Source organism: Streptococcus sp. HMSC062D07 (assembly GCF_001814215.1).
Lineage (GTDB): Bacteria > Bacillota > Bacilli > Lactobacillales > Streptococcaceae > Streptococcus > Streptococcus infantis_I.
This window is the reverse complement of sequence record NZ_KV815325.1, coordinates 65,079-121,411: the sequence shown is the minus strand read 5'-3', so window position 1 is coordinate 121,411 and position 56,333 is coordinate 65,079. Positions and strand designations below refer to the sequence as shown.

At 38.6% G+C, this 56,333-nt stretch carries 62 protein-coding genes, 1 tRNA gene, 2 pseudogenes and 1 other annotated feature (1 of these 66 only partly in view); of the genes and pseudogenes, 12 read left to right on the top strand and 53 right to left on the bottom strand.

Features of this window, described 5'->3' with window-relative positions; translation table 11 throughout:
* The 13 genes from leuC to gyrA form a co-directional block, all read right to left on the bottom strand.
* Positions 1-487 carry the 5' portion of a 3-isopropylmalate dehydratase large subunit gene (gene leuC, locus HMPREF2957_RS02760; protein WP_070677318.1) on the bottom strand. The gene continues 896 nt to the left of window position 1, outside the view, so 487 of the gene's 1,383 nt are visible here — the first part of the coding sequence; the start codon lies at positions 485-487; its stop codon lies off the left edge, out of view.
* Between the two features lie 3 nt (positions 488-490).
* The gene (locus HMPREF2957_RS02755; RefSeq protein WP_070677316.1) at positions 491-760 is read right to left on the bottom strand and encodes a DUF1294 domain-containing protein; all 270 of its coding nucleotides are present in this window, start codon (positions 758-760) and stop codon (positions 491-493) included.
* Entirely contained in the window at positions 757-1,794 is a 1,038-nt protein-coding gene (gene leuB, locus HMPREF2957_RS02750; protein WP_070677312.1) for a 3-isopropylmalate dehydrogenase, read from the bottom strand. Before leuB ends, HMPREF2957_RS02755 begins: the two co-directional genes overlap by 4 nt.
* 11 nt (positions 1,795-1,805) lie before the next feature.
* A complete protein-coding gene (locus HMPREF2957_RS02745) occupies positions 1,806-3,368 on the bottom strand; it encodes a 2-isopropylmalate synthase (RefSeq protein WP_070677309.1) in 1,563 nt (520 codons plus the stop codon).
* A 314-nt stretch (positions 3,369-3,682) separates the two neighbouring features.
* On the bottom strand, positions 3,683-4,339 hold the full coding sequence (locus HMPREF2957_RS02740) for an MmcQ/YjbR family DNA-binding protein (RefSeq protein WP_070677306.1): 657 nt from the start codon (positions 4,337-4,339) through the stop codon (positions 3,683-3,685).
* A 43-nt stretch (positions 4,340-4,382) separates the two neighbouring features.
* The gene (locus HMPREF2957_RS02735) at positions 4,383-5,015 is read right to left on the bottom strand and encodes a copper homeostasis protein CutC (RefSeq protein WP_070677303.1); all 633 of its coding nucleotides are present in this window, start codon (positions 5,013-5,015) and stop codon (positions 4,383-4,385) included.
* Between the two features lie 92 nt (positions 5,016-5,107).
* Positions 5,108-5,467: a YbaN family protein gene (locus tag HMPREF2957_RS02730; protein WP_070677300.1), complete on the bottom strand. Its 360-nt coding sequence runs from the start codon at positions 5,465-5,467 to the stop codon at positions 5,108-5,110.
* Between the two features lie 108 nt (positions 5,468-5,575).
* Entirely contained in the window at positions 5,576-7,663 is a 2,088-nt protein-coding gene (gene topA, locus HMPREF2957_RS02725; RefSeq protein WP_070677297.1) for a type I DNA topoisomerase, read from the bottom strand.
* A gap of 120 nt (positions 7,664-7,783) precedes the next feature.
* Complete coding sequence (gene dprA, locus HMPREF2957_RS02720) at positions 7,784-8,641, bottom strand: DNA-processing protein DprA (protein ID WP_148131972.1); 858 nt, start codon at positions 8,639-8,641, stop codon at positions 7,784-7,786.
* 109 nt (positions 8,642-8,750) lie between these two features.
* The gene (dapA, locus tag HMPREF2957_RS02715; protein WP_070677291.1) at positions 8,751-9,686 is read right to left on the bottom strand and encodes a 4-hydroxy-tetrahydrodipicolinate synthase; all 936 of its coding nucleotides are present in this window, start codon (positions 9,684-9,686) and stop codon (positions 8,751-8,753) included.
* Positions 9,687-9,807: 121 nt separating this feature from the next.
* The gene (locus tag HMPREF2957_RS02710; protein WP_070677288.1) at positions 9,808-10,884 is read right to left on the bottom strand and encodes an aspartate-semialdehyde dehydrogenase; all 1,077 of its coding nucleotides are present in this window, start codon (positions 10,882-10,884) and stop codon (positions 9,808-9,810) included.
* Positions 10,885-11,171: 287 nt separating this feature from the next.
* Positions 11,172-11,921, bottom strand: a complete 750-nt coding sequence (locus HMPREF2957_RS02705; RefSeq protein WP_070677285.1) for a class A sortase — start codon at positions 11,919-11,921, stop codon at positions 11,172-11,174.
* Positions 11,921-14,389, bottom strand: a complete 2,469-nt coding sequence (gene gyrA / locus HMPREF2957_RS02700) for a DNA gyrase subunit A (RefSeq protein WP_070677282.1) — start codon at positions 14,387-14,389, stop codon at positions 11,921-11,923. The genes HMPREF2957_RS02705 and gyrA overlap by 1 nt, the downstream gene beginning before the upstream one ends.
* A 194-nt stretch (positions 14,390-14,583) precedes the next feature.
* Between gyrA and HMPREF2957_RS02695 the strand changes: the two genes are divergently transcribed.
* Entirely contained in the window at positions 14,584-15,570 is a 987-nt protein-coding gene (locus HMPREF2957_RS02695) for an L-lactate dehydrogenase (RefSeq protein WP_004253416.1), read from the top strand.
* Between the two features lie 62 nt (positions 15,571-15,632).
* Here the strand turns inward: HMPREF2957_RS02695 and sdbB are convergent, their stop codons facing one another.
* The 10 genes from sdbB to HMPREF2957_RS02645 form a co-directional block, all read right to left on the bottom strand.
* On the bottom strand, positions 15,633-16,196 hold the full coding sequence (gene sdbB / locus HMPREF2957_RS02690; RefSeq protein WP_070677279.1) for a thiol-disulfide oxidoreductase-associated lipoprotein SdbB: 564 nt from the start codon (positions 16,194-16,196) through the stop codon (positions 15,633-15,635).
* 12 nt (positions 16,197-16,208) lie between these two features.
* Entirely contained in the window at positions 16,209-16,916 is a 708-nt protein-coding gene (ccdA2, locus tag HMPREF2957_RS02685) for a thiol-disulfide oxidoreductase-associated membrane protein CcdA2 (protein WP_070677276.1), read from the bottom strand.
* A gap of 122 nt (positions 16,917-17,038) precedes the next feature.
* On the bottom strand, positions 17,039-17,899 hold the full coding sequence (locus tag HMPREF2957_RS02680) for a methionyl aminopeptidase (protein WP_045763436.1): 861 nt from the start codon (positions 17,897-17,899) through the stop codon (positions 17,039-17,041).
* 15 nt (positions 17,900-17,914) lie between these two features.
* Positions 17,915-19,192: a CBS-HotDog domain-containing transcription factor SpxR gene (spxR, locus tag HMPREF2957_RS02675; RefSeq protein ID WP_036757618.1), complete on the bottom strand. Its 1,278-nt coding sequence runs from the start codon at positions 19,190-19,192 to the stop codon at positions 17,915-17,917.
* A complete protein-coding gene (locus HMPREF2957_RS02670; RefSeq protein WP_006145664.1) occupies positions 19,185-19,736 on the bottom strand; it encodes a GNAT family N-acetyltransferase in 552 nt (183 codons plus the stop codon). Before HMPREF2957_RS02670 ends, spxR begins: the two co-directional genes overlap by 8 nt.
* A 17-nt stretch (positions 19,737-19,753) precedes the next feature.
* Entirely contained in the window at positions 19,754-21,013 is a 1,260-nt protein-coding gene (locus tag HMPREF2957_RS02665) for a UDP-N-acetylglucosamine 1-carboxyvinyltransferase (RefSeq protein ID WP_070677273.1), read from the bottom strand.
* Positions 21,014-21,226: 213 nt separating this feature from the next.
* Positions 21,227-21,520 (bottom strand): 50S ribosomal protein L27, encoded by a 294-nt coding sequence (rpmA, locus tag HMPREF2957_RS02660; RefSeq protein ID WP_000916509.1) that lies wholly within the window; start codon positions 21,518-21,520, stop codon positions 21,227-21,229.
* A 16-nt stretch (positions 21,521-21,536) separates the two neighbouring features.
* Complete coding sequence (locus HMPREF2957_RS02655; protein WP_070677270.1) at positions 21,537-21,881, bottom strand: ribosomal-processing cysteine protease Prp; 345 nt, start codon at positions 21,879-21,881, stop codon at positions 21,537-21,539.
* A 15-nt stretch (positions 21,882-21,896) separates the two neighbouring features.
* A complete protein-coding gene (rplU, locus tag HMPREF2957_RS02650) occupies positions 21,897-22,211 on the bottom strand; it encodes a 50S ribosomal protein L21 (RefSeq protein WP_003007734.1) in 315 nt (104 codons plus the stop codon).
* A gap of 35 nt (positions 22,212-22,246) precedes the next feature.
* Positions 22,247-22,426: a sequence feature (ribosomal protein L21 leader region), on the bottom strand.
* Positions 22,427-22,480: 54 nt separating this feature from the next.
* On the bottom strand, positions 22,481-23,176 hold the full coding sequence (locus HMPREF2957_RS02645; protein WP_070677267.1) for a YoaK family protein: 696 nt from the start codon (positions 23,174-23,176) through the stop codon (positions 22,481-22,483).
* A 146-nt stretch (positions 23,177-23,322) separates the two neighbouring features.
* Here HMPREF2957_RS02645 and HMPREF2957_RS02640 point away from each other — a divergent pair, with 146 nt between their 5' ends.
* Positions 23,323-24,300, top strand: a complete 978-nt coding sequence (locus HMPREF2957_RS02640) for a Gfo/Idh/MocA family protein (RefSeq protein WP_070677264.1) — start codon at positions 23,323-23,325, stop codon at positions 24,298-24,300.
* Entirely contained in the window at positions 24,297-25,379 is a 1,083-nt protein-coding gene (locus tag HMPREF2957_RS02635; protein WP_070677262.1) for a DEAD/DEAH box helicase, read from the top strand. Before HMPREF2957_RS02640 ends, HMPREF2957_RS02635 begins: the two co-directional genes overlap by 4 nt.
* A 179-nt stretch (positions 25,380-25,558) precedes the next feature.
* Here the strand turns inward: HMPREF2957_RS02635 and HMPREF2957_RS02630 are convergent, their stop codons facing one another.
* Positions 25,559-25,936 (bottom strand): YwiB family protein, encoded by a 378-nt coding sequence (locus HMPREF2957_RS02630; RefSeq protein ID WP_148131969.1) that lies wholly within the window; start codon positions 25,934-25,936, stop codon positions 25,559-25,561.
* A 72-nt stretch (positions 25,937-26,008) separates the two neighbouring features.
* Between HMPREF2957_RS02630 and HMPREF2957_RS02625 the strand changes: the two genes are divergently transcribed.
* Both HMPREF2957_RS02625 and yidA read left to right on the top strand, forming a co-directional pair.
* Entirely contained in the window at positions 26,009-27,313 is a 1,305-nt protein-coding gene (locus HMPREF2957_RS02625) for an HD domain-containing protein (protein WP_070677255.1), read from the top strand.
* A 12-nt stretch (positions 27,314-27,325) separates the two neighbouring features.
* Positions 27,326-28,132: a sugar-phosphatase gene (gene yidA / locus HMPREF2957_RS02620; protein WP_070677252.1), complete on the top strand. Its 807-nt coding sequence runs from the start codon at positions 27,326-27,328 to the stop codon at positions 28,130-28,132.
* A 37-nt stretch (positions 28,133-28,169) separates the two neighbouring features.
* Here the strand turns inward: yidA and HMPREF2957_RS09105 are convergent.
* From HMPREF2957_RS09105 to HMPREF2957_RS02605, 4 genes and pseudogenes are all read right to left on the bottom strand, one after another.
* Positions 28,170-28,268: pseudogene (locus tag HMPREF2957_RS09105) on the bottom strand (peptidylprolyl isomerase); the annotation flags it as partial.
* 92 nt (positions 28,269-28,360) lie between these two features.
* Positions 28,361-29,089 carry an ABC transporter permease gene (locus tag HMPREF2957_RS02615; RefSeq protein WP_006149384.1) on the bottom strand — a complete coding sequence of 243 codons (729 nt, stop codon included), beginning with the start codon at positions 29,087-29,089 and terminating at the stop codon, positions 28,361-28,363.
* Entirely contained in the window at positions 29,086-29,835 is a 750-nt protein-coding gene (locus tag HMPREF2957_RS02610; RefSeq protein ID WP_070677249.1) for an ABC transporter permease, read from the bottom strand. The genes HMPREF2957_RS02615 and HMPREF2957_RS02610 overlap by 4 nt, the downstream gene beginning before the upstream one ends.
* A 5-nt stretch (positions 29,836-29,840) precedes the next feature.
* Positions 29,841-30,752, bottom strand: coding sequence for an ABC transporter ATP-binding protein (locus HMPREF2957_RS02605; RefSeq protein WP_083312331.1), 912 nt, complete (start codon positions 30,750-30,752; stop codon positions 29,841-29,843).
* Between the two features lie 222 nt (positions 30,753-30,974).
* On the opposite strand from HMPREF2957_RS02605, the gene HMPREF2957_RS02600 reads away from it, so the two are divergent.
* Positions 30,975-31,673 (top strand): response regulator transcription factor, encoded by a 699-nt coding sequence (locus HMPREF2957_RS02600; protein ID WP_070677247.1) that lies wholly within the window; start codon positions 30,975-30,977, stop codon positions 31,671-31,673.
* Positions 31,670-33,040 carry a sensor histidine kinase gene (locus tag HMPREF2957_RS02595; protein ID WP_060955831.1) on the top strand — a complete coding sequence of 457 codons (1,371 nt, stop codon included), beginning with the start codon at positions 31,670-31,672 and terminating at the stop codon, positions 33,038-33,040. The genes HMPREF2957_RS02600 and HMPREF2957_RS02595 overlap by 4 nt, the downstream gene beginning before the upstream one ends.
* A gap of 274 nt (positions 33,041-33,314) precedes the next feature.
* Here HMPREF2957_RS02595 and HMPREF2957_RS09100 read toward each other — a convergent pair.
* Positions 33,315-33,443 (bottom strand): annotated as a pseudogene (locus HMPREF2957_RS09100) (ABC transporter ATP-binding protein); the annotation flags it as partial.
* A 127-nt stretch (positions 33,444-33,570) separates the two neighbouring features.
* Positions 33,571-33,888 carry a winged helix-turn-helix transcriptional regulator gene (locus HMPREF2957_RS02590; protein WP_080982707.1) on the bottom strand — a complete coding sequence of 106 codons (318 nt, stop codon included), beginning with the start codon at positions 33,886-33,888 and terminating at the stop codon, positions 33,571-33,573.
* 87 nt (positions 33,889-33,975) lie between these two features.
* Between HMPREF2957_RS02590 and HMPREF2957_RS02585 the strand changes: the two genes are divergently transcribed.
* Complete coding sequence (locus HMPREF2957_RS02585) at positions 33,976-34,278, top strand: YciI family protein (RefSeq protein WP_070677244.1); 303 nt, start codon at positions 33,976-33,978, stop codon at positions 34,276-34,278.
* Positions 34,279-34,537: 259 nt separating this feature from the next.
* Here the strand turns inward: HMPREF2957_RS02585 and HMPREF2957_RS02580 are convergent.
* From HMPREF2957_RS02580 to HMPREF2957_RS02555, 6 genes are all read right to left on the bottom strand, one after another.
* Positions 34,538-34,609 (bottom strand) — tRNA-Arg (locus HMPREF2957_RS02580).
* A gap of 42 nt (positions 34,610-34,651) precedes the next feature.
* Positions 34,652-34,999: a 50S ribosomal protein L19 gene (gene rplS / locus HMPREF2957_RS02575; RefSeq protein ID WP_001068670.1), complete on the bottom strand. Its 348-nt coding sequence runs from the start codon at positions 34,997-34,999 to the stop codon at positions 34,652-34,654.
* Between the two features lie 118 nt (positions 35,000-35,117).
* On the bottom strand, positions 35,118-35,447 hold the full coding sequence (gene crcB / locus HMPREF2957_RS02570; protein WP_070677243.1) for a fluoride efflux transporter CrcB: 330 nt from the start codon (positions 35,445-35,447) through the stop codon (positions 35,118-35,120).
* Complete coding sequence (gene crcB / locus HMPREF2957_RS02565) at positions 35,441-35,815, bottom strand: fluoride efflux transporter CrcB (RefSeq protein ID WP_070677240.1); 375 nt, start codon at positions 35,813-35,815, stop codon at positions 35,441-35,443. The genes crcB (HMPREF2957_RS02570) and crcB (HMPREF2957_RS02565) overlap by 7 nt, the downstream gene beginning before the upstream one ends.
* Positions 35,812-36,078, bottom strand: a complete 267-nt coding sequence (locus tag HMPREF2957_RS02560; RefSeq protein ID WP_006148651.1) for a chorismate mutase — start codon at positions 36,076-36,078, stop codon at positions 35,812-35,814. Before HMPREF2957_RS02560 ends, crcB (HMPREF2957_RS02565) begins: the two co-directional genes overlap by 4 nt.
* Before the next feature lie 113 nt (positions 36,079-36,191).
* Positions 36,192-36,635, bottom strand: coding sequence for a flavodoxin (locus HMPREF2957_RS02555; RefSeq protein WP_004253355.1), 444 nt, complete (start codon positions 36,633-36,635; stop codon positions 36,192-36,194).
* A gap of 103 nt (positions 36,636-36,738) precedes the next feature.
* Here HMPREF2957_RS02555 and HMPREF2957_RS02550 point away from each other — a divergent pair, with 103 nt between their 5' ends.
* The gene (locus tag HMPREF2957_RS02550; RefSeq protein WP_070677237.1) at positions 36,739-37,677 is read left to right on the top strand and encodes a DHH family phosphoesterase; all 939 of its coding nucleotides are present in this window, start codon (positions 36,739-36,741) and stop codon (positions 37,675-37,677) included.
* A gap of 92 nt (positions 37,678-37,769) precedes the next feature.
* Positions 37,770-38,012 carry a type B 50S ribosomal protein L31 gene (locus HMPREF2957_RS02545; RefSeq protein ID WP_004253349.1) on the top strand — a complete coding sequence of 81 codons (243 nt, stop codon included), beginning with the start codon at positions 37,770-37,772 and terminating at the stop codon, positions 38,010-38,012.
* 214 nt (positions 38,013-38,226) lie between these two features.
* On the opposite strand, the gene HMPREF2957_RS02540 is transcribed toward HMPREF2957_RS02545, so the two are convergent.
* The 4 genes from HMPREF2957_RS02540 to HMPREF2957_RS02525 form a co-directional block, all read right to left on the bottom strand.
* The gene (locus HMPREF2957_RS02540) at positions 38,227-38,502 is read right to left on the bottom strand and encodes an HU family DNA-binding protein (RefSeq protein ID WP_004253345.1); all 276 of its coding nucleotides are present in this window, start codon (positions 38,500-38,502) and stop codon (positions 38,227-38,229) included.
* 108 nt (positions 38,503-38,610) lie between these two features.
* Positions 38,611-39,447 carry a DegV family protein gene (locus HMPREF2957_RS02535; RefSeq protein ID WP_070677234.1) on the bottom strand — a complete coding sequence of 279 codons (837 nt, stop codon included), beginning with the start codon at positions 39,445-39,447 and terminating at the stop codon, positions 38,611-38,613.
* A gap of 170 nt (positions 39,448-39,617) precedes the next feature.
* Positions 39,618-40,850: a tetratricopeptide repeat protein gene (locus tag HMPREF2957_RS02530; protein ID WP_070677231.1), complete on the bottom strand. Its 1,233-nt coding sequence runs from the start codon at positions 40,848-40,850 to the stop codon at positions 39,618-39,620.
* A complete protein-coding gene (locus HMPREF2957_RS02525) occupies positions 40,840-42,003 on the bottom strand; it encodes an AI-2E family transporter (protein WP_070677227.1) in 1,164 nt (387 codons plus the stop codon). The genes HMPREF2957_RS02530 and HMPREF2957_RS02525 overlap by 11 nt, the downstream gene beginning before the upstream one ends.
* 188 nt (positions 42,004-42,191) lie before the next feature.
* On the opposite strand from HMPREF2957_RS02525, the gene HMPREF2957_RS02520 reads away from it, so the two are divergent.
* On the top strand, positions 42,192-43,205 hold the full coding sequence (locus tag HMPREF2957_RS02520; protein WP_070677224.1) for a lactonase family protein: 1,014 nt from the start codon (positions 42,192-42,194) through the stop codon (positions 43,203-43,205).
* Positions 43,206-43,247: 42 nt separating this feature from the next.
* Here HMPREF2957_RS02520 and HMPREF2957_RS02515 read toward each other — a convergent pair whose 3' ends face one another.
* The 13 genes from HMPREF2957_RS02515 to HMPREF2957_RS02460 all read right to left on the bottom strand — a co-directional run bounded on the left by HMPREF2957_RS02515 (position 43,248) and on the right by HMPREF2957_RS02460 (position 55,013).
* A complete protein-coding gene (locus tag HMPREF2957_RS02515) occupies positions 43,248-43,667 on the bottom strand; it encodes a F0F1 ATP synthase subunit epsilon (RefSeq protein ID WP_006148659.1) in 420 nt (139 codons plus the stop codon).
* A gap of 10 nt (positions 43,668-43,677) precedes the next feature.
* Positions 43,678-45,084, bottom strand: a complete 1,407-nt coding sequence (gene atpD / locus HMPREF2957_RS02510; RefSeq protein ID WP_036757320.1) for a F0F1 ATP synthase subunit beta — start codon at positions 45,082-45,084, stop codon at positions 43,678-43,680.
* Between the two features lie 80 nt (positions 45,085-45,164).
* Positions 45,165-46,043 (bottom strand): F0F1 ATP synthase subunit gamma, encoded by an 879-nt coding sequence (locus HMPREF2957_RS02505; RefSeq protein ID WP_070677221.1) that lies wholly within the window; start codon positions 46,041-46,043, stop codon positions 45,165-45,167.
* 15 nt (positions 46,044-46,058) lie between these two features.
* A complete protein-coding gene (gene atpA / locus HMPREF2957_RS02500; protein WP_070677216.1) occupies positions 46,059-47,564 on the bottom strand; it encodes a F0F1 ATP synthase subunit alpha in 1,506 nt (501 codons plus the stop codon).
* A 14-nt stretch (positions 47,565-47,578) separates the two neighbouring features.
* Positions 47,579-48,115 carry a F0F1 ATP synthase subunit delta gene (locus tag HMPREF2957_RS02495; protein WP_070677214.1) on the bottom strand — a complete coding sequence of 179 codons (537 nt, stop codon included), beginning with the start codon at positions 48,113-48,115 and terminating at the stop codon, positions 47,579-47,581.
* A complete protein-coding gene (gene atpF / locus HMPREF2957_RS02490) occupies positions 48,115-48,609 on the bottom strand; it encodes a F0F1 ATP synthase subunit B (protein WP_070677212.1) in 495 nt (164 codons plus the stop codon). The genes HMPREF2957_RS02495 and atpF overlap by 1 nt, the downstream gene beginning before the upstream one ends.
* An 18-nt stretch (positions 48,610-48,627) precedes the next feature.
* The gene (gene atpB / locus HMPREF2957_RS02485) at positions 48,628-49,344 is read right to left on the bottom strand and encodes a F0F1 ATP synthase subunit A (protein WP_070677210.1); all 717 of its coding nucleotides are present in this window, start codon (positions 49,342-49,344) and stop codon (positions 48,628-48,630) included.
* A gap of 32 nt (positions 49,345-49,376) precedes the next feature.
* Positions 49,377-49,577 (bottom strand): F0F1 ATP synthase subunit C, encoded by a 201-nt coding sequence (locus HMPREF2957_RS02480; protein ID WP_001054551.1) that lies wholly within the window; start codon positions 49,575-49,577, stop codon positions 49,377-49,379.
* A 229-nt stretch (positions 49,578-49,806) separates the two neighbouring features.
* Complete coding sequence (locus HMPREF2957_RS08870) at positions 49,807-50,118, bottom strand: CHY zinc finger protein (RefSeq protein WP_083312329.1); 312 nt, start codon at positions 50,116-50,118, stop codon at positions 49,807-49,809.
* Between the two features lie 14 nt (positions 50,119-50,132).
* Positions 50,133-51,419 (bottom strand): peptidase U32 family protein, encoded by a 1,287-nt coding sequence (locus HMPREF2957_RS02475; protein WP_070677209.1) that lies wholly within the window; start codon positions 51,417-51,419, stop codon positions 50,133-50,135.
* Between the two features lie 123 nt (positions 51,420-51,542).
* Positions 51,543-53,753, bottom strand: coding sequence for a ComEC/Rec2 family competence protein (locus tag HMPREF2957_RS02470; protein WP_070677207.1), 2,211 nt, complete (start codon positions 53,751-53,753; stop codon positions 51,543-51,545).
* Positions 53,737-54,378, bottom strand: coding sequence for a helix-hairpin-helix domain-containing protein (locus tag HMPREF2957_RS02465; protein WP_070677205.1), 642 nt, complete (start codon positions 54,376-54,378; stop codon positions 53,737-53,739). Before HMPREF2957_RS02465 ends, HMPREF2957_RS02470 begins: the two co-directional genes overlap by 17 nt.
* Positions 54,379-54,443: 65 nt before the next feature.
* Positions 54,444-55,013, bottom strand: a complete 570-nt coding sequence (locus tag HMPREF2957_RS02460; RefSeq protein WP_006155692.1) for a GNAT family N-acetyltransferase — start codon at positions 55,011-55,013, stop codon at positions 54,444-54,446.
* Between the two features lie 176 nt (positions 55,014-55,189).
* Here HMPREF2957_RS02460 and ald point away from each other — a divergent pair, with 176 nt between their 5' ends.
* Positions 55,190-56,302: an alanine dehydrogenase gene (gene ald / locus HMPREF2957_RS02455; RefSeq protein WP_070677202.1), complete on the top strand. Its 1,113-nt coding sequence runs from the start codon at positions 55,190-55,192 to the stop codon at positions 56,300-56,302.
* Positions 56,303-56,333: the final 31 nt, after the last annotated feature.

Here is a 56,333-nt window from a genome sequence, read left to right as displayed (position 1 = left end):
GTTTAACCTGCCAAATGGTTTGGGTTGCAAAGACATGTTCGACCTCACTGGTTCCAATACCGAAGGCAATCGCTCCAAAAGCTCCATGAGTTGCAGTATGGCTATCACCACAGACAATGAATTTCCCAGGTTGTGTTCTTCCTGTTTCTGGACCAACCATATGAACGATACCTTGCTTTTCTGAACCGTGGGCAGCATGTTCGATTCCAAACTCTTCAACATTTTCAGCTAACTTATCAATCTGTGCTTTGGAGATTACATCACGTATATCGTAGATATTAACTGTCGGAACATTGTGGTCAAAGGTTCCAAATGTCAAGTCTGGTCGTCTCAATCTGCGACCTGTATCTCGCAATCCTTGAAAAGCTTGAGGACTGGTCACTTCGTGAATATAGTGCTGATCTACATACATGAGTTGAGGCTGCCCTTCTTCTCCTGTAATCACATGGAGGTCCCATAATTTATCAAAAATCGATTTTCCTTCCATTCATTACCTCCATATCAAATACAAAATTACTAGTGTAGTCACTATCCCTAGGAACCAAACCGTTTTAAAATACCATTTTCTAGTCTTGTGGTGAAAGGTAACACCTGCCAACCAAGCACCAAAACCACCACATAAGAATGCAAATGATAATAAATATTTTTCCGGGATGCGCCAAGCACCTTTTCTTGCTTTGGATTTGTCAATACCATAAATCATAAATACCAATAGATTCCAAATCAAAATAGCAAAAGTAATTCCTTCATTTATCTTCATAGTCTTTCAATGATGGCTTCTGTCATTTCCTTGGTCGAAGCCTGTCCTCCTATATCTCTCGTTAAAATTCCGGCAGCTAAAGTTGCTTCAACTGCATCTTCGATACGCTTAGCATCCTCATATCGTCCAAAACTATCTCGCAACATCATAGCAACTGATAAAATCATAGAAATAGGATTGGCGATTCCTAGGCCTGCGATATCAGGCGCCGAACCATGAATGGGTTCATAGAGACTCGGTCCATTCTCAGAGTGACTGGCTGATGGCATAACCCCAAGTGTACCAGATAGAACACTTGATTCGTCTGAGAGGATATCTCCGAAAAGATTCTCTGTCACGATAACATCAAACTTGGCTGGATTGGTAATCATGAGCATAGCAGCTGAGTCGACCAACTGGTGCTCCAGGATTACATCTGGAAAATCTTTTGCGACTTCCTCAGCCACTCTTCGCCAAAGTTTTGATGTTGCCAAAACATTTTGCTTATCAATACTGGTTAGGATTTTTCTCCGACTTCTTGCTATTTCAAAAGCCTTACGAATAATACGCTCCACTTCCTCATAGGTATAGTCATTGATATCACGCGCTTTTCGGTCTTCAAGGATATGATCACCAAAGTAAATCCCACCTGTCAACTCACGTACTACAACAAAGTCAACACCAGCAATTCGTTCAGGTTTGAGAGGCGATAAGTGCTTAAGACTATCAAAAATTTTAACTGGACGAATATTGGCATAAAGATTAAGTTCCTTGCGGAGTGCCAAAAGCCCTTGTTCGGGTCGAACTGTAGCATTATCATACTGAGGACTACCGATTGCAGCAAGGAGAATAGCGTCCGCTTCCCTAGTAGCCTTGAGCGTTTCGTCTGGCAAGGGGTGTCCTGTAACATCAATACCTGCACCTCCAAAAGGTCTTCTATCTATCTCATAGTCAAAGCCTGTTTTTTCGGATATAGATGCTAGAACTTCTAAACCAGCTTCCATGATTTCTGGTCCAATCCCATCACCTGCTAGGGCAACAATTTTCTTTGTCATGGTATTCTCCTTTAAAGACTAGGCATGTCGCGATAGGAAACATTTGGACCTATCTCTCCGGTATTCTCTTTTTGAACAAAAGTATTGGCATTGATGTAAGCAATAGCTGAGGCCTTTAGTACATCAAAGTCAAGCCCTGCCGCGTTAAAGATGGTTTCTGTATCTTTGTTTTCAACAGTAACTAAGACTCTAGCCTGAGCATCGATTCCATCCGTTACCGCATCAATGGTGTAGGATACCAGGCGAACAGATTGATTAAAGAATTTGTCAACAGCGTTAAAGATAGCCTCAACAGAACCTTGTCCAGTCGCATTAAAGTCGACTTTCTCACCATCCAAATTAGCCAATCTGACAATCGCTTCAATTTCATTTTCTGCATGAGTTTGAAGTTGTAAATCATCAAAGTGAAAGCCTTCTGGGTTTTCAACCATGGTTCCAGCTACTAGAGCACGAATATCCGCGTCTGTGACTTCTTGTTTCTTATCTGCAAGTGATTTGAATTTGTCAAAGAGTGGCTTGATATCCTCTTCTGTGAAGTCTAAGGCCAGTTCTCTCAGTTTTTCTACAAAGGCATGGCGACCAGATAATTTTCCAAGCGGAAGACTATTACTTTTAACACCCACCAACTCTGGGGTGATGATTTCATAGGTAAGTGGGTTTTTAAGGACTCCGTCTTGGTGAATACCTGATTCATGAGAGAAGGCATTTCCACCGACAACTGCCTTATTTTTGGGAACTGGAATTCCTGAGAAGCGAGAGACCATTTCAGAAGTATTGATGGTTTCGTTAAGAACGATACTTGTCTCTGCTTGGTAATAATCTTGGCGAATATTGAGGGCTACTGCTATTTCTTCTAAAGCAGCATTTCCAGCTCGTTCTCCAATCCCGTTAATGGTTCCTTCTACACGTCCTGCACCATTCTTTACAGCAGCAAGGCTATTTGCTACTGCCATTCCGAGGTCATCATGACAGTGAGGAGAATAGATAATCTGACGATTAGTTTGGACATTATCAATCAGATATTTAAAGATACTTCCGTATTCCTCTGGAGTTGTAAAACCTACTGTATCAGGAATATTGATATAAGTCGCACCCGCATCAACCGCAGTTTGAACGACTTGTAGGAGAAAGTCCAGCTCAGTTCTAGTCGCATCTTCTGGAGAGAATTCTACTACTTCAAACTTACTCCGTGCATAGGAAACATGTTCACTGATCGCTTCCAAAATCTCTTCCTTACTCTTATTAAGCTTATACTTACGGTGAATCGGACTGGCAGCGATAAAGACGTGAATCTGAGGATACTTTGCATCTTTTAGTGCTTCATAACAAGCGTCAATGTCTGATTTAACAGAACGAGCTAAGCCTGTCACTGCTGTTTTTTTCATAGCCTTAGCAATTTCTTGAACAGCTGTAAATGAATCTGGACTAGCAGCTGGGAAACCAGCTTCGATTGCTGAAATACCCCATTTCTCAAGCTGTTTTGCTATAGCAACCTTTTCCTTTATTGAAAAATTGACACCTGGTGTCTGCTCACCATCTCGGAGACTGGTATCTAAAAACTCAACTACACGCATGAGAATTCTCCCTTCACATTTTCGATATAGAAAAAACATCTCGCTCGGAGTTCCAAGCGAGATGTTGATTTACTCCCGCTTGGTAAGCCAAACAGGACTAATGCTTTTGCACTAGTCCGAGTACCTCAACAACAAAGCAAATTGATTAAACTTAGCTGTTTTCATGTTTGGCTTTCTCCTTTGTTTGATGTCTTGTTTAGTATTCTAGCATAGGAAAAATCACTTGTCAAGAAAAAATCCAATATTTTCTGAAAATTTCTTCAATAAAGAATATTTTGCGAATTGAAAGTATTTGAAAACTCAAATATGTTTATTTATTTCTTAGAAGTCAAAAACCAACTTCTCTCAAATAATTCAAGCACCTTTTCGTCAGTTAGAGTGTCATCGAGTGGAATACTAATCCAATAGCGTTTATTCATATGAAAGGCTGGATAAATTCCGTTTTGTGAAAGCAAGTCAGCTACTTGGTCGTGTTTGAGGTTGACTACTTCCACTAGCCCTTCTCTCCCCTTATCTAGCCTATCCAAAGGAATTCTCATTAAAATAGCATACCACTTCTGGTTATCTTCATGGCGCAAAACAGCCGTATCAGGTGATTTCTCCCATAGATATTCCAGCTGATTGCCATACTTTGCTTGAACAAGCGCCATGATTCTCTTGGTCTGTGGACAGAGAAATTCCTCTACCTCAAAACAAGCCTTTCGAATGTCATAAAGAACTTCTAAACAAGCCTCTCGAACGCTTCCGACAAAAGTACCTCTCATACTTTCCATATGAACTTGAGGATAGAGGTCACCAGTCTCCTGGTCAAAGACTTGAAAGCTCACATTATCAGCAGTGATGGATACAGTCATGACAAAGTCACCTTGCAAAATCTGGCAACTATAGGTCCATACACCTTGTTTTTCTACAAATCCATACTCTTTAGCCTTTTTTCTATTAAATTGATAGGCTTTAAAAATTTCAAACATAAGCGAAAACTGCTACCAAAAGCTAGCAGTTCCTTTCTATTTTTTAAAAGACAACCTTTGTTCCATGTAATTGTGTCACACCTAATTGATCGATAAAGGTTTGACGGTTATCCATGTCAATCCCCCCACCAGGTAAAATTTCAATTTTTCCTGCAGCATGTTCTAGAATTCTATGATAGTGAGAAAAGCGTTTCTCTAACGAGTCGCCAGATACACCAGCTCGAGTGAGGATGCGTGTTACACCAGCCTGGCTAAGCCAATCAATAGCTTCTAACTGATCCTGTTCGCTCAATTCATCAAATGCCATATGGAAAACAATTTCCATACCTTTAGATGCAGCAACTAATTTTTCAAGATTGGCCTTGTCTAACTTCTTATCAGCAGTCAATGCACCAAAGACAACGCCTTGGCTTCCTGCTTGAGCAGTTAGAGCAATATCCTCAAGCATGATAGCAACTTCTAAATCATTGTAGACAAAATCACCACCACGCGGGCGAATCATAGTCATAATGGTCGTATCGTAGTCGGCCGCCAGTTCCACAGCTGCCTTTGTCACTCCGTAGCTTGGAGTTGTTCCACCAACTGCTAAATTATCACAGAGCTCAATACGGCGAGCTCCAGCTTGCATAGCCTTTTCAAGCAAGGTTACATTTTCAGCACAAAATTCGTAAATCATTTGATACTCCTTGAAGCTTTCTTTGATATTATTATATCATATTGTTTTAAGTAACCCCTACTTTTTATCAAGGAAAATCATGACTTTTTTAGCTATTCTTTATCTGGTATTACCTTAAAGAGATAATAGGTTATAAATACTGTTAAGCAGCCTAAAGCAATTTTTACAGGTAAGAGCGGAGCAAAATAAATCGAGATTCCCATCAAAATATAAATCGATACGATAATCTTTTTCTTTCGATCACGCGCAATAGATTTAGTTTCTCTAAAGTCCGCAACATAGGTTTGATAGAGCTTGGTATGATAGAGCCAATCTTCAAAACGTTTAGAAGATTTTGAAAAACAAGCAATTGACAACAAGAGAAAGGGTGTTGTCGGTAATAGTGGCAAGACAACTCCAACGATTGCCAAAGCTAAAGAAATGAATCCAATGCAAAGATAAATAATGCGCATATCTGCTCCTAAGTAAGAATAATCTTCTTCTAGTTAAGCATAAAAAGATAAAATCTGTCAAGTTTAAATTAAAAAGAGCTGAAATTATCATTTCAGCCCTAATTAATTTTATTTAATCTTTTCTTCTTCGTAGTCACCATTGCTACATACGATCTGTTTTCCGCCACCACGGATTTTTTTCTCCATGAGGAAATGACCACATTTAGGACAATCACGTCCAACAGGTTTATCCCAAGAAGTAAAATCACATTCTGGATAACGATTGCATCCATAGAAAATACGATTACGTTTGGTTTTACGTTCGATAATTTGCCCTTGATGACAATTTGGACATGTAACACCGACTTCTTTGACAATAGCTTGCGTATGTCGACAATCTGGAAAATTACTACATGCGTAAAACTTACCGAAGCGTCCAATCTTAATCACCATAGGACTGCCACAAACTTCACAGTCAAATCCAGCTGGCTCATCCTTAATTTGAATTTTTTCCATCTCTGCTTCAGCTTTTGCGACCTCTTTAGAGAATGGTTTGTAAAATTCATCAATAACCCGTTGCCACTCTTCTTTTCCGACCTCAACATCGTCCAGTTTACCTTCCATTTCAGCGGTAAATTTCACGTTAACAATGTCTGGGAAGTATTCAACAATCAGCTTGTTAACGACTTGACCTAGTTCAGTTGGTTCAAAGCGTTTAGATGCTAGTCTTACATAGTAACGTTTTTGGATTGTTTCAATGGTTGGAGCATAGGTAGATGGACGTCCAACTCCGTTTTCTTCCAAGGTCTTAATCAAAGTAGCCTCAGAATATCGTGCCGGTGGTTGTGTGAAATGTTGTTCAGGTTTGCTATTTACCTGTTTGACCACATCTCCTACTTCCATATCAGGCAGCATCTTATTTTTATCAGAATCGTTGTAAATGGCTAAATAACCATCAAACTTAACCTGACTACCATTCGCCGCGAATTGAACACCATTTTGCGAAAGTTTAACAGCCATGGTATCAAAAATTGCACCAGTCATTTGACTCGCTACAAAGCGGTTCCAGATAAGGGTATAAAGTTTTAGCTGATCTTTATCCAAATACTTAGCAATTTTCTCAGGTGTATTAAAGACACTTGAAGGACGAATAGCTTCGTGAGCGTCTTGAGCGCCAGAGGCATTTTTCACCTTGCTACCATGTTTAGAATACTTACTACCAAAACGTTCATTGATGTAACTTGCTGCTTCATTCTGAGCAACTGGACTGATACGAGTAGAATCCGTACGCATATAGGTGATCAAACCTTGGACACCTGTACCAATATTGATTCCTTCATAGAGTTGCTGAGCAACCATCATAGTCTTTCTAGTACGGAAATTAATCTTGTTAGCAGCATCCATCTGCATAGAAGACGTTGTATATGGAAGAGGAGCATTACGCTTTCTTTCCTTTTTATCTACTTGATCAACTGTAAAATCCTTGCTGTTCAAATGAGATAAAACTTTTTTGACTTCATCATTGGTAGTCAACTTCATCTTCTTGCTATTCATTCCATAAAAAGAAGCTTGGAATTGCTTGGTACCTTTTTTAAAGACACCATCAATCGTCCAATATTCTTCTGGTTGGAAGGCATTGATTTCATTTTCCCGATCAATGATTAGCTTAAGAGCAACAGACTGAACACGTCCTGCTGATAAGCCTTTTTTAACCTTTTTCCAAAGAATTGGTGAAATTGAATATCCCACTAAACGGTCTAAAACACGACGGGCTTGTTGGGCATCTACCAAATCCATATTGATTTTACGAGGTTCTTTAAAGGCATTTTTTACTGCATCTTTGGTAATCTCGTTGAAAACAACACGGTTGGTATCATTCTCGTCTAAATCCAAAATATGCGCTAAATGCCATGAAATAGCCTCCCCTTCCCGGTCCGGGTCACTTGCAAGAAAGACTTTATCAGCTTTCTTAGCTTCTTTTTTCAAATCATTGATGAGAGGACCTTTGCCACGAATATTGATATATTGCGGTTCGTAATTATTTTCCACGTCAACTGACATACTTGATTTTTTCAAATCACGAATATGTCCTACGCTGGCTAAAACCTTATAATTAAGTCCTAGATATTTTTCAATCGTTTTCGCCTTAGCAGGCGACTCTACGATTACAAGATTTTTTTTACTTGTTGATTTTTTCTTTTTGGTTGCCGTTACCACAGTATCACACCTTCTCAAAGTAATTAAACTTTATAAAGTGTAAACCATTTTTAAAAACCTGTCAAGACATAACACCCATATAATAGAAGAAAAGTTTGCTAAATGAAATCATTTCATTTATTAAAATTCAAATTCTGCTAGTATATCCTGCCCACATGTTGCCAACTTTGCTCCTTCTTGGATCAAATGGTGACAGCCGTCTGAGCGTCCATCTAAAATGGAACCCGGAATCGCAAAGACATCTCTACCTTCCTCCATTGCACGCTCACAAGTGATTAAGCTACCAGATCTCATTTTAGCTTCTGCAACGATGACTCCCCGACAGAACCCCGCAATAATTCGATTTCTGGCAGGAAAGTGATATTTCAAAGGTTCTTCTCCTGGTCCGTACTCGCTTAGAAGCAAATGATGTTCTCCAATATATTCTTGAAGGCGTTTATTGGAGCGTGGATAACAGACATCTAAACCAGTCCCAATAATGCCAATCGTTTTGCCCCCAGTTTGTAGAACAGACATGTGGGCTGCTGTATCAATTCCTCTAGCAAGTCCACTCACCACAACTAATTCATTTTCCAATTCTTCAATGATTTTACGGACTGATTTGGTTCCTATTTGACTACAAGAGCGACTACCTACAACTGCTATCTTGGGTAATTTCAAGAGATTTAAATCTCCTTTATAAAAAAGCAATACAGGTGCATCATAAATTTCACTGAGTGAAATCGGATAAACATCATCCAAAATTGAAAATGATGGGAACTTTTCAAAATCTTTCTTCAAGCGTTCCATGCTTTCAAAAGTCAGTTTATGATACCGCTCCATAAAAACGACTGGATTACGACACTCCGATGCTTCAGCGATTTTCTCTAAACTCAATTCCTGATCATAAATTTCTCCGTATTGAAGTACTTTCAGAACCTGCTGATTACTTAAACCTGCTTGCTTTAACTTATAAATCTCAAAATTATCAATCTTAATCTTCATTATTAACTCCTTGTCATCCTCTCTCTATTTATATATTCGTAGAAAAAGAAAAAAACTTCCAACAATTTTACTTGTTAGGAAGTTTCTATTTATCTTTGTTATGTTAGTAATCAGGTCGAAGGACTCCAGTGACAGTCGCCTTGGTTGCTTCGTAGTCTCCGTCAATAACAACCTTGATAATGCGTTTAGCATCCTCTTCAGGCGCAGGAACCAATGGGAGGCGAGTTGGACCAGCTTCAAATCCCATATAGTTGAGGACTGCCTTAACAGGTGCAGGACTTGGGTATGAGAAGAGAGCATTAACCTTGGGAATAAACTTACGTTGAATAGCAGCCGCTTTCTTCATATCACTATCTTTAATCGCAGTGAACATTTCATACATTTCATCACCATTGGTATGAGAAGCAACAGAGATAACCCCGTCAGCACCAAGGTTCATAGCATGGAAAGCATCTCCATCTTCACCAGTGTAGATCAAGAATTCTTCAGGTTTGTGCTCAATCAAATAAGCCATATTTGCAAGGCTAGTACATTCCTTAACACCAATGATATTTGGATGTTCCGCTAAGCGAAGCATGGTTTCTGGAGTCAATTCTACTACTACACGACCTGGAATATTATAGATAATAATGGGTAAATCAGAGGCATCTGCAATAGCTTTAAAGTGTTGATACATTCCTTCTTGAGATGGTTTATTGTAGTAAGGAACAATAGCAAGACCAGCCGCAAAGCCTCCAAATTCTGCTACTTCTTTGACGAACTCAATAGAGTCGCGTGTATCATTAGTACCAACACCAGCAATTAAAGGAACACGTCCATTAACAACCTTCTGAACAGCTGCAAATAGCTGTAACTCCTCATCGTGAGTAAGAGTCGGACTTTCAGCAGTCGTCCCAGCCATGAGAATACCATCAGTATGGTGTGCCAATAAATGTTCAATCAACTTTGGAATCGCGTCGAAATTTATTGACCCATCTTCATGAAAAGGGGTAATAAAAGCAGTGATAATTTTACAATCTTTTAAATCTTGATAAGACATAGAAAAAACCTTTCTCTATATAAGAAAGAGGCTGGGGCTTACTTGCCTTTGCCTCCTGTTCTGTACATAAAATAAGAGGAAGAAATCAAACACTTCGAGTTACTGATTTCTGTTTTGCTCCCTATTTCAATTCAAATTTTAATTCTGTAGTTGGACGAACCAAACCACGTTCATGAAGGGTTTCTGCAATTTGAACTGAGTTCCAAGCAGCACCCTTGAGAAGGTTATCAGATACCACCCACATATGAATACCTTTTTCAGCATCCAAGTCTTTACGGATACGTCCGACAAATGTATCGCGAGAACCAACCGCATTGATAGCTTGTGGATAGATTTGGTGAGCCACATCGTCTTCAAGAACTGCACCTGGAAAGGCAGCAATCGCAGCTTTTACTTCATCGATTGGAGCCACTTCTTTTGTTTCAATGTAAACAGACTCAGAGTGAGCTGACAAGACAGGAATACGCACGCAAGTTGCTGAAACGGCAATGCTATCGTCTTCCATGATTTTCTTAGTTTCGTTTGTCATCTTCATTTCTTCATAAGTGTAGTCATTATCAGTGAAGACGTCAATTTGAGGAAGGGCATTAAAAGCAATTGGATAATGTTTCTTATCGCCACCTGATGGCAAGATTTCCGCATGCAAATCACGTGGATTTACACCATCATTCAATACTTCACGCAATTCACGTTGTGTCTCAAGAATGGCTCCCATACCTGCACCTGAAACAGCTTGATAAGTTGAAACGATGATACGGTCTAAGCCCCATTTTTGACGAACTGGTTCAAGAGCTACCATCATTTGAATAGTTGAACAGTTAGGACATGAAATGATCCCGTTATGAGCATCAAGAGCATGGGCGTTTACTTCAGGAACAACCAATGGCACATCTGGATTTTGACGGAAATAAGAAGTGTTATCTACTACTACTGCCCCTGCTTTAACAGCATAAGGTGCGTATTTTGCAGAAGTTGAACCACCAGCTGAGAAGAGAGCAATATCAACTCCTTCAAAAGCTTCTTCTGTTGTTTCTTCAATAGTTACATCTTGACCCTTGAATTGCAAGACCTTTCCTGCAGAACGTGCAGACGCAAGGTAGCGAATCTTATCAATTGGAAGAGTTGATTCTTCCAACATTTTGATCATTTGAGCACCAACGGCACCTGTAGCACCAACAACAGCAACTGTATATCCCATAACAAACCTCTTTTGGAATTTTCTAAAAATTTCTATAATAGAAACATTATACTACTTTTTAGAAAAATTGAAAAGTCTTTACCTTATCTATTTTCTGAAATTGACAAGAAAAGGCGGTGGGACAGAAATCGATAGACAAAGTCTCGATTTCGTAGTCCCAGCCCCGCGAGGATGATTAGGAGCTTTTTGGAGTCTAAAAGACGAACAAAAAGTTCAATCAGCTACCGCGTCAAAGTTTGATTGCTAATAAAAAATGAGGTCGGGCTCTTTTGTCCCAACCTCTTCTACTATTCATAAAATTGTTTATATGGTTTAGTAAATGATTGCAATATTTCTGGAGAAGCTTCTAAATAGTCTTTAACTTCCTTCAAATTTGCTTTAACAATTATCCGTTCTGTAGCATTAGCATCTTCACAGGTTACCAAAGTCAGCTCGTCAATCCCTTCTCTGTCTTCAATAACATCGATGCGATCTGGAGTTACCTTTTTAACTTCTACTATTTCATATTTATAAACTTTTCCTTTATCTGTTAGATAAATGAACATTCCATTAGTAGCTCGTGCTAAGGGTGAAAATAGCTTCTGATCTGCATCTTTACCAGTGAAAATACGGTGACTTGCTAACGAATAATTTCCCTGTCCCATAACCTGATCAGCTTTCATGGTTCCAGCACCATAGAAAAGGTTCACATTATCCAGCCCCTTAAAAATAGGCAAATTCATTTCAAGTTCTGGAATAGAAATACCCCCAATCACTGGAAGTTGTTGGGAATTCCACTGAGCTGAAAGTACTGCCTCTGAAGATAAGGATTTTACAGAGTCAAAATCAAAATTTCCAGTAGCAGTTTTATTTTCCTCAATTTCCTCCTTTGAAACCTGACTTACTTGATATTTATTGGTATTCCAAATCATAATTACATCACGTATCTTCGAATTAAAAATCAAAGCTAGAGACAAAAGGATTAGAAATCCAGCCAAAATATTAATCAGTAGATTCTTACGCTTATTTTTTTTACTTTTTATTCTTTTTTGAGACATTATTCTTCACTTTCTGTTTCGTTTTCTGCCCCAACTTCTTCTTTCTCAGCTGCCGCAACTGTTGTAAAGGTTACAATCTTAGCATTCTCATCTAGACGCATAACTTTTACTCCCATAGTTGAACGTCCAGTTTGTGAAATATTGGCAACATTTGTTCGAATCATGACACCTGTATCAGTGATAACCATCAAGTCTTCATCGCCTTTTACTGTGAGAAGACCAGCAAGATGACCATTCTTATCTGTAATATTAGCGGTCTTCATACCTTTACCAGCACGACCTTTAGTTGGATATTCAGTGGCAACTGTACGCTTACCGTATCCTTTTTCAGTAATGATAAGAACTTCATCTTGATCGGTAATCACTCTAGCACCAACTACAGCATCGCCTTCACGAAGATTCACTCCTTTAACACCAGTAGCACTACGACTCATGCTACGAACGGATGACTGGTTGAAACGAACTGCATAGCCTAACTTAGTACCGATAATGATATCAGTATCTTCTTGAGTAAGAAGAACATTAATCAATTCGTCCTCATCTTTCAAATTCAAGGCTTTTAGACCATTTTGACGAATGTTGGCAAATTCTTTAACGCTAGTTCTCTTAACAATACCTGCTCGAGTCGTAAAGAAGATGTATGCATCATCACTACGTTCTGATTCGACATTAATGATAGTTTGGATGCTTTCTCCCTCATCCAGTTTCAAGAGGTTAACTACTGGCAATCCCTTGGCTGTACGACCATATTCTGGGATTTCATAACCTTTCAAACGATAGACACGACCTTTGTTGGTAAAGAAGAGCAAGTGATCATGGGTGCTAGTAGAAACCAACTCACGGACAAAGTCATCATCCTTGACTCCTGTTCCCTGTACGCCACGTCCACCACGTTTTTGAGCTGTGAATTCATCTTGATCCAAACGTTTGATGTAGCCTTTGTTCGATAGTGTGATGAGAACATCAGATTCTTCAATTAAGTCTTCATCTTCGAGCGTCAAAACCTCTCCCACCATCAACTCTGTGCGACGTTTATCAGCAAATTTGCGCTTCACTTCATCAAGTTCTTCTTTGATAATTTGCGCAACACGTTCTGGTTTTGCAAGAATATCTGCCAAGTCGGCAATCAAAGCAATGAGGTCATCATATTCAGATTGAATCTTATCACGCTCCAAGCCAGTCAAACGACGGAGACGCATGTCTAGGATTGCTTGGCTTTGACGTTCAGATAGTTTGAACTCGCTCATCAATTCTGATTGAGCTTCTTCATCAGTCTCACTGGCACGGATGATACGAATGACTTCATCAATATGATCCAGAGCAATTAACAAACCTTCCAAGATATGTGCACGCGCCTCAGCTTTTTCTTTATCAAATTGAGTGCGACGAGTCACAACTTCTTTTTGGTGCTCAATGTATGCGTCCAAGATTTGGCGAAGCGATAAAATCTTTGGAACACCATTTTGGATAGCAAGCATGTTAAAACCAAAGCTAGTCTGCATCTGAGTCATCTTGAATAAGTTGTTCAAAATAACATTAGCTGATGCGTCGCGTCTAACTTCAATAACAAAGCGAACACCTTCACGGTTAGATTCATCACGAACAGCTGTAATTCCTTCAATACGTTTCTCTTGAACCAGACGCACAATATGTTCATGCACTTTGGTTTTGTTGACCATATATGGGAATTCAGTAACAACGATACGTTCACGACCAGTTTTTGTTTCCTCGATTTCTGTTCGAGAACGAAGAACAATAGATCCCTTACCTGTCTCGTATGCTTTATGAATACCTGATTTCCCCATAACTAGGGCACCGGTTGGAAAATCTGGACCAGGCAAAACTTCCATCAAATCTTTAGTTGTAACTTCAGGATTATCCATGACGAGTTTAACAGCATCAATGGTTTCACCTAAATTATGAGGTGGAATATTGGTCGCCATACCAACGGCGATACCTGTAGCACCATTTACCAATAGATTTGGGAAACGAGCTGGTAAAACTACCGGTTCGCGCTCATTGGCATCATAGTTATCAACAAAATCAACGGTATTTTTATTGATATCACGAAGCATTTCAAGGGCAATCTTGCTCATACGAGCTTCGGTATAACGTTGCGCGGCAGCACCATCACCATCCATGGAACCAAAGTTTCCATGTCCATCTACAAGCATGTAGCGATAACTCCACCATTGTGCCATACGGACCATAGCCTCGTAAATAGATGAATCACCGTGTGGGTGGTATTTACCCATTACGTCCCCTGTAATACGGGCAGATTTTTTATGAGGTTTATCAGGCGTAACTCCTAATTCGTTCATTCCGTACAAAATACGACGATGAACAGGTTTCAACCCATCACGAACATCAGGAAGAGCACGCGATACGATTACACTCATGGCGTAGTCGATAAAGCTAGTCTTCATCTCCTTGGTCAGATTGACATTCACTAAATTTTTATCTTGCATTAACAAATGCCTCGTTTCACTATTAGTAATTACATATATTATACCATAGTTTGGACTATTTTACAGTCTAACAACACGTGTAAAACGTTTACATATTTATCCCGAAGGTATATCCGTGACAAAGCCTAGCAAAAGTGATAGAATGAAATCAAATGGGGTTCCCCCTTAATAAAATAAAGGAGATGTTTAGACAAATGACAGCAACTAAACAACACAAAAAAGTTATCCTCGTCGGTGACGGTGCCGTAGGTTCATCTTACGCTTTTGCCCTCGTAACACAAGGAATTGCACAAGAACTTGGTATCATTGAAATTCCTCAATTGTTTGAAAAAGCAGTTGGTGATGCCGAAGACCTTAGCCACGCGCTAGCTTTTACTTCACCTAAAAAAATCTATGCAGCTAAGTACGAAGACTGTGCGGATGCAGACCTTGTAGTTATCACTGCCGGTGCTCCACAAAAACCAGGTGAAACTCGTCTTGACCTTGTTGGTAAAAACCTTGCTATCAACAAATCAATCGTTGAACAAGTTGTTGCGTCTGGTTTTGACGGTATCTTCCTTGTTGCTGCTAACCCAGTTGACATTTTAACTTACTCAACTTGGAAATTCTCAGGATTCCCTAAAGAACGTGTTATCGGTTCAGGTACTTCACTTGACTCAGCTCGTTTCCGTCAAGCACTTGCTGAAACTATCGGTGTTGATGCTCGTTCAGTTCACGCCTACATCATGGGTGAGCACGGTGACTCTGAATTTGCAGTTTGGTCACACGCTAACGTTGCCGGTGTTAAATTGGAACAATGGTTACAAGCTAACCGTGACTTGAATGAAGCAGATCTTGTTGAGCTCTTCATCTCAGTTCGTGACGCTGCTTACTCAATCATCAACAAAAAAGGTGCTACATACTACGGTATCGCAGTTGCTCTTGCTCGTATCACAAAAGCTATCCTTGATGATGAAAATGCGGTTCTTCCACTTTCAGTCTTCCAAGAAGGACAATACGGAGTTGAAAACGTCTTTATCGGTCAACCAGCTATCGTTGGTGCGCATGGTATCGTTCGCCCAGTTAACATCCCATTGAACGATGCTGAAACTCAAAAAATGCAACTTTCTGCTCGTGAATTGCAAGAAATTATTGACGAAGCATGGAAAAACCCAGAATTCCAAGCTGCTTCTAAAAACTAATTCAATTTAATTTTAAAAAAAAGAAATGTCTAGACAAAACAGTCTAGACATTTTTTATAACGTTAATCCATTTGTGCAAAAGCTGCTTCAGCTTCTGCATTGCTAATTGCACCTAACTGAATCTTAGCAATTTTACCATTTGAATCAATTAGGTATTCAGTTGGGATACTTCGAATCTGATAGGCTTGGAAGGTAGTTCCCTTAGTGTCATATAAGACAGGTATATCCTTATAGCCCTGCTCCTCAAACCATTTTGGAAATTGGTCGATCGTTTTTTCGCCTTGAAGGCCGGGTGCAATAACAGATAATATTTCAAAATCACGATCTTCTTTTGCAGCAAGTTCCATTAATTCAGGCATACTTTTTTTACAAGGTCCGCACCAAGAAGCCCAAAATTTAAGATAAACTTTCTTTCCTTTATAATCTGATAATTTCACTTCTTTTCCATCCATAGATTGGAGCGTGAAATCCGGTGCTTCTGCTCCTACAGCTATTTGCTTAACCGTTGCTTGCTGCTGTGCTTGAGTCGTTTGATTTTCCTGACTTGGTTCCTTCTCTTCCTTGCCACAAGCAATCAAAAGAAAGATAGATAAGAAACTAAGTCCAAAATAGATTGTTTTTTTCATAGATTACTCCTTTTATCCTAATATTCCAGATAAGACATTTAACTGTCCCAACATTAATAAAATTCCCATGAGAATAATTAGTAAACCACCAATTCTTTTCAATAAGAGTAGGTGAGATTTAATTCTACTAAAATAAGGCATGATCAGACCTGATGCCAAGGCCAATACTAAAAATGGAAGCGCCATTCCAAGTGTATAAATTAGGGTTAATAAAGCCCCTTGAAAAGCTCCATTTCCTCCTGAGGCAGCCAGTGCTAAAACAGAACTTAAAACTGGGCCTATACATGGAGTCCAGCCAAAGCTGAAGCTGATACCCAGTAAAAAGGCCGACAAATATTTGCTAGACTGTTTTTGCTTAAATGTTACTGTTTTTTGTACCTCTAATTTTTGTAAGTGAAGAATTTCCATCTGATGCAAACCCAGTATAACAATCATGATTCCCATGACATAACGGAACCAGTCGGCATAAAGTAAATTCCCAAGAAATCCTGCTCCAAACCCTAGAATAAAGAAAATTAGAGAGATACCTGCGATAAAACAGAGTGTCCGAATCAATCCTGACCAGGCAACATCTTTACCCAAAAAACGAAATGTCCTTGACTCCTCTTGATCATCTAGCAGAACACCTGCGTAGACTGGTAACAAGGGAAAAATACAGGGAGAAAAGAATGACAAGACCCCAGCTATAAAGACAGAAATAAAAAATATAATACTTTCCAATTAAGAACCTTCTTTCATATAGTCATCTTATATTTTACTATAAAAGAAAACGTTTGTAAGATATCTGCTACGCAAATTTGATTTCAACTAAAACGAAAAAAAGGAGCTCAGCTCCCTTTTGATTAATAAGTTCCTTCTTCACCTTGACTTGTCAAGATAACAGGTCCATCCTTGGTAATAACAAACTGATGCTCATACTGACATGATAGACCACCATCTATAGTTTTGTGAGCCCAGCCTGTTTTCATGTCTGTATCAATTTCCCAATCACCTGTATTAATCATAGGTTCGATTGTCAAAACCATACCTTCACGAAGGCGAAGGCCACGACCTGCGATACCATAGTTTGGAACCATTGGTTCTTCATGCATGGTTGGTCCAACACCGTGTCCTACAAGATCACGAACAACGCCGTATCCACGACTTTCAGCATATTCTTGAATCGCTGCACCAATATCGCCGATGCGATTGCCAACAACAGCTTGTTCGATCCCCTTATACATAGCTTCCTTGGTCACGTCCATCAAGTTTTTAACTTCTTCTGATGGTTTACCAACTGCGTATGCCCAACAAGAATCAGCCAAACCACCCGTAAAGTTTTGAGTATATTTTTTCATCTGCTCAACGTTGTTAAAATTGAGTTTAGAAACATTGAGGTCAGACTTCGCGATTGGCCCACCAAGAACCATATCAACCTTGAGGAGGTCACCCTCTTTGAGGATATAATGACGAGGGAAGGCATGTGCTACTTCGTCATTGAGCGAACAGCAGGTTGCATATGGATAGTCCATCATTGCCCCATCAACACCAATCTGTAGTGGAAGGAAATTCTCTTCTTTACAACGACGGCGAACATACTCTTCTACTTCCCACATATCAACACCTGGCTTAATGATATCACGCAAGCCAATGTGGATACTTGCAAGAAAATCACCAGCCTTATCCATAGCTTCGATTTCTCTAGCTGATTTTAATGTAATCATGTTTTCTCCTAGATTCTAATTAATTTTTACAGTTACATTTGCTTTTGATACAATTTGATGATTGAGATAAATGTCATAATCAATAATAGCCGATCGTCTCGTATGATGAATAATTCTAGCTTGAATCCGTAGAACATCATCAATCTGAACAGCCTGTAAGAAGTAAATCAACATTTGTTCAATGATGAGGTTACGACCGCTATTAACGACCAAGTCTTGCGTCATATGAGTCAAGATTTCTGAAAGAACACCATTAGCCAGAACACCATTTTTTTCTAACATAAAGGGTTCGACTGTAATAACAACTTCATCATGATGATAAGATAACTTCTGTCCAATCTGTTCTGAAAAGGTTGGTAAAGTTGAGACCTGAGAACGACTCATTTTTTCCATAACATCACGTCTAGTAATGACACCAAGCAAGGTTTGATTGCTCCGTACAACAGGTACCATTTCAAAATCTTCTGCAATCATTCTCTGGCTCACGTTAGCAATATTCGTTGCTAGGCCTGTCATATAGACCGTTCTTGTCATGACCTTATCAATGGTAGTCCCTGGTGACTTATCTCCAGCATCACGCATGGTCACGACACCAACAACAACCTTGTGCTGATTGATAACAGGGAATCGACTACTTCTATTCTTACGAACTAAATCTAAATAATCTTTTACAGTATCCGTTTCTTGTAAAAAACCATATTCATGACAAGTGCGATAGATTTTTTCAACCGTTAAAATATCTGTCTTTATTTGTACATTTGACAAAGCTCGGTTAATCATGGTTGCAATGGTAAATGTGTCATGTTTACTGCGTAACACTGGGATATTTTTCTTATTAGCAGCATCCAAAACATCTTTATGAACTTCAAATCCACCCGTTACCAAGACAGCATTTTCATTTTCAAGTGCCAATAATTGGATCCGTGTTCTATCACCGACAATAAGTAGACCACCATCATGAAGATAAGAAAGAATATTTTTTTCTGTCATGGCTCCAATGGAGAATTTACTGAATTCTCTCTCCAAACCTGCTTGGCCAGCTAAAACTTCTGAACCAGTGACTTCTGCAATTTCTGCAAAGGTTAATCTCTCAATGGCAACTTTTTTGGACTTGACACGGACAGTTCCACTTCGAGGACGTGTTTCAACCAATCCTCTATTTTCAGCTTCTTTGATAGCACGATAAGCTGTACCATCACTCACTCCCAGCCTATTTGAAATACTTCGAACACTGACCCGTTTTCCGACTGGTAATTCTTCTAAATAAGCTAAAATTTCTTGGTGTTTACTCATTTAGCTCTCCTTTTGTATAGCGAAATTCTAGATAATCCCGCATCTTACGAGTATATCGATCACTACCCTTGAAACGACGATATAGAACGAAGCCTGATTTTTGTGCAACCTTTTGACTAGCACTATTTTCTAAATGCGTCACAATAGAAAGTTGCTTTAATTCAAACTGATCCATAGACAAATCGCGTAATTTAGTCACTGCTTCCGTCATATATCCTTGAGACCAATAATCTTTCCTTAAAAAATAGCCAATTTCTGCTTCTTTACGGATTTCATCCAGCTTTTCAAACTTGATGGCTCCAATCATCTTCTGTGCTTTCTTATCACAAATCGCCCAAATTCCCAAAGGTGATTTCATAAAGTAGTTAGCAAGAGCATATTGACTTTCCTCAATGCTGGCTTGCGTAGGAAAAATAAATTGGAGATTTTCAGGGTCTGATGCTAGAGCATGAAAGTCATCTACATCCGTAAAAAAGAATGGACGGAAATACAAACGTTCCGTCTCATAGAAAGAATACATTGCTAATTTTGTCCAGATATTCATTGTGTTCCTCAAAATGGCTAATCTTCGATTAGCTCAATATCTGCTCCAAGCTTACGTAATTTCTCAATAATATTTGAGTAGCCTCGTAGGATGAATTCAACATTGGTAATCTCTGTTTTTCCTTCAGCCATCAAGCCAGCAATAACCAAGGCAGCTCCAGCACGTAGGTCTGTCGCCTTAACTTTTGCACCCTGCAAAGGATTTCCACCCTTATAAAGGATGTGGTCGTTTGTTGTTGAAATATCTGCGTTCATTTTAGCTAATTCAAAGACATGGTTCACACGTTTTTCATAAATGGTATCAATCAGTGTTCCTCGTCCTTCTGCTTTCAACAAAAGTGGTGTAATCGGTTGTTGAAGGTCTGTAGCAAATCCTGGATATGGAGCAGTCTTGATATTAACAGCTTTTAGATTTTTCTGCTCTTCAACAAAGATACTATCTTCAGAAACAGTCATATGAACACCCATTTCTTCAAGTTTCGCAATAAAACCTTCTAAATGTTCATAAAGTACATTGTTAATAAGAATTCCTTGTCCCACAGCAGCAGCTAAAGAAATATAAGTACCAACTTCGATACGATCTGGAATAACTTGATGACGTGTGCCGTGTAGAGATTCAACACCATCGATAGTAATCATATCCGTACCTGCACCACGAATATGAGCTCCCATATTATTTAACAAAGTAGCTACATCAATAATTTCAGGCTCTCGAGCAGCATTTTCAATGACTGTACGTCCTTGAGCTTTTACTGCTGCAAGCATCGTATTAATAGTTGCTCCTACACTTACAGTATCCATATAAATACTAGCACCCTGTAACTTAGAACCATTAGTTGAGAGATTCATATTATCTCCCTCATAGGTTGTCTTAGCACCCATAGCTTCAAAAGCTTTCAAGTGCAAGTCAATAGGACGAGGACCCAAGTCACATCCACCAGGCAAACCTACTGTTGCTTCACCAAAACGTCCAAGAAGACTACCGTAGAAATAATAGGATGCGCGAAGACTGTTAATCTTACCGTATGGCATTGGTTTATTTTGAACACCACGAGGATCAATTTCTAGAACGTCATCATAGCGCTTAACACTCGCACCCATAATTTCCATAATATCAACCAAACTAGCGACATCGGAGATATCTGGAACACAATCCAAAATAACTACATCATCTGATAAAATAATAGCAGGAATCAGAGCAACTACACTATTTTTTGCTCCGCTAATGGTTATCTCACCCTTTAATGGACGTCTACCGTTAATGACTATTTTTTTCATTATTTTTTTTATACTCTTTCACTATTTATTCATAAGGTCTCACCCTATATTATACCATATTTCCTTCTTATTATCTATCATAATAAATCAAATAAGCTCCTTAAGATTTTATTGATTTAAAACAGTTTCTGAAGTAAACTTAAAAAATAACTGATACAAATATTGTTCAAGAAAAAAAGCTTTCCAAAAATCTTGGAAAGCCTTATTTAATGTTTATTTTGCGATTGGGTAAACAGAAACCTGTTTCTTATCGCGACCTTTACGTTCGAAACGTACTACGCCTTCAACTTTAGCGAACAAAGTATCGTCTCCACCACGTCCAACGTTTACACCTGGATAGATGTGTGTACCACGTTGACGGTAAAGGATTGATCCACCAGTTACAGTTTGTCCGTCAGCTGCTTTAGCTCCAAGACGTTTAGCTTGTGAATCGCGTCCGTTTGATGTAGAACCTCCACCTTTTTTGTGGGCGAAAAGTTGCAAGTTGTTAAGAGTCATTTTTAACATAATGTTTTCCTCCGTGTTAGTTTTCTGTGATAACTCTGGTTTGGACGAACTCAGAAGAGTTCTCCGATAAGTTTGCCATACCTAAGAAAAATGATTCAAAGAATAATTGTGACATTTCTCTCTGGTGAGAAGGAAGATCTTTTGGAATTTCAACCATCAGATAGCCACCTTCATCTTCGTTTAATTCTAAGATTGGTTCATAGCCTGCAAATTTCTCAATGGAATTGATAAAGTTTATGGCAAGCGTAGAAACCGATGCACACACGACATCTAGGCCGTATTCGCCACTCTCGGCGTGTCCAGTAATCTCCGCACTCCTCAGCTCGCCATCTTCGGCTCTCTCAAAGACTGCTTGTATCATGTGTTCTCCTTAAAATTAAGCGTTGATTGCGTTGATGACAACTTTAGTGTATGGTTGACGGTGACCTTGTTTACGGTGGCTACCTTTTTTAGGTTTGTACTTGTAAGTAACAACTTTCTTTTGTTTTCCTTGTTTTTCAACAGTTCCAACTACAGTAGCTCCAGAAACAAGTGGAGTTCCGACAACAGTGTTTTCACCACCAACAAGAACAACTTCGTTAAAAGTAACTTCTTGACCAGCTTCAACGTTCAATTTTTCAACGTAAACTGCTTGACCAACTTCAACTTTAACTTGTTTTCCGCCAGTTTTGATAATTGCGTATGTGCTCATTATGCACCTCCTATGATTTTTTGGGGTTTCCCCGAATTTTTGTGAAGACTCGCCTAGCATCGTGGGACGAACCACTTAAAAGAAGAGCTCTTAGTATAACAAAGAATAAACTAGGAATTAAGCTGAAGACATAACTTATGTTAGGCAAGGCGATAATGACGAAGTTTAAATTTGTTATACGACGAGCAACGATGTTCGTGCGGTTGCACAGGATCGTGCATAGTCAACTCTACAAGTATAGCATGATTCCAAATTTTTGACAAGTATTTTCACTCAAAATTCAGCCTTTTATCAGACTTTTTTTGTAAAGAAGATAAAAGCATACTTAGATAAAAAATACTCATCATGATAGGGACACCTAAAATCGTTTTTTCGTTGAAGATAATCGTTAAGTAAGCTGAAAATACTACTCCTAGAATGAAACTAACAAGTAGGCTCACAAAAATCAATCCTTCCATCAAAAAGGCTGTGTGCTTGGTCCGGACGTATTCGCCAAAAGCCAACATGGTGCGTTTGATATTTCCCGTCATAAAGGCATTGTTATAGGCAATTCCAGAAACCTCTCCAAAAGCTGTTGTAACCAGACCCATACAAAAAGCCAGAGGAGGAATAATAAACATGTTATCAACACTCAATGGAACAAAGCCGATTATCAATGATAAAATAGCTAATGGAACAAGTGATAGAATGGGTTTTTTAACAATGCGAAGTTTTTCCTTGTAAATCGTAAGCAAAAAAACGCCTAACATGAAAGATAAAAGTGTCAATATCTTTATTTCAGCATCAGCCAAATTTCTCTGAACGATTCCGACTGATAGAAATACCACATTCCCTGTTTGCCCAGCGACTAAGGTATTGCCTCTTACAATAAACGTATAGGCATCTACATAGCCTGCACAAAAAGTCAAAAAAAGCGCCAATCTTTTTGAATGACGAGAAATCTTTCTCATAGGTAATAATCTCATACTAAACTCCTAAATTTACTGTAACTATTGTACCATTTTTTCTAGAAATTTCGAAGTATCAAAGCAAAAGAATTATCTCAAGGTAACGAGTTGGCTCTTTCTATGATATAATGAAATCAAACATTACTTGTGGAAAAGGAGTAACTATGCTAAAACTTGGTATCATAGGAACTAGTTCAATCAGCCATCATTTTCTAGAGGCTGCCCATACTAGCGGGAACTTTCAACTGGGTGCAGTCTATTCTAGAAAAATAGAAACCGCAGAAAAGTTTGTTGAACAGTATCAAGGCGTTAAGCTATTTGATCAGCTAAATGATTTCTTTAATGATTCATTCGATGTGGTATACATTGCTAGTCCCAATTCCCTGCATTTTAGTCAAGCAAAGATGGCTTTATCTGCTGGAAAACATGTTATCCTTGAAAAACCAGCTGTCACTCAACCACAAGAATGGCAGGAATTAGTTCAAACGGCTAAAGATAATAAATGTTTTATCTTTGAAGCAGCAAGAAACTACCACGAAGATGCTTTTACCACAATCAAAGACTTTCTTGCAAACAAACAAATTCTGGGTGCAGACTTTAACTACGCTAAATATTCTTCTAAGATGCCTAACCTACTTGCTGGCGATACTCCTAATGTTTTCTCAGACCGTTTTGCAGGTGGTGCACTCATGGATCTTGGTATTTATCCTATCTACGCTGCTGTTCGCTTATTTGGAAAACCGACTCATGCAACCTATCAAGCTCAGAAACTAGATAATAGTATCGATTTGAACGGTGACGGCATGCTCTACTATCCTGACTATCAAGTACACATCAAAGCAGGAAAGAATATCACTTCTAATCTTCCTTGTGAGATTTATACTACTGATGGAACCTTGACACTTAATACAATCGAGCATGTCCAATCAGCTACTTTTACAGACCATCAAGGAAATGAAGTTCAACTTCCTATCCAGCAGGCTCCTCACACCATGACTGAGGAAGTTGCTGCTTTCGCACATATGATTAAGCAAGCAGACCTGAATCTCTACCAATCTTGGATTAATGATGCGACACACGTCCATGAGCTACTTTATACCATGCGCCAGAATGCTGGCATTAGATTTGAGGCAGAAAAATGAAAACCAAACTACCTACCGAATGGCAAGAATTGATTGATCAACTGGGATTCCAAGAATTTACTCCCATTCAAACTCAACTTTTTGAACCAATAACAGAAGGTGAAAACCTACTTGGAGTCAGTCCAACTGGTACAGGGAAAACTTTAGCCTATCTCCTACCTAGTCTTCTCAAACTGCAAAAGAAAAAAGCCCAACAATTATTGATTTTAGCACCTAATACTGAGCTTGCTGGACAAATTTTTGAAGTCACTAAAACCTGGGGTGAGGCTATCGGATTAACAGCTCAGCTATTTCTATCCGGTTCGAGCCAGAAACGCCAAATTGAACGACTTAAAAAAGGACCAGAAATTCTGATTGGAACACCTGGTCGTATCTTTGAACTGGTCAAATTGAAAAAAATCAAGATGATGAACGTGGAAACAATCATTCTAGATGAATTCGATCAGCTGCTTGATGATTCTCAGATTCACTTTGTTGAGAAGATTACCCACTACGCACCTCGTGACCACCAATTCATCTACATGAGTGCCACGACCAAATTTGACCAAGATAAGATTGCACCTAACACGCGCACCATTGACCTTTCGGATCAAAAGCTAGATAACATCCAACACTTCTACATGCAGGTGGACCAACGCCACCGAGTCGATATGCTTCGTAAACTGGCACATGTTGAAGATTTCCGTGGACTTGTCTTCTTTAATAGCTTGTCAGACCTAGGTAGTGCAGAGGAAAAATTGCAATATCGTGATGTTTTAGCAGTTTCACTAGCTAGCGATGTCAACGTTAAATTTAGAAAAGTTATTCTAGAAAAATTCAAAGATAATCAACTGACACTACTTCTTGCGACAGACCTTCTCGCTCGTGGTATCGACATTGATAGCCTGGAATGCGTGATTAACTTTGACGTCCCTAGAGACACGGAAACTTACACTCACCGTGCTGGACGTACAGGACGCATGGGTAAAGAAGGCTATGTCATCACTCTTGTCACCCATCCAGAAGAACTTAAAAAACTGAAGAAATTTGCAAGCGTACGTGAAATTGTCTTGAAAAATCAGGAACTGTATATCAAATGAGAGTGGGACAGAAATCGGTAATTCGTTAGAATTCGATTTCGTCGTCCCACCTCCGCACAGTTGAGTAGGGCTGTAAAAGCTGATGAAATCAGCGTAGTAGAGCCCACTCAACCACTGCGTCTTGCTCGACAATCCAAAGACAATTGAGAGGCTAGGACTTTTGTCCCAGCCTCTTTTTCTTATCCCCAAGTAATTTCTAAACGATAGTTGGCAAATGGAACCCCTTCTTTGTTCTGAAGTTGATAGGCTAGTTCAATCTTCTCTTCACCTACTTCATAGTGGCTTGTTTGGATGATAAACTCCTGCAGGCCCATAGGTGTTGGAATATAGGCTAAACTATCAGTATCCTTGAGAAAACGCATGATGGTCTTGGGATTTGAGAAACGTGTCATGACAAGTTCCTCCCCGTTAAATTTCAAAACTACCTTTTCTTGCTCCTCATTGTAAAACAAAAGATAGGAAAAATCGCCCTTTTCCCGTAATTCAACATCATAAAGTTGGTCGATTACTTCCAATTGTTCATCGAACTTGATGGTATTTCTCATTCTAATCTTCACAACTATTCCTCTTTCTTCTCACTTATCCCTACTATTTTACCAAAAAGGCACGGAATTTGCTATAATGGTCTTATGAATGAAAAAGTATTTCGTGACCCAGTTCACAACTATATCCACGTTAATAATCAAGTCATTTATGACCTGATCAATACCAAAGAATTTCAGCGGCTCCGTCGCATCAAACAGCTTGGGACATCTAGCTATACTTTCCACGGTGGAGAACATAGTCGTTTTTCTCACTGTTTGGGTGTCTACGAAATTGCCCGTCAAATCACTGAGATTTTTGAGGAGAAATATCCTGAGGAATGGGATTCTAACGAGTCACTATTAACCATGACTGCGGCTCTTCTACATGATCTCGGACATGGTGCCTACTCTCATACTTTCGAAAATCTCTTTGACACCGACCATGAGGCCATTACCCAGGAAATTATCCAAAGCCCTGATACAGAGATTCAGCAGGTTCTTTTGCAGGTTGCACCGGACTTTCCAAAAAAAGTAGCCAGCGTTATCGATCACACTTATCCAAACAAACAGGTAGTTCAACTGATTTCTAGTCAGATAGACGCTGACCGCATGGATTATCTCCTTCGCGACTCCTACTTCACCGGTGCTTTTTATGGTCAGTTTGATCTCACACGGATCCTTCGTGTCATTCGTCCTGTTGAAAATGGCATTGCCTTTCAGCGTAATGGGATGCATGCCATAGAGGATTATGTACTCAGTCGTTACCAGATGTATATGCAGGTTTATTTCCACCCAGCCACACGCGCCATGGAAGTCCTTCTGCAAAATCTTCTCAAACGTGCTAAGGAGCTCTATCCTGAAAATAAGGACTTCTTTGCCCTTACATCCCCACATCTACTGCCATTTTTTGAGAAGAAGGTAACCTTATCTGACTATCTTGCACTTGACGACGGGGTTATGAATACCTATTTCCAACTCTGGATGACTAGTACAGATAAAATTCTAGCCGATCTTTCGCAACGTTTTATCAACCGTAAGGTCTTCAAATCTATTACTTTTTCTGAGAACGACCAAGACCAGCTTGAAATCATGCGGAATTTCGTAGAAGAAATTGGTTTTGACCCCAACTACTACACTGCTATCCACAAGAATTTTGACCTTCCTTACGATATTTATCGACCAGAGTCTGAAAATCCTAGAACACAAATCGAGATTGTCCAAAAGAATGGCGAGCTGGCAGAACTTTCTAGCCTATCTCCTATCGTTCAATCTCTTGCAGGAAGCCGTCATGGTGACAACCGCTTCTACTTCCCTAAAGAAATGCTTAAGCAAAACAGTATTTTCACAAATATTATTCAACAATTTTCAAAACTGATTGAGAATGATCATTTTACTCCAGACAAGAAATAACAGAGGAAATTTATGAGTATAAAACTAATCGCCGTCGATATTGATGGTACCCTAGTTAATAGTAAAAAAGAAATTACTCCAGAAGTTTTTGCAGCTATCCAAGATGCCAAAGCAGCTGGAGTCAAGGTTGTCATTGCAACAGGACGCCCCATCGCTGGTGTTGCCAAACTCCTTGACGACTTGCAGTTGAGAGATGAAGGTGATTATGTTGTGACCTTCAACGGTGCCCTTGTCCAAGAAACTGCTAATGGTCATGAGATTATCAGTGAATCCTTAACTTACGAGGACTATCTGAATATGGAATTTCTCAGTCGTAAGCTCGGTGTCCATATGCATGCTATTACCAAGGATGGCATCTACACAGCCAATCGCAATATCGGAAAATACACTGTTCACGAATCAACCCTCGTCAGCATGCCCATCTTCTATCGTACACCTGAAGAAATGGCTGATAAGGAAATCGTCAAGTGTATGTTTATCGATGAACCGGAAATTCTCGATGCTGCTATTGAAAAGATTCCAGCAGAATTTTACGACCGCTACTCTATCAACAAATCTGCTCCTTTCTACCTCGAACTTCTCAAAAAAGGTGTAGACAAGGGTTCAGCTATCACTCACTTAGCTGAGAAACTCGGTTTGAACAAGGATGAAACTATGGCTATCGGTGACGAGGAAAATGACCGTGCCATGCTTGAAGTTGTTGGTAACCCCGTTGTTATGGAAAACGGAAATCCAGAACTCAAAAAAATCGCCAAATACATCACTAAATCTAATGACGAATCAGGCGTTGCTCATGCCATTCGAACGTGGGTGTTGTAGAAGAAATGGATACATGAAAACCGCTCAGCAGAGCGGTTTTTGATGTCTGATTACTGCCAAGATTACAGAGAATAAAGCTAGTTGCAGCCACTGCTCCAACACTAATTAAGGATTTAGTTTTGACTTTATTTAACATCTTAGACCTTCTTTCTATAAAAACTAGGTCAAGCATACCAGATAAAGCTTGGAGCTTTTATCACAAGAAAAAGACTCCGGAGAGTCTTCGCATTACTTATGCAATTCTTTATTACTCAATGTATGAAAAATCCCCCACAGAAGAATATTTACAATGATAAACAGCAATATTTCCACTAAATTAAAGTCTATCAAATTCCGTGACCGCATTGCCACCATAGCTTGGGAGTAGGGATAGATTAAAGATAATTTATCAGATACAAAAATCATCATGAATCCTACGAAAGTACCAATAGAACCAATTCCCACAGATTTACTAAAAACACGAGTTTTAGCTGTCACAAAAAACTGTACTGCCATCATACTAATTGTTCCAAAAATCCCCAATAAATCCCACTTAAGGTAGGTGAACAAATTAGAAATTTCTAAATGAATTAGGTGAGCACTGACATAAAAAATACCAAACAAGAACAACTGTAAAACAGCAATAAACAAGATAATTACTATTTCTTTTGCCAACAATAATTTCCCAAGACTGACATTATTAGCTCTGAGAAATTCAATATTTTTCCTATCAAACTCTTTTCCTAACATCATGGCTACATAAATGCTGACCAAAATCGGAAAGAAAAGCTGGCTATAATAGAAGGTCAATTGTCCCCATAAAACAGGCACTTTTTCACTTTCTGCAACCATAGAATAAGCTGCACCTAAGTAAATACCAAGACCAATCAGGCTACAAAAAGCTAAGAAGAAAATACCAATCATCAACATGGAAAATTTTTGGGTTTTCCGCCATTCTACTGATAGATAAGACATCATAGCTTGCCTCCTTTCTTTTCAACTAGATAGAGAGATAAGAAGAGATAGATTAGGGCTATTGGCAAATATGTAAAGAGTTTAAATCCTAGGTTTGTCGCCAAAACATAACTCACTTGACTGGCGACTTTCTGGTAATCCACCAGAGACAGATATGCTATACCACCAAATGGGAAAATCAGCTGTAGAAAAGCTGTTGCATGACCAAATCCAACTCCAAGAAATCCTCCGAAAATCCCTAATGCCATTATCAATGCCTGCTTTTTCAGTAAAAACTGCAAAGTCAAAAACAGACAGGTTAAGACAAAAGATGCTAGCAAGAAAATGACGATTTGCCAGAGGATTAGGCTAACAGGCATTTCTAGACCAGAAAAGTTTGCAATCAACTGGACTACTACTCCCTCCAAAATAGCGAGAAAGGTCAAAACGAACATAGTCAGGCCAAGCTTACTCAGAAAGATATGCCGTACATTTTCACCATTTGCCAAAAGCAGTTTGAAAGTGTTGCCCTCCTTCTCGTTCTTGACAATCCGGGATACAAAGAGAGCAATCACGATAGGGAGAATCAAGCCATTTACTTCTTTTATCATATAGAAAATTAGGTTAATCTGGTGCATATCTGGATTACTTAGGTAGCGTGTAGCGACTGCAATTGCCCAAGCAAATCCGACTCCCATGACTAGTATGCTAATGAGGAAGGATTTGGTTCGTTTTGCCTTGAGCAATTCAATAGACAAATTATTTAACATAAGACTCACTCCTTGGTTAAGTTGAGGAAGATAGATTCCAAGGTTTCTTGTTCTTGCTTCACTTCATAAATTGGAACTTTCTCGACTATTAAATCTCGTAACAAACTAGAAATCTGCTGATCGTCAAGTTTAGTCAGCTTGAGTTTATCCTCTTGTATCTCTAACATCTTGCACGGATAACCAAATAACACTTGGCTAATGGCTTCACGTCGACCTCTAAAATCCCCACGCACTTCCAGCCATTTATTGGACTGAATTTTACGAATTTCTCCCTCGTAAACCAGTTGACCATGATTGATAATCCCTACACGGTCAGCGATATGCTCTACTTCAGAAAGGATATGGGTAGAGATGAAGACAGTAATGCCCTGTTCTTTTGCCAACTTGATAATCAGTTCCCGAATTTCATGAATCCCTGCTGGGTCTAGCCCGTTTGTTGGCTCATCCAGTATCAACAAACGCGGTTTCTTGACTAAGGCAAAGGCTAAAGCCAAGCGCTGTTTCATACCCAGAGAATAATCTTTAACCAATTTTTTCTTGTTTTTAGGTTGATCTAACCCCACAATTTTCAAGGTTTCCTGAATATTTTTCTTATCAAATCCAAGGATTTTTTGGAAGACCAAGAGATTTTCATAGCCTGTCAAATTAGGATAATAAGACGGTTCTTCAATCATAGAGCCAATCTGATTAAGATACTGCTTGTCCGTACCTATAGATTGACCGAACACTTCAATCTCCCCATCTGTACGAGAAATCAAAGACAAAATCATCTTCATGGTGGTTGTTTTCCCAGCTCCATTTGGACCTAGAAAACCATAAATCTCACCTTGTTGAACTGATAAGGAACTAAGGTTAACTACCTGAGTGTCCTTAAATACCTTTTGTAAGTTTTTTATCTGTAAAACATTACTAATCATTATGAACTTCCTCCTCAACGAGATTCATTTGTTGTTTAGCCATTTGGAAATACCTCACTGATTAAAATTTATTTGCGAAGTATCTCTATATAGGTTATGTCTTTATTATAGACATGCTAGATTAATTTTAAACTAAGCTAACCTTAATTTTACATTAAGATTAAAGTATCTTGCTTTTTTCACTCTTTTAAATGGTATAATATAGATAAGCGAGGTAAGATTATGAATTTCGAACAACAGCTCCTGAATAAGCACATCCTTATCATTGATGACGATAAAATTTTAAACTCTTCCATAAGAGATATTCTCACTGCATACGGATTTTCCAATCTAACATCAGCCTATGATATAGAATCTAGTTTGGACATGATTGAAACAGAGCAGTTCGACCTTTTCCTTTTGGACATTATGCTACCCGATGGGGATGGCTACACATTAGCAAAACATATCCGAAAAAAAGGCGATACTCCTATCCTCTTTCTGACTGCCAAAAATAATCCTGAAGATGAGATAGCTGGTTTCAATGCTGGTGGTGATGATTATATCATGAAACCCTTCATTCCAAAAAATCTTATCTATCGTATTATGGCTCTGCTCCGTAGAAGTTATAAATCAGAACAGGAAACAATACAGATTGGACAGACTTTGGTGAGTTTTCGGAATGCAACAGTACAAAAAAATGGAGCAGAAATTTCTATTACGCCAATTGAAATTCAGATTTTGAAAAAACTTTACGATAATAAAAATTACATCGTTTCAACCGAATCTCTCTGTGATACGATTTGGGGAGTGGATAGCTTTGGTTATGAAAACTCTTTGACTGTACATATTCGGAAAATTCGAGAAAAAATAGAAGAAAATCCTTCAAAACCTCAATATTTAAAGACAGCTAAAGGGCTAGGATATAAATTGTTATCATGATTATGAATCAAACCAAAATTTTAAGGTATTCACTAAAGAAATTTATCTTTTCTTCCATCATTATCTTTATTACCAATATTATTCTAATTGCCAGTTTTGTTTTCTACATTAGTAAAAAGCAAACTGCTACTGAGACTGTGAAAATAATTTCTGAACACATTACCATCACAAATAATAACGTCCACATACCTGAAAATGATATTTCTAGTCTAAAAGAACAAAAGTTATGGCTCATGGTATTGGATAAGCAGACTGGAAAACAAGTGTACGAACAGTATAAACCTACAGAAGTTCCTTCGCAATTTGACTACGGGGACATTTTACAGTTTTCTCGCTATTATCTTTCAGATTATCCTGTTTTTAGTCAGATAAAAGGTGGATACATCATTGTTGTTGGTTTTCCAAAAGATAAAATTGCTCGTTATAGTTTTAATTACTTAGATATAGATAGTCTCCGCCTGTTTCCACTAATAGCATTTGGAGTATTGCTTTTCAACTGCCTTTATTTCGCTTTTCTTTACTACTATGGCGTGACGCATATCAATCGTAAAATTGTGCCTCTTGTAACTGCTATTCAGAATCTCCCATATGGTTTAAAAAATCCAATAAATTCTATATCAGAACTAGAATATCTTACAACTGCAATTAATCAAACCGATACTCTACTCAAAGAGAATGAAGTCTTTAAAGAGCAATGGATTTCAGGTATTGCACACGATATCAAAACACCTCTTTCTGTCATCATTTCTAACGCGTCCTTGTTAAATGATTCTGAACTAGATACACAGTTTAAAAAACATATTCGTCCAATATTGACGGAATCCTATTACATCCAAAATGTTTTAAATGACTTAAATATAGTAGCTCGCCTTTCATCCGGTCATCTTCAATTAAATCAGACTGAAACAAAAATTATCCCCTTCTTCAAAGACATTCTCATCCATATTTTAAATCAAGAAATCTGGAATGAATTTGAATTTGAATTTGATTACGATTATTCACTTGTTAATCAATCTATCATGATTGAGCAGTTTTTAATCACAAGAGTTATCCATAATATCATCTACAACTCTGTTTTACATAACGAAAAGGGTTGCACAATAAGAATCCACTTATACAAAAAAGATACAAATGTAATTGTCGAAATCAAAGATAATGGACAGGGAGCTTCACCAGAAAAAATTGCTGAACTTAATGAATTATCTTTTAAAAATATTGATATTTCTAAAATTAGAACGACTGGCATTGGTCTAAAAATTTCAAAACAAATTGTTGATTTGCATCAGGGCTCTATTTCGTTTGCTAGTGTCCAAAATGAATTCTTTGAAAGTATCATTTCACTTCCGATTTTCAACATTACCAATTAGATAAAAAAATGGAGAAGAACCATTAGAGTCTTCTCCATTTTATTCATCTTATCTTCCACTTATACCCTGTCCGACCCGCCAAAACAAGTAAGGCAAGATTTTGAGTTCTATGAATAAATTTTTTAAATCTTATAACCTTGATTTAATAGGGTTTTAAGACTTTTGAATCTTGCAAAATAGACTCATTTTTCAAATTTTAGTAAATTTTTGGTAACTCATCTTTCTCTCTTAAATAACTACTTCCATAAATAGTGAGTCAATAATCTTATTTCTCAGTCGTTAATTTCCCCGCCCCATTTGGTCCTAGAATCGCATTAAACGTTCCCTTTTCAAACTGTAGGTGAATATGTTCAACCACTAGATGATTTCCATACCGTTTACTGATGTTTTTAGCTTGTAATATCTTGTTCTCTCTCTTTTTTGACAGTATCAGTCTAGCAAAAAAGCCGTTTAAAAACGGCCTTTTGGGATAAGCGGTCAAAATGAGAACCTAAGTGGCAAGATGAAAGTGATAAAAAGAAGAAGAAAATTTAATGCAACCATTCTTTTCCCCATTGATTCAAGTCCTTTAAAATCGGCATCAGTGATTTACCTTTTTCTGTCAACTCATATTCTGTATGAAGAGGCAAAGACTCATAATCATATTTCTCAACCAATTGGTTCTCTATTAAAACATCTAATCCACGTGTCAAACTGATAGTTGTAATCCCTTCAACTTCTCTTCTCAATTGATTGAAACGAATTTTCTTATGCTTGTTTATAACCCATAATATATTCATCCTCCATTTCCCACCAACTACATCTAAGACTTGAGACATACTGCAGTTCCAATTTTTATTTGTTAACATTTTTTCTCCTTACAAAAATGTGCCTACTATACAACTTGTTTATAAAGTATTATAATCTTTTTATCATTTATTTTAAAGGAGTAACTTATGTTTATTGTAAATCTTACCTATATAAAGTCCCTTGATGAAGTTGAAAAACACTTAGAAAAACACATAGATTTTTTAAATCAGTATTATACAAAAGGTCTTTTTATCGCATCTGGAAGAAAAAATCCAAGAACCGGCGGTATCATTCTCATGAGAGCTAAAAATAAAGAAGCCGTTCAAGAAATCATTACACACGATCCATTCTATCAAAATGAGATTGCTCAATATGAGATTATTGAATTTGAGGTAAGTAAATATTGTCCTGAATTGAAAACCATCCTGAACAATCCATCTGAACCTTAACCTCATTTGTCAATTCCATAATAAAAATAAGGACATTCCAATAAAGGAAGTCCTTTTTTAACACTACTATAAATCAAAGACATTTTCATGATCCATTTTATTCTCTAGCCGTTAACAAAATATAATTTTTGGTCAAAATTTGGTCATGATTTGGTCAAAAAAATTAAAAATACTAAATTATTTTTAAAAATGAACTGGTGATAATTGCCTTCAATTAAACATTTTGAATTTTCTTTGTCTTTCTTTACATTACTAAAAATGCCCCCTGCAGGAATCGAACCTGCAACTACTCCTTAGGAGGGAGTTGTTATATCCATTGAACTAAGGGAGCTAGAGAAAAACTCTGCCGAATGAGCAGAGTTTTTTGGTCGAATTAACGACGGATTTCTTTGATACGAGCTGCCTTACCTTGAAGAGCACGCAAGTAGTACAATTTCGCACGACGTACTTTACCGTAACGAACAACTTCGATCTTTTCAACACGTGGAGTGTGGATTGGGAAGATACGTTCAACACCTACACCGTTAGAGATTTTACGAACTGTGTAGTTTTCTGAGATGCCAGCACCTTTACGTGCAATAACAACACCTTCAAAGATCTGAACACGTTCACGGTTTCCTTCGACAACTTTCGCGTGTACACGAACAGTGTCACCAGGACGGAATGAAGGGATATCTGTACGAAGTTGACCTTCAGTCAAGCTTTGGATTAATGGATTCATTTTATTCTCCTATCTTTGTCAATCTTGAGGAAACTTCCTCAGCGGATAAACTGTATTTTTGTGCGTCCATTACACACAAGATACAGTTTATCAAAATTCCTAGAAAAAGTAAAGAAATTTAAAGCAAAATTCCCAAAAAAATTGCAAGAAAACCAAGCAAGTAGGTTAATAATAAATAACTATAAAATGCCTTCTTGTCATTGATCAGTCTTTGGAGTTCATCATTCAAGGTTGAAAATGTGGTCAAGCCACCACAAAAACCTGTCGCAAGGATAAGATAGACTTCTTTTGATTCCACATGATTATAAAATAAGCCAATCAGAAAACAGCCAAGAATATTGGCTATGAGAGTTCCTAGAGGCAGTACTGAACCCTGATTATAACGGGAAAAGAAATAACGAACAAGAGCACCCAATCCACAAGCAAGTGCTAGATAAAATACTACCATTTCTTCCTCCCTAGACAATAAGCAAATAGAAGTCCACCACCGATACTCAAAAGTAAATAGATGACTAAGCTCAGATAGCGCCCTGTGTCCAGCAATTTCACTGCATCTAATAGTAGACTAGAAAATGTCGTTAAGCCTCCACAGAATCCTGTTCCAAGCGCTAGAATAGTGCCTTTACTACTTCCCTTATAAACCAGATAACCTTTTACAAGGTAGACAAGGCAAAAAATTCCTAAATAGTTGACTACTAGTGTTCCCCAAGGGAAGTCTGGACTAGATGGCAACCATCTCGAAATCTGAAAACGCACAATTCCTCCCAGCATACCAGCTAGAAAGATTCCTAGAGGGTAAAATTTTTCTTTTTTCATTTGATCGTTTTATCCTGATAATCACGTGAACGTTTGAGAATATCTGAAAAAGTCTCAACAATTGTATCTTCGTATTTTTTATTGCCTACACGACTTTTGACTTTTTCAAAGATAACTTCTTCTCTTTTAGTATCTAGAATAGGTTTTCCTGAAGCTTTTTTATAGGCAACTACTCCTTCAACTAAATGCATCCTCTCTTCTAAAAGTTGAACGATTTGATCATCGATTTTATCGATTTCTTGTCGAATATTATCTAAATCCATAGAGTCTCCTTTTTAATTGAACTATTGTACCAAAAAGCACTAAATAGGCTAGTAAAGTCCTAATCCTGTTTAATAAAAACTGCACTGACAACTTTCATCAGTGCACTTCATGCTTATCCTACTTTAGCAGCTAATTCTTCTGCGAATTGCTCCAAGCGTTCAATATCTTCTTCCTCGGCAGAAAGGTCAACTTTAACGCACTCTGAACCCTTTTCAGCTCCAGTAGCGATAAATACTCGGTCGAAGTCATCAACAGCTTTACAGAATTCATCGTAGAAAGTATCACCTGATCCGACTACACCATAGATTTTACCGCTCAAGTTGAGGTCTGCTAGATCTTCGTAGAAGTCCATCATCTCATCTGGTAATTCTCCATCTCCGTAGGTATAGGTTGCGACAATGGCGATGTCTGCTTCTAAAAAGTCAGAAGCGTCAACGGTTGTACACTCATCAACATCCACTTCTAAACCACATTCTCTTAATTTATCTGCTACAATATCAGCGATTTCTTCAGTATTACCGGTCATACTGGCAAATACAATTTTTGCTAATGCCATAAGGTCCTCCTCAATTAATCTTTCTCCATTATATCACATCTTTTTCATTTTAAAAATAAAAACTCTTGTGCTAAAATGAAATGAGAAAGAATTGAGGTTCATTATGGAAATTTGTCACCAAATTTTAGAAAAAATCAAAGCATACAATACTATTATCATCCACCGTCATATGAAACCAGATCCTGACGCTCTGGGGAGCCAGGTAGGTTTAAAAGCCTTGCTTGAGCATCATTTTCCAGAAAAAACGATAAAAGTAGTTGGTTTTAATGAACCAACCTTAACTTGGCTTGCTAAAATGGATCAGGTAGAGGACACAGACTATCAAGGTGCACTTGCCATTATCTGTGATACAGCAAACACAGCACGTATTGATGATAAACGTTATCTTAATGCTGAGACTATTATCAAAATTGACCACCATCCAAATGATGAAGTCTACGGTGATCTTGTTTGGGTAGACACGAACTCTAGTAGTGCGAGTGAGATGATTGCTCTCTTTGCTGAAGCAACTAACTTAGAATTATCTGACTACGCTGCAAAAATGCTCTGCGCCGGAATTATTGGTGATACCGGCCGTTTTCTCTACCCTTCTACTTCTGCACGTACGCTTCGTATCGCAAGTCAACTCAGAGAACATAACTTTGACTACGCTGAATTAACTCGTAAAATGGATACTATGAGCTTTAAGATTGCCAAACTCCAGGGTTATGTTTATGACCACTTAGAAGTTGATGAAAATGGTGCTGCACGTGTTATTCTCACCCAAGAAATCTTGAAGAAATACGACGTTACTGATGCGGAAACAGCAGCCATCGTTGGCGCTCCAGGCCGTATTGATACTGTTAGCCTTTGGGGAATCTTTGTGGAGCAAGCAGATGGTCACTACCGCGTACGTCTTCGCAGTAAATTTGTCCCAATCAATGAAGTTGCAAAAGAACATGATGGCGGTGGCCATCCTCTTGCTAGTGGAGCTAATTCCTATAGTTTAGAAGAGAATAAGCTCATCTACCAAAAATTAAAAAACTTGCTGAAAAATAGATAAAAAGCTTGCCAAACTTTTCAGAATCTGATAGACTAGTATAGTAACAATCTATGGCTCGCAAAGAGACCATGGCAGAAAGGAAATATTGCAAAATGAAAAAAGATATCCATCCAGAATATCGCCCAGTTGTCTTCATGGACACAACTACTGGTTACAAATTCCTTAGCGGTTCAACAAAACGCTCTAGCGAAACAGTTGAGTTCGAAGGCGAAACTTACCCATTGATCCGTGTGGAAATTTCATCAGACTCACACCCATTCTACACTGGACGTCAAAAGTTCACTCAAGCAGATGGACGCGTGGATCGTTTCAACAAAAAATACGGTCTCAAATAATCAACCGTATCACTTGTATACGGTTAAACGAAAACAACTTCGATTCGGAGTTGTTTTTTTGTTTCATTTATTTTTTCAAGCTTTAATTTTTTTATAGCTTATAATAGTCCCAATTCTTATTTCTACTTCTACTTTCGTAACGAGTCCTCTATAAAACAAAAAAAAACCTACTAACCAAGCTTGACGCATGATTAATAGGTTTTTTATAAAATCATTATTTAACTGCTTCTTTAAGAGCTTTACCAGCTTTGAATGCTGGAACTTTAGAAGCTTTGATTTTGATTTCTTTACCAGTTTGTGGGTTGCGACCTTTACGAGCTGCACGTTTACGAACTTCGAAGTTACCAAAACCGATCAATTGAACTTTTTCACCAGCTGAAAGGAATTCAGTTACAGCTGCGAATACAGCGTCAACTGCTGCTGCTGAATCTTTCTTAGTCAATTCTGTAGCTTCTGCTACTTTAGCGATCAAATCTTGTTTGTTTGCCATGTTAATGAATCCTCCAAAATTATTTCTAATTAACACTTATAATCATAACCTAAAATTCCTTTTAGGTCAAGTCAAAAACACCTTTTATCTCAATTTTTCTTCATTTTTTTAGGAATTATAGCGAATTAAGATCGCCCAGGCGTTTTCTCCGGTGTGAGTTTGGATAATTGAGCCTGTTTCTAGGACTGAAATCGGTTTTTCAACGTAAGGTTGTAGAACAGCTTTCATCTCGTTTGCAAATTCATTTGTACCTGCATAAGAAATACCAATCTCAGCTACTGAACGATTTGAAAGAGTGGCTACTAACTCATCCAACCATTTCTTAAAGGTTTTTGAACCACGTCCTTTGACAATCGGTTGAAGCTCATGGTCTTTCATTTGCATAACTACTCGAATATTAAGTAAAGAGCTCAGCAAACCAGTAACACGGCCAATTCGACCACCTTTTACAAGATTTTCTAAAGTTGAAACACCGATGTAGAGTTCAGTGTGATTTTTTACGTCCTCTACATGGGTTAGAATAGTTTCAAGGTCTTTTCCTTCTTGAGCTAGTTTAGCAGCTTCCACAACTTGGAACTTCAAGGCCTGATCTGTAAATGAACTATCCAAAACAGTGACATCTGCTGTTGACAAACTTGCTCCTTGACGAGCCGCTTCAACAGTTCCTGATAAAGCATGGGACATGTGAATAGCTAGAATCTGACTACCATCCTTACCCAAATCATCAAAAATTTCTGCAAAGAGTCCCACTGGTGGTTGACTAGTCTTAGGAAGATTTTTACTAGCTTGCATCAAGCAAAGAAATTCTCCTTCTTCAAGATCTACATCTGAATAAAGGACGCTATCAATCATTACAGATAGTGGAACAACAGTAATATCAAATTCTTTAACCACTTCCGGTTCAATAGTAACCGAAGAATCTGTTACAATTTTTACTTTTGTCATTTTGCTAATCTTTCTATTTTTACTATTGTTGATTATTCAACTTATAACTATAACAATTATATCAAAAAAATGCTAAAAGTTCATACTCAATCCATCTAAATTTAAAGCAATTTATACTTCTTTTTAATAAAAAAAGAAAATCACCTTTGCTTGGTGATTATCTTTTGTATTTAAGATAAATAATCATACAAATCTTGCATTTGTAAATCATCGGGTACTAATTGTAGATAGGATTGAATGTAGTCTTTTGCTTCTTCTAGCTTACCGAGTTCTCTTAACAAATAAATAAACTGTTCCAAAAACTCTGGATTGTCCTTGAGTTCAGTAGCAAGTTCCTTATAGAGATCATATGCTGCATCTAATTCTTCAGTCTCTTGATAGCTTCGAGCAATCATCCATTTAGTCAAGAGGTTCTCAGGTTCATAGACTGCTAAAGCTAGAATGTCTTCGTATCTTTCTTGTTCTTGGTAGATGGTAGCTAAGCGTAGCAAAATTTCTTCCTGGTCATCAGCATTTTCTTGTGCTTGAATCAGATAAGCTTCTGCTTGCTCAGGTTGATGCAACTCATAAGATAGCTGAGATGCAAGGAGTAAGAGCCGAGTTTCAAAAGGATTTTTTGACAAGTCTTGTTGAGCTATTTTAAGAGCCTCTTCTGTCTGATGCTCCTTATGCAGTGCTTGACTATAGCCATACTCATAACCCTCAAAATCTGGAGAAATAGTGTCTAGTTGTTTAAAGTATAGTACGGCTTTCTGGTAGTCTTCTTGGTCAAAATAAAGACTTGCAAGCTCAAAGGCTGTTTGGTCATCATATTCTAATTCTAAGGCTTTTTTTAAAAATTCTATTGCAGATTCAAACTTACCTAAACGTGCATAAGCAAGACCAATTCTCTGATAGGTCGAAATTCCAGTTTGATCGTAGATAACTCGATTATCTAATTGAGCATAGCCTTTAATGGCTTCTAAATCGTTTCCTAACTCACTATCTAGCTCAGCTAGTCCAAATATCAGGAGAGGGTCATCAGAGTAGCTACGAGCTTCTAAGAGCTTCTCACGCGCAACATCTGTCAATCCTTCCATCTGATATAAATCTGCTTTTAAGGCGAGAGCTGATACGTACCATTCACTTTCTGGACCAATCTTCTCTAAATAATCAAAAGCTTCTTCGATAAGTCCATCCTCACCAGCTATTGCAGCTAGATTGATGTAGACTTCTGGAAATTTCGGCGCTAATTTCTCATAGATCTGTGCTGCCTGTGGATAGAAACCAATCCCTTCGAGATATGCAGCAAGTTCAAGAAGAACTTCATCTGAATCTTCCTCTAGGGCATTTTGGAAAAAAGAATCAGCTCTTGATAAATCTTGTTGCTCCAAGGCCTCGAGCATTTGTTGACTATTGTTCACCTTCAGTCTCCTCTACTGGTTCATAAAGTCCACTAACTCCTTTATACCAATCAAAAATTGCTGAGATGACTACTTTTGCGGAAGCATAGATTGGAATACCTAGCAATACACCCCAAATACCAAACATGGATCCTGAAGTCAACAGTACAAAAAGAATGGTAATTGGGTGAATATTCAATTGGCTACCCAAAATCAGTGGAGAAACAAAACGTCCCTCTATAGTTTGCTCTACAATGAAAACGATAATAACTTTTAAGAGCATAACAGGACCAGCAATCAAACCCAAAATAAGGGCTGGAATCATTGCAAGAAAACTACCTAGATAAGGAACTAAATTGAGAAAACCGGCTGTAATACCTAAAGTAACAGCATAACGAAGTCCTATAATCTTGAATAAGATAATAAACATGATGGCGACGATTACAGCCACTGTAATTTGCCCTCGAACATAATTGGAAAGTTGTTGATTGACTTCTGAAAGAACCTTACCAACTGGTTCTCTCAATTTATTTGGTAAGAATTGAGTAATATAGTCTCTAAGTCCTTTTCCATCTCTAAGGAGATAAAAGAGCATAAATGGCATGATGATCAGAGCGACAATGACCTGTGACGTTCCACTGATAAGAGCACTCACCCAGTTAACAGCCTTAGAAGAAATATTACTTGCCCAAGCAGTTGCTTGTGTTGAAAAATTAGCTAAAACTTGCTCCAATTGTGGTCTAAAGTCATCCGGCAAACGCTTGGTAACAAGATCATCAATAACTCTGTCAGCATCCTCGAGATAACTTGGGACATTTTGCGCAAAAACGACTACTTGACGTTGAAGGTTTGGAATTGCAACGGCTAGTCCAATAATCAAGAGAATGGCAATAATGATAAAGATAATACTGATGGCTAAGACACGGTTAATCTTGTACTTCTCCATCAGATCTACTAGTGGATTTAAGAGGTAAAAAAGTAGACCCGATAAGATAACCGGCAACATCACTACTGATAAAAAGTCTATAACTGGGAAAAATAAAAAGCTAATTTTACTGAGAATAAAAATATTGAGACCTAATAACAAGGTCACTAAGAAAACAGTGATCGCTTTATTGTCTAAAAACCATTTAAAAAACCAAGATAAGGTAAAGTGTTTCTCTTTTTGTTCCATTTTTTCTTCCTTTCCTTTGTCCTAACATTATACCATGTTTTAAGAAAAATAAGTTTTTTTTATAGTCTTTTAGCAAGGGATAAATTTGTCTTCTTGACAAGGGAAGAGCTATTTTTTCTGACTTAGATTTTTCATCTAGCAGGTCTTTTTATGTTATAATTGAATTATCTTTTTCTAGAGGTATGAATATGAAAGAAATAGTATATTTTGGAACCTATACACGACGTATTTCTCAAGGGATTTACAAGGCTGATTTTGATACTGAGACTGGCAAACTCTCAAATCTAGAACTCTTTGCAGCAGAACCAAGTCCAACCTACCTAGCCTTTGATCAGCATCAGCATCTCTATACTGTCGGAAGCCATGATGGCAAAGGTGGAATCGCAGCATACAAAACTGATGGTGTCCTCCTGAATCACGTCGTTGAAGAAGGTGCTCCTCACTGCTATGTTGCAGTTGATGAGAAACGGAGTCTAGTTTATGGCGCCAACTATCATAAAGGTCAAGTTCTAGTCTATAAACGTAAAGAAGATGGCTGTCTTGAATTGGCAGACAAAGTTCAACACACTGGCCATGGTCCACATGAAAACCAAGCTTCTCCCCACGTACACTACACCGATTTAACACCAGACCAATATTTAGTAACTTGTGACTTAGGTACTGACGAGGTCATTACCTATGATGTCGATCTAGAAGGAAAGTTGATGAAACTAGCATCTTATAATTGTAATCCCGGCGCTGGTGCTCGTCACCTTGTTTTCCACCATCACTACAAGATTGCTTATCTCATCTGTGAACTCAATAGTACGATTGAAGTATTGATTTACGATGGTGTTGGAGAATTTGAACAAATGCAGGTCATTTCAACCTTACCAGATGACTATAGTGGTTTTAATGGTACTGCGGCTATTCGTCTTTCTAAAGATGGCAAATTCCTCTACGCTTCTAACCGAGGTCATGATTCTATCGCTGTTTATAGCATTTTAGCAGATGGAAGCTTGGAATTATTAGAGATTGTTCCAACCAATGGGAAAAATCCACGTGATTTTGATTTGTCACCTGACCAAGAATTCCTTATCGCTGTTCACCAGGATTCTGATAACGCGACAGTCTTTAAGCGCAATCCTGAAACTGGTAGACTGGCAGAACTCTCTAATGAATTTCAGGTTCCTGAAGCAGTCTGCATCAGTTTCAATAAATAGGGCATAAAAAATGAACTTGATTTAACAAGTTCATTTTTTATTTTATAATTTATTTCCGACATTGATACGGTTAATAGCACGTTGCAATGCAATTTTAGCACGGCGCTCTTGGTCGATTAAGTGTTTGTCTTGTGCTTCTTCGATTTCGCGTTCTGCACGAAGTTTAGCACGTTCTGCACGACTAACATCAATATCGCGCGCACGTTCAGCTGAGTCAGCAATAATGGTAATGACATTATTAGCAATCTCAATGATTCCTCCGTTTACTGCAATCCAGTTCACATGAGTATCATCATCGATGCGTTTAACCTTTACTTCATCAACTGCTAGAACCGCAATCATATTTTCATGTCGTGGCAAGATCCCCATCTCACCATCCAGAGTTCGTACCGATACAAAGCTGGCATGGTGATCATAGACGAGGCCATCTGGTGTCACGATCTGGACAGTTAAATGTGCCATAGATCACCTCTTAAAATCCCATTTTTTCAGCCTTAGCAATAACATCTTCGATTGAACCTACTCCACGGAAGGCATCTTCTGGCAAATGATCGTATTTACCGTCAAGAATTTCCTTGAAGCCACGAACAGTTTCAGCTACTGGAACATAAGAACCTGGTTGACCTGTAAATTGTTCCGCAACGTTGAAGTTTTGTGACAAGAAGAACTGAATACGACGTGCACGAGCAACCAAAGTCTTTTCTTCGTCAGAAAGTTCATCCATACCAAGGATGGCAATAATATCTTGCAACTCATGGTAACGTTGAAGAACACGTTTCACTTCAGCAGCTACTGCATAGTGCTCTTCTCCAACAATTTCAGGTGCCAAGGCACGTGAGCTTGAAGCAAGAGGGTCAACGGCAGGGTAGATACCCAATTGAACCAATTTACGTTCCAAGTTAGTTGTTGAGTCCAAGTGAGCAAAAGCTGTTGCTGGCGCTGGGTCAGTATAGTCATCCGCAGGCACGTAGATGGCCTGGATAGAGGTTACAGAACCCTTCTTAGTTGACGTGATACGTTCTTGCAATTGACCCATTTCTGTTGCGAGTGTTGGTTGGTAACCAACGGCTGATGGCATACGACCCAAAAGGGCAGATACTTCTGAACCTGCTTGCGTGAAACGGAAAATGTTGTCAATGAAGAGAAGAACATCTTGACCTTCTACATCACGGAAGTATTCAGCGATTGTCAAACCAGTAAGAGCAACACGCATACGTGCTCCTGGTGGCTCATTCATCTGACCAAATACCATGGCTGTTTTTTCGATAACGCCTGATTCTTTCATTTCCCAGTAGAGGTCGTTCCCTTCACGAGTACGTTCACCAACACCAGTAAATACTGAGATCCCACCGTGTTCTTGGGCGATATTGTGAATCAATTCTTGGATCAATACGGTCTTACCAACTCCGGCACCACCGAAGAGTCCGACCTTACCACCTTTAAGGTAAGGGGCGAGAAGGTCGATAACCTTGATCCCTGTTTCTAAAATTTCTGAAGAGGTAGACAATTCATCAAAAGTTGGTGCTTTTTTATGAATTGGCTGACGCTCTGCATCTTCACCAAAAGGAGCTTCCAAGTCAATGGTATCTCCCAAAACGTTGAAGACACGTCCTAGAGTTTCTTTCCCAACTGGTACTGAGATTGGACGACCTGTGTCCAATACTTCCAAACCGCGGGTCAAGCCATCAGTTGATTCCATAGCGATGGTACGAATCATACCATCTCCCAACTCCAAGGCTACTTCAAGGACGATTTTTGTTTTTCTTTCGTCATTTTTGTAGACGACAAGTGCATTATTAATCTCTGGTAGTTTCTCACCTGCTGCAAACATGACGTCTACAACGGGACCGATAACCTGAGCAATTTTACCTGAACTCATCTACTTCTCCTATTCTGTATAAGATACTATCGGTTCCTAGTATGACTAGGTCCTAAGTTCATTTCTCTGAGCAAGATACTTTATTCCAAAGCACTAGCTCCTGCTACGATTTCTGTAATTTCTTGTGTAATCGCCGCCTGTCTGGCACGGTTATACTGGATAGTCAAATCATTGATAACTTTTTTAGCATTATCTGTAGCTGTTTGCATAGCCGTCATCCCTGCCGCATTTTCAGCTGTCTTAGCATCAATTATAGCACCGTAAATCATACTTTCTGCAAACTGTGGCAATAGTTGTTCCAAGATTTCTTCTCGACTTGTTTCAAGCTCAAATGTCAAGCTATAGTTATCATCTGCTTCATTTGGGTCCAAGTCGACAATTGGAAGCATCTGCTCCACACGCATTTGACTTGTCAGTGTATTCACGTGGTGGTTGTAGCAAACATAGAGCTCATCGAAAAGTTCATTTTGATACATTTCAATGGTTTTTGAAATAATCTTATGAACTTCATCGAAGCTTGGTTGACTGGCTAGACCACGCAATTCATAAATTGGCTGAATACCACGAGCTTTAAAGAAGTCTGCTCCCATACCACCGATACAGATGACTTCAAAATCATCACCTGAAGGATGGTATTCTTGCTGCAGTTCCATAACTGCCTTCAAGATTGAAGAGTTATATCCTCCAACGAGACCACGGTCAGATGTAATGACGATATAGCCTGTTTTTTTGACAGGGCGACTAATCAACATTGGATTCGTTGATCCGCCAGCACCATCTCCATGAAGGATATCTGTAAGGAGTTTACGGACTTTTTGAGCATAAATCTGGAAGTTGCGTGCAGCTTCTTCAGAACGACCTAACTTAGCTGCAGAAACCATCTGCATGGCGTTAGTAATTTGACTAGTATTTTTCGTTGAGGCGATTTTTGTTTTAATATCATTTAGAGATACTGCCATCTGACACCTCTATTCTTATTGGAAGCTGGATTGGTTGAGAAACTCGGTAATCGCAGCATCCAAGACTGCTTCATCTGGCAAGTCTTTTGTTTCACGAATAGTTTCCAAAATCTCTGGATGTTGCGCATCAAAGAAGGCATGGAATTCTTCCTCAAAACGAACAATATCATCTACTGATACAGTATCCAAGAATCCATGAGTCAAGGCATACAGGATGGTTACTTGTTTCTCAACAGGTAGTGGTTTATGAACAGGTTGTTTCAATACTTCTACAGTACGACGACCACGGTTCAATTTAGCCTGTGTAGCTGCATCCAAGTCTGAACCAAATTTAGTGAAGGCTTCCAACTCTCGGTATGAAGCAAGGTCGATACGAAGAGTACCAGCAACCTTCTTCATGGCTTTAATCTGAGCAGAACCACCAACACGAGATACAGAAGAACCCGCATCAATAGCTGGACGAATACCAGCATTAAAGAGACTATCGCTTAAGAAGATTTGTCCATCCGTAATAGAGATTACGTTTGTCGCGATATAAGCTGAGATATCTCCTGCTTGGGTCTCGATAAATGGAAGAGCCGTGATAGATCCACCACCAAGCTCATCTGAAACTTTAGCAGAACGCTCAAGTAGACGGCTGTGAAGGTAGAAGACATCCCCTGGGAAGGCCTCACGACCTGGTGGACGACGGAGCAAGAGAGAAAGTTCACGATAAGCTACCGCTTGTTTAGATAGGTCATCATAAACGATTAACACATGCTTCCCTTGGTACATGAACTCTTCTGCCATAGCGACCCCTGCATAAGGAGCAAGGAAAAGCAATGGAGAAGGTTGTGAAGCTGAGGCTGTCACAACGATTGTGTAATCCAAGGCACCGTACTGACGAAGTGTTTCTACTTGTGTACGAACTGTTGATTCTTTTTGTCCAATCGCAACATAGATACAAATCATATCTTGACCTTTTTGGTTCAAGATAGCGTCAATAGCGATAGTTGTCTTCCCTGTTTGACGGTCACCGATGATCAATTCACGTTGGCCACGACCGATTGGAACAAGGGCGTCAATAGCTTTCAAACCTGTTTGCAATGGTTCTGAGACAGACTTACGTTGCATGACACCAGGAGCTGGTGCTTCAACTGGACGAGTCTTATCTGTGTTGATTGGACCCAAACCGTCTACAGGACGACCAAGGGGATCGACAACACGTCCAATCAAGCTATCACCAACTGGAACTTCCATGATTTTCCCTGTACGACGAATTGTATCGCCTTCACGGATATCTGTAAAGTCCCCAAGGATGATAATACCGACATCTGTTGATTCCAAGTTTTGCGCCATACCATAAGAGCCATTTCCAAAAATCAACAGCTCACCACTCATGGCATTTTCAAGCCCATGAGCACGCGCAATCCCGTCACCGATATATGTTACAACACCTGTTTCAGTCACATCAAAATTGGGTTTGAAATTTTCAATTTGTTGCTTAATTAAAGCGCTGATTTCTTGTGCGTTAATTGCCAAAAGAACACCACTTTCTATTTCAAATTTTCCTTAACAACTTTAAGTTGTTGTTTAATACTCACATCAATTGTCTTGTAATTGGCAAAAATAACAAAACCACCGATTAAACTATCGTCAATTTTTTCCTTAATACTACGAACTTTTAGAGACATCTTTTTCTCGATGAGAGGAATTAGTCGTTCTTTCTGTTCGTCAGTCAAGGGATGTGCAGACAAAATAGTCACTTCAAAACGATTGGTTTCTTTTTCAAGACGATTCAAGCAATCTACAATCACATCATAAAACAGGTTTGATCTGTGATTGTAAAGTAGAACCTCGATAAAGTTTTGCACTAAAGGTGACACAGAGTCCTGGAAAAAACGAACCGTTTTTTCTTTATCCGACTCATCTACTGCCACCTGAGCTAAAAAAGAAGGTAAGCCTGTTTCTTCAGCTACTTGCTTGATTTGAGACAAGTCTGAAAAAATAGAGTCTTCTTCTCCTCTTTCAATCACCAATTGGACAAAAGGCATGCTGTATTTTTCAATTACCTTTAGAGTCTTTTTGTCCATTAAGCTTCTCCTAGCTGATCGATATACTGATCAATGAGTTCTTTATGGGCCTGACCGTCAAGGTTTTGAGAGATAATTTTTCCAGCTAGACTGATTGTCAAGTCTGCCACATCTCCCTTAACACTTTGTAAAGCTTCAGCTTTATTTTGAGCAATTTCTTGGTTGGCTTTTTCTTTTAAGCGCCCTGCTTCAAGTTTAGCTTCGGCCAAAATATCAGCTTTACTTTTCTCAGCTGTTTCCTTTGCATTCTCGATAATCGTTTTAGCTTCGGTACGGCTACCTGATAACTCAGCTTCGCGTTTGCTAGCAAGCTCCTCTGCCTTTTTACGGGCTTCTTCGGCACCATCAATATCTGAAGAAATCTTTTCAGCGCGTTCATCTAAGACACTGGTAATATTTCCCCAAGCATATTTCTTCACTAAAAAGATCAATAAAAGGAAGGAACCAGCGATCAGAATAAAGTCACCAATAATGGTACTAATAGTTAAATCCATCTTCTAATCCTCCTCTACCTACTCTTCCCCTTCATTTATTTTTTTACCAATGTACATAGATGACAACATGGTAAATACATAAGCTTGAATACATGAAATGAAAATCGAAAATGCTGTCCATAACATGTTTGCAATAAAGGCAAAAGGATACCAATACAAGGCATGTTGTGACAAGGCCAATAGCAATCCTGCTAAAACCTCACCGGCAAAAATATTTCCGTATATCCGAATCGCCAAGGAGGCAAAATTGGTGAACTCTTCTAAAATGTTCATCGGAGTCATAAAGCCAGGTGTAACAAATGCTCTCAAATATTCTTTAACGCCTCTACGACGAACTCCTTCTACATGAGCGATCAAAGTGATCAATAATGAGAGGGATAAATCGTATCCAAGGTTGGCTGTTGGAGAAGTCCACAAGTTATAACCGTTTGTTGTTTGTACTTTTGCCATTAAGCCAATATTATTGGCAACCAAGATAAACAAGAATAGAGAAAATAGGAACAAGGAATAGTCCTTGATGTATGAATCTCCAATGTTTGGTTTTACAAAACTAATCACAAAGTCATAAATCATCTCAAGAGCATTTTGTTTGCCCTTTGGACGGATGGTCATTTTTCGACTTGCCCAGTAGACAAAGGCAAAAACCATCAAAACAGTTACAAGAGACATGGCAAGCAGGGTCAAATCAAAGGATATTGGTCCAATATTAACGGTTGGATTCAAACTTTCTTCCATGGTTTGACACCTCCATTTCTAAATAGAGTTGTCTATTTAATGACAAATGACATCGCTAGGGTTACAAAGAATGTTCCTTCGATAAAGGCAATCCCCATAATCATCAAACTACGCAATTGAGGAATGATATCTGGTTGGCGTGCTGCAGATTTGAACAAACCGTTCATCAAAAATCCTTCTGCAAGAGATACACCCATACAGGCAAGACAAAGTCCGAAAAATGTTAAATTCATGATGAATTCTCCTTTTTTAAATTAAATTTACCTTCCTAGTTTAGTCCTAAAATTTGCTTTTGTCAACTTTTTACTAGTAATGAAAGCGTTTCAAATCATTTATTTCTAATTTTACGATTTTCAAGACAATTATATAGAAAATTTTATTGTCTTTTCATACCACTTTCACTACCTTTCCTTGTTTTCCGAAAACAAAAAACCGAGTTTTACAACTCGGATTTGTCAGTTCTTATCTAAAATAGATTGAGTGATGATTTTGACAAGCTGGATTAAATGCAGCATTACAAAATGGACATGTGCCCGTCTCTGTATATTCCTCATACGTTAGTGTTTTCCCACAGGATCCACATAAGATAGGTCTATCCTCTTTCAGATTTAAAGGATAGGGAGAAAATATGTGCGACTCAAGTTCATTATGACACTGATAACAGGCAAAGTATTTCTGACACTCATAACACTGTAAGGCTACGATATCCTTATCGCTATGGTAATGAACACATCTGCTTTCACGATCTACTAGTAAGCCCTGAGCTTGAACCATTAATTTTTCCTTATCTAGGCACGAACTGTGACGCTTGTTCCATCTTCTTTGTAAAGATTGATGAGACCTTCTTTCAGGGCACGTACCATGTCACCAGCTTCTACTGGTTGAGGAACCTTGATAGTCAAAAGTTCCATTGGATTTGGGGCGCGATCGATTTTATTTCCTTTAGCATCGTGAAGGTCTTCAATATATGTCTCAAAATGACGGAAACCTGGACCGTAGAACTCAACTTGGTCGCCTTCGTTGATAACGTTACGTTGACGAATAGTTGCTGTTTGAGTTGCAGCATCATAAGCTACTACTTCAGCAACAAACTTGTATTCTGGAATCTTACGACGAGCACCGAACAGTTGTTCATTTTCAGATGGTGTCCCATAGTAGAAACCTGTAGCCAATTCACGTTGGGCAACCTTCCACATTTCATCAATCAAGTCTTGCTTAATAGCTTCAAACTTTTCAGGACTCTCAAGATAGGCATCAACAGCAGCCTTGTAGCAGTTTGTTACTGTTGAAACATAGTGGATAGACTTCATACGGCCCTCAATCTTAAGACTGTCCACACCATTTTCAATCATATCTGGGATATGGTCAATCATAGACATATCAACCGCAGACATAGAGAATTCTTCAGGAATTTCTCCCTTGAGACTCTTACGTTCCTTACCGAACGGCATATCGTAAAGGTCATATTTCCAACGGCAAGATTGTGAACATCCACCACGGTTGGCGTCACGCATACTCATGTGGTTAGAAAGGGTACAACGACCAGAGTATGAGATACACATAGCTCCATGTACGAAGGCTTCAATCTCAACATCTGTACGTTTGCGAATATCTGCCAATTCTTCCATAGAAACCTCACGCGCCAAAACGACACGAGTCAATCCAAGTTCTTTCCAGAATTCTAGGGTTTCGTAGTTAGTCGCACTTGCTTGTGTTGAAAGGTGGATTTCAAGTCCTGGTGCTTCTGTTGCTGCAATCATAATCAAGGCTGGATCTGATACGATAACTGCTGCAATCCCAATATCACGCAATTTACGGAACCATTCGCCGGCCCCTTCTTCGTTTCCTTCGTGCATAACCATATTGGCAGCCACATATACCTTAGCGCCATACTTAGCCGCAAACTGAACTCCTTCTTCCATTTGTTCGAAAGTAAAGTTACCAGCACGGCTACGTAGACCATAGGCCTGACCACCGATAAAGACAGCATCTGCACCGTATTGAACAGCTACTTTTAGTTTTTCTAGTGTTCCTGCAGGTGATAAAACCTCAGGACGTTTCAAAGTTTTTGTCATGTTTTCTCCTATTTGCAATATAAAAGTTTGACACTAATCTTTACCATTTTATAGCAAAAAGGTTCTAAAATCAAGTTTTGATTGATTGTTTAGACAATTTTAATGTTATTCTCGTTCATGAGTTCAGAGAACTGTTTCTATTTTCCAACTACTCCACCCTTTAAAACGAATGGCACCCTTTTGGTCCGTTTTATAAATCGAATTCCCAAGTTCTTGGTTACTTTCCTCATTTTTTTCTTTGAATTTTTTCTTCTTGTCTACCGAAATGATAGTGGCTTTAGGTTGTAAGGTTTTGAGGATTTCTACATCTGTCTTTTTATTTGATGCTTGCTGATGAGTTATCACAATATCTGCTTGGAGTTTTGGATAAGACTTGGTTAAGAACTTATCCTCTATATCTCCAGTAACTAGAAAGGTTTGGTTTAGTAGCTTTCCATACATTGTTATTGATGCTTTACTATCACTGTTTTGATTTCCGATTACTTCTAAACTACTCCCAAAAATAAATAACTGCTCTCCTGTTTTAATAGGACGCACTTTCAAGTTACTTTCCTTTAATTTATCCATAGATTCTCTTTTAGAAAGAGTTTCTTCAGTTACTAGAATCTCTCCAAGATTGAAGGCTTTACTAATTTCTAGTAGATGATCTAGCTGCTTAGGTTCACTATCCGTTAAAACAAGCTGATCAATCTTTGCCACTCCTCGACTTTTCAGATAGGGAATTAAACTCCGTTTGGCAACACTCGAGGTGACTTTCTCCTGCCAAGCTTCTTTTTTCTCAACTGCTAACTTTTCACCGACATCCAGTAATATTGTCTTTCCTGTCATGTCTCTTAGGAAAATGCTACGTCCCTGCTCCATGTCTAGAACTGTGATTTCATTTTCCAGTGGATGTTTGGTTACTAAGAAAAGGGAAACGATAAATAGGATAAGCAAAGGTGCCTTCTTCAAATTTTTACGATAATCATAAATCAGCGCCAAAGAGACTAATAGACATACCAAAACCCAGAGATTCGGTTGACCAAAAACAAAGGGTCTAGTAGATAGCTGAGAAACATAGCGTATGATGTTCTCTAGCCATTCAAAGAGAAAGTTAAACTGGGTAATAGGATATATCCATGACAGACAGAAGAGTATTGATAAAAGTGGTAGCAAGACCATATCAAATAAAAAAGAAAAGACAAAGGTTAAGAGTATGGACCAAGGTTGAAATTCAGAAAAATAGAATGATAAAATTGGCAGAATTCCTAAGGAAATAATGAAACTTTCTCTAACTAGACCTTTTATTCCTCCTACTTCTTCACCAGTCATGGTCAGGATAAAGGCATAGGCACAGGAGAGTACTCCACCAGCAGTTAGGAAGAAATTCGGCATCAGGATGAACAAGACAAGGACTGTCAAAGCAAAGTTATCCAGCCCCTTGAACCCATGTTGAGCCAAAAGTTTTTGTAAGAGACTACGAATAACAGAAGCTGAGAACCCTGTCAAACCTGCATAGACCAAAGAAAAGGGATAGGCAAGCCATTTGAACTTCTCTTGCGTCAAACCCAATCGTAAGAGTGACTTTTTAAAAGCATTCATGAAGAAACCAACCTGCATCCCTGACAAAGCAAAAAGGTGAATAATCCCTAGACTGGAATAGAGTTCATTCATTTCCTCAAAGTTGGTGTCCAAGTGCCCTAATAAAAGACCTGTCATATAATTACGCATGGGGTCAGGAAAATTCCTTTTTATCCAGACAACTGCTTTTCTCCGTAGGCTAGATAGATTTTCTCCTATATCCCAGCTGGATGCTTTCTTTAATTCGACAATTTCCGATATAGTTAAGGTCTGATAAATCCCCTGCGTTTTGAGATAGTTTCGATAATCAAATCCAGCAAAATTATTTGCTCCCTGAGGAATAGCTAGCTTTCCTTTTACTACTATCTCATGCAGTTCAGATAACTCTTTAAGCCTTTCCTTTTCAGCCTCTGACTGAAATTTATAATAGACCTGAAAGAGTCTGCCATCAGCCTTCCCACGAAAGGATAAACTATCTCCATTGACCTTGATAGTATCAGGCAAGATTCGTACCGTATTAACTGAGTCAACAAGATGTTGACTCGCTTCTTCTTGTTGCCATTTTTGAAATATAAACCAGCTACCAAATAGTCCACAAACAAAGAGAACCTTGACCACAGTCTTCCATGGAAATTGAAAAAAGAGGCAGAGCAGTAAAAAGACAAAGCCCAAAAGTGCTAAAAAGCTTGCTGAAAAGATAGCATAGTAGAGCCAAAGCAGGAGAAAACTGAGATAGATTTTGGGGATGGGAAATCGACTAATCCACTGTGACATACTCTTTTAACTTTTCTATCGTTTTTGCACCAATACCAGAAACCTTTTTGAGCTCATCAACTGACTTAAACTTACCGTTGGACTCACGATGGTCGATGATATCCTGAGCACGTTTGGCTCCCAACCCCTTGACTTGTTTCAGCTCCTCTAAACTGGCTTTATTAAGATTGACTTTCTTATTTTCTTTGGTGTTGGAAGCATTTGAATGCGCCTCTTGACTGGTAGCTTCTTCCTTAGTCGGAACATAAACTAGTGCTTCATCACTAATTCTCTGGGCAAGATTGATAGACTTACTGTCTGCATTATCTGTTAATCCACCCGCTTTTTGGACAGCATCGTTGATACGACTTCCAACTGGCAAATCATAGATTCCAGGTAATTTGACCGCTCCTTTTACATCAACAGTAATCAGATCTTGCTCCACCACTTCTTCCTTCTGATTTTTATCTTCCTTTTCCTCCGTCGAATCCTTTGAAACAGTTGTAACTTCTGTTTGCAAATTGCTTTCCTTAGCCGGTGTTTGAACGACTGGCTTTATGAGAAAAAATCCACCCAAGACTAAACCCAAAATAGCACAGATAACAATGATTTTATATTCTTTGATTTTTTCAATAAGTTCTTCCATAATTTCTCCTCTCTTATCTTATTCGTAAGGCAAAGAAAAAACAGCCGAAAAAACTTTTCAACTGCTTACTTATTTGCAAAATATTCTTCTTTGGTCAAGACATAATGGACATCTGTTACGAATCTTCCAGGTTCATTTTTATCCATTCTAGCATATGGTTCTTCGTGAGAGAAACGCATTCCTGATTTCTCCATGACCTTTCCTGATGCGGGATTATCCTTATCATGAAAGGCATCTAACTTATTCATTCCTATCTTTTCAAAAGCTAGTTCAATTACAGCTCGATTGGCTTCAGTTGTCAAACCTTGATTCCAATATTTTTGATTGATAATATAACCAATGGTTGCCTTCTTAAGAACAGTATCCAACTTGTGCAGGTCAATAGTTCCGATAAACTCTCCAGTACTTTTTAGTTCAATTCCCCATCGGCCCAATGGATTGGCTAAATAAAACTGGGCAATATTATTCTTGGTTTCCTCCAGACTTTGATTGGTTGGAAAAGTGTAGCGTGTATTTTCCTTGTCTGAAGCATATTCAAACATGGCTTCTGCATCATCAAGTGTTACTGGTCTAAGTACTAAGCGTTCTGTTTCGATAATTTGATGCTTCGCTAGTTTGATAAATAATAATTCCATGATTGTACCTCCTAAAATAAGTTGGTAAAAGAATAACATAAAAGAAATAGGTTTACAAGTTTTTCTTGCAATTTATAGCGGTTTCATATAAAATAAAAACATCACAAGAAAAGACTGGGTTCTTCCTGTGATGATTTCGTATAAGAACCTAGATGTTAAATAAGGAGCTAATCTCTATGTTAATTGGAATTCCAAAGGAAATTAAAAATAATGAAAATCGTGTTGCTTTGACACCTGCTGGTGTACAGAGTCTTGTTGGTCGTGGTCACCGTGTCCTCATCGAAACAAATGCGGGACTTGGATCTGGTTTTGCTGATTCTGACTATGAAAAGCAAGGTGCTGAGATTGTCGCAACTGCTGCTGAAGCCTGGGCTGCAGAGTTAGTTGTTAAAGTCAAGGAACCCCTTGCTAGTGAGTACCAGTTCTTGCGTGACGATTTACTTCTCTTCACCTACTTGCACATGGCAGCAGCCCCAGAATTAGCGGATGCTATGCTTGCAGCGAAAACAACTGGTGTTGCTTATGAAACTGTACGCAATACTGAAGGTCAACTTCCTCTATTGGTTCCAATGAGTGAGGTTGCAGGTCGTATGGCTGTCCAAATCGGAGCTCACTTCTTAACGAAACAAGCTGGTGGTTCTGGAGTTCTTTTAGGTGGTGTCCCAGGTGTACCAAAAGGAAAAGTAACCATTATCGGTGGTGGTGTCGTTGGTACACACGCAGCACGTATCGCTCTTGGTTTAGGAGCTCAGGTAACTATTCTTGATATCAGCGCTAAACGTCTCTCTAAACTTGAAGATGTCTTTGGTCACCAAATCCAAACACTCATGTCTAACCCATTTAATATCGAAGCAAGTGTGCGTGAGGCAGACGTTGTTATCGGTGCAGTATTGATTCCTGGTGCCAAAGCTCCAAAATTAGTGACAGATGACATGGTTCAACAAATGCGTCCTGGTTCTGTCATCGTAGACGTTGCTGTAGACCAAGGTGGTGTTATTGCAACAGCTGACCGTGTAACAACCCATGATGAGCCTGTCTATGAGAAACACGGTGTCCTTCACTATGCGGTTGCTAACATTCCTGGAGCAGTTGCTCGTACTTCTACTATCGCCCTTACAAATGTGACCCTTCCTTATATCGAAGCCTTGGCAGGAAAAGGATTTAAGAAAGCAATCTTTGAAGATGCTGGTTTGCTTGAAGGTGTAACAACTTATCAAGGTCAACTCACAAGTCAACCAGTTGCTGAAGGTTTAGAACGTGACTTCACACCTATCAGTGAACTTGTCTAATAAGAAATTCAAAAAAAAAAAAAAAAAAAAA

What these genes read in the sequence shown, in the direction of transcription:
- HMPREF2957_RS02755 (WP_070677316.1), bottom strand. Translation starts at nt 760, where the DNA reads ATGAAGATAAATGAAGGAATTACTTTTGCTATTTTGATTTGGAATCTA.
- leuB (WP_070677312.1), bottom strand. Translation starts at nt 1,794, where the DNA reads ATGACAAAGAAAATTGTTGCCCTAGCAGGTGATGGGATTGGACCAGAA.
- HMPREF2957_RS02745 (WP_070677309.1), bottom strand. Translation starts at nt 3,368, where the DNA reads ATGCGTGTAGTTGAGTTTTTAGATACCAGTCTCCGAGATGGTGAGCAG.
- HMPREF2957_RS02740 (WP_070677306.1), bottom strand. Translation starts at nt 4,339, where the DNA reads ATGTTTGAAATTTTTAAAGCCTATCAATTTAATAGAAAAAAGGCTAAA.
- HMPREF2957_RS02735 (WP_070677303.1), bottom strand. Translation starts at nt 5,015, where the DNA reads ATGATTTACGAATTTTGTGCTGAAAATGTAACCTTGCTTGAAAAGGCT.
- HMPREF2957_RS02730 (WP_070677300.1), bottom strand. Translation starts at nt 5,467, where the DNA reads ATGCGCATTATTTATCTTTGCATTGGATTCATTTCTTTAGCTTTGGCA.
- dapA (WP_070677291.1), bottom strand. Translation starts at nt 9,686, where the DNA reads ATGTCTTATCAAGATTTAAAAGATTGTAAAATTATCACTGCTTTTATT.
- HMPREF2957_RS02710 (WP_070677288.1), bottom strand. Translation starts at nt 10,884, where the DNA reads ATGGGATATACAGTTGCTGTTGTTGGTGCTACAGGTGCCGTTGGTGCT.
- HMPREF2957_RS02705 (WP_070677285.1), bottom strand. Translation starts at nt 11,921, where the DNA reads ATGTCTCAAAAAAGAATAAAAAGTAAAAAAAATAAGCGTAAGAATCTA.
- gyrA (WP_070677282.1), bottom strand. Translation starts at nt 14,389, where the DNA reads ATGCAAGATAAAAATTTAGTGAATGTCAATCTGACCAAGGAGATGAAG.
- HMPREF2957_RS02695 (WP_004253416.1), top strand. Translation starts at nt 14,584, where the DNA reads ATGACAGCAACTAAACAACACAAAAAAGTTATCCTCGTCGGTGACGGT.
- sdbB (WP_070677279.1), bottom strand. Translation starts at nt 16,196, where the DNA reads ATGAAAAAAACAATCTATTTTGGACTTAGTTTCTTATCTATCTTTCTT.
- HMPREF2957_RS02680 (WP_045763436.1), bottom strand. Translation starts at nt 17,899, where the DNA reads ATGATTACATTAAAATCAGCTAGAGAAATCGAAGCTATGGATAAGGCT.
- spxR (WP_036757618.1), bottom strand. Translation starts at nt 19,192, where the DNA reads ATGAGTAAACACCAAGAAATTTTAGCTTATTTAGAAGAATTACCAGTC.
- HMPREF2957_RS02670 (WP_006145664.1), bottom strand. Translation starts at nt 19,736, where the DNA reads ATGAATATCTGGACAAAATTAGCAATGTATTCTTTCTATGAGACGGAA.
- HMPREF2957_RS02665 (WP_070677273.1), bottom strand. Translation starts at nt 21,013, where the DNA reads ATGAAAAAAATAGTCATTAACGGTAGACGTCCATTAAAGGGTGAGATA.
- rpmA (WP_000916509.1), bottom strand. Translation starts at nt 21,520, where the DNA reads ATGTTAAAAATGACTCTTAACAACTTGCAACTTTTCGCCCACAAAAAA.
- HMPREF2957_RS02655 (WP_070677270.1), bottom strand. Translation starts at nt 21,881, where the DNA reads ATGATACAAGCAGTCTTTGAGAGAGCCGAAGATGGCGAGCTGAGGAGT.
- rplU (WP_003007734.1), bottom strand. Translation starts at nt 22,211, where the DNA reads ATGAGCACATACGCAATTATCAAAACTGGCGGAAAACAAGTTAAAGTT.
- HMPREF2957_RS02645 (WP_070677267.1), bottom strand. Translation starts at nt 23,176, where the DNA reads ATGAGATTATTACCTATGAGAAAGATTTCTCGTCATTCAAAAAGATTG.
- HMPREF2957_RS02640 (WP_070677264.1), top strand. Translation starts at nt 23,323, where the DNA reads ATGCTAAAACTTGGTATCATAGGAACTAGTTCAATCAGCCATCATTTT.
- HMPREF2957_RS02635 (WP_070677262.1), top strand. Translation starts at nt 24,297, where the DNA reads ATGAAAACCAAACTACCTACCGAATGGCAAGAATTGATTGATCAACTG.
- HMPREF2957_RS02625 (WP_070677255.1), top strand. Translation starts at nt 26,009, where the DNA reads ATGAATGAAAAAGTATTTCGTGACCCAGTTCACAACTATATCCACGTT.
- yidA (WP_070677252.1), top strand. Translation starts at nt 27,326, where the DNA reads ATGAGTATAAAACTAATCGCCGTCGATATTGATGGTACCCTAGTTAAT.
- HMPREF2957_RS02615 (WP_006149384.1), bottom strand. Translation starts at nt 29,089, where the DNA reads ATGATGTCTTATCTATCAGTAGAATGGCGGAAAACCCAAAAATTTTCC.
- HMPREF2957_RS02610 (WP_070677249.1), bottom strand. Translation starts at nt 29,835, where the DNA reads ATGTTAAATAATTTGTCTATTGAATTGCTCAAGGCAAAACGAACCAAA.
- HMPREF2957_RS02605 (WP_083312331.1), bottom strand. Translation starts at nt 30,752, where the DNA reads ATGATTAGTAATGTTTTACAGATAAAAAACTTACAAAAGGTATTTAAG.
- HMPREF2957_RS02600 (WP_070677247.1), top strand. Translation starts at nt 30,975, where the DNA reads ATGAATTTCGAACAACAGCTCCTGAATAAGCACATCCTTATCATTGAT.
- HMPREF2957_RS02595 (WP_060955831.1), top strand. Translation starts at nt 31,670, where the DNA reads ATGATTATGAATCAAACCAAAATTTTAAGGTATTCACTAAAGAAATTT.
- HMPREF2957_RS02590 (WP_080982707.1), bottom strand. Translation starts at nt 33,888, where the DNA reads ATGTTAACAAATAAAAATTGGAACTGCAGTATGTCTCAAGTCTTAGAT.
- HMPREF2957_RS02585 (WP_070677244.1), top strand. Translation starts at nt 33,976, where the DNA reads ATGTTTATTGTAAATCTTACCTATATAAAGTCCCTTGATGAAGTTGAA.
- rplS (WP_001068670.1), bottom strand. Translation starts at nt 34,999, where the DNA reads ATGAATCCATTAATCCAAAGCTTGACTGAAGGTCAACTTCGTACAGAT.
- crcB (WP_070677243.1), bottom strand. Translation starts at nt 35,447, where the DNA reads ATGGTAGTATTTTATCTAGCACTTGCTTGTGGATTGGGTGCTCTTGTT.
- crcB (WP_070677240.1), bottom strand. Translation starts at nt 35,815, where the DNA reads ATGAAAAAAGAAAAATTTTACCCTCTAGGAATCTTTCTAGCTGGTATG.
- HMPREF2957_RS02560 (WP_006148651.1), bottom strand. Translation starts at nt 36,078, where the DNA reads ATGGATTTAGATAATATTCGACAAGAAATCGATAAAATCGATGATCAA.
- HMPREF2957_RS02555 (WP_004253355.1), bottom strand. Translation starts at nt 36,635, where the DNA reads ATGGCATTAGCAAAAATTGTATTTGCCAGTATGACCGGTAATACTGAA.
- HMPREF2957_RS02550 (WP_070677237.1), top strand. Translation starts at nt 36,739, where the DNA reads ATGGAAATTTGTCACCAAATTTTAGAAAAAATCAAAGCATACAATACT.
- HMPREF2957_RS02545 (WP_004253349.1), top strand. Translation starts at nt 37,770, where the DNA reads ATGAAAAAAGATATCCATCCAGAATATCGCCCAGTTGTCTTCATGGAC.
- HMPREF2957_RS02540 (WP_004253345.1), bottom strand. Translation starts at nt 38,502, where the DNA reads ATGGCAAACAAACAAGATTTGATCGCTAAAGTAGCAGAAGCTACAGAA.
- HMPREF2957_RS02535 (WP_070677234.1), bottom strand. Translation starts at nt 39,447, where the DNA reads ATGACAAAAGTAAAAATTGTAACAGATTCTTCGGTTACTATTGAACCG.
- HMPREF2957_RS02525 (WP_070677227.1), bottom strand. Translation starts at nt 42,003, where the DNA reads ATGGAACAAAAAGAGAAACACTTTACCTTATCTTGGTTTTTTAAATGG.
- HMPREF2957_RS02520 (WP_070677224.1), top strand. Translation starts at nt 42,192, where the DNA reads ATGAAAGAAATAGTATATTTTGGAACCTATACACGACGTATTTCTCAA.
- HMPREF2957_RS02515 (WP_006148659.1), bottom strand. Translation starts at nt 43,667, where the DNA reads ATGGCACATTTAACTGTCCAGATCGTGACACCAGATGGCCTCGTCTAT.
- atpD (WP_036757320.1), bottom strand. Translation starts at nt 45,084, where the DNA reads ATGAGTTCAGGTAAAATTGCTCAGGTTATCGGTCCCGTTGTAGACGTC.
- HMPREF2957_RS02505 (WP_070677221.1), bottom strand. Translation starts at nt 46,043, where the DNA reads ATGGCAGTATCTCTAAATGATATTAAAACAAAAATCGCCTCAACGAAA.
- HMPREF2957_RS02495 (WP_070677214.1), bottom strand. Translation starts at nt 48,115, where the DNA reads ATGGACAAAAAGACTCTAAAGGTAATTGAAAAATACAGCATGCCTTTT.
- atpF (WP_070677212.1), bottom strand. Translation starts at nt 48,609, where the DNA reads ATGGATTTAACTATTAGTACCATTATTGGTGACTTTATTCTGATCGCT.
- atpB (WP_070677210.1), bottom strand. Translation starts at nt 49,344, where the DNA reads ATGGAAGAAAGTTTGAATCCAACCGTTAATATTGGACCAATATCCTTT.
- HMPREF2957_RS02480 (WP_001054551.1), bottom strand. Translation starts at nt 49,577, where the DNA reads ATGAATTTAACATTTTTCGGACTTTGTCTTGCCTGTATGGGTGTATCT.
- HMPREF2957_RS08870 (WP_083312329.1), bottom strand. Translation starts at nt 50,118, where the DNA reads ATGGTTCAAGCTCAGGGCTTACTAGTAGATCGTGAAAGCAGATGTGTT.
- HMPREF2957_RS02475 (WP_070677209.1), bottom strand. Translation starts at nt 51,419, where the DNA reads ATGACAAAAACTTTGAAACGTCCTGAGGTTTTATCACCTGCAGGAACA.
- HMPREF2957_RS02470 (WP_070677207.1), bottom strand. Translation starts at nt 53,753, where the DNA reads ATGTCACAGTGGATTAGTCGATTTCCCATCCCCAAAATCTATCTCAGT.
- HMPREF2957_RS02465 (WP_070677205.1), bottom strand. Translation starts at nt 54,378, where the DNA reads ATGGAAGAACTTATTGAAAAAATCAAAGAATATAAAATCATTGTTATC.
- HMPREF2957_RS02460 (WP_006155692.1), bottom strand. Translation starts at nt 55,013, where the DNA reads ATGGAATTATTATTTATCAAACTAGCGAAGCATCAAATTATCGAAACA.
- ald (WP_070677202.1), top strand. Translation starts at nt 55,190, where the DNA reads ATGTTAATTGGAATTCCAAAGGAAATTAAAAATAATGAAAATCGTGTT.